This window comes from Paenibacillus sp. KS-LC4 (assembly GCF_036894955.1).
In the GTDB taxonomy this organism is placed as follows: Bacteria; Bacillota; Bacilli; order Paenibacillales; family Paenibacillaceae; genus Pristimantibacillus.
Map to the genome: position 1 here is coordinate 2002501 of NZ_CP145905.1, position 57671 is coordinate 2060171.

A 57671-nucleotide genomic window follows, 5' to 3' on the forward strand; every position below is an offset into this window, starting at 1 on the left:
ACAACAGGTTCAAATTCCTGTACCACCGTAAACCGTTATGAGCAATGGGATGACGCAGAAGGGCAGTGACGCGGACTGATGGAATAGTCCGTCCAAGCAGTGAGGCTGATGAGTAGGCAAATCCGCTCATCGTAAGGCTGGGCTGTGATGGGGAGCGAAAATTATAGTAGCGAAGGTCATGCACTCCGGCTGCCGAGAAAAGTCTCTAGCCAGGTGAAGGTGCCCGTACCGCAAACCGACACAGGTAGGCGAGCAGAGCATGCTAAGGCGCGCGGAAGAACTCTCGTTAAGGAACTCGGCAAAATGACCCCGTAACTTCGGGAGAAGGGGTACCTCGGTAGGGTGAATAGCCCGAGGGGGTCGCAGTGAAAAGGCCCAAGCGACTGTTTAGCAAAAACACAGGTCTGTGCGAAGCCGTAAGGCGAAGTATACGGGCTGACGCCTGCCCGGTGCTGGAAGGTTAAGGGGAGCGGTTAGGGGTAACCCGAAGCTGTGAACCGAAGCCCCAGTAAACGGCGGCCGTAACTATAACGGTCCTAAGGTAGCGAAATTCCTTGTCAGGTAAATTCTGACCCGCACGAATGGCGTAACGACTTGGGCGCTGTCTCAACGAGAGATCCGGTGAAATTTTAATACCTGTGAAGATGCAGGTTACCCGCGACAAGACGGAAAGACCCCATGGAGCTTTACTGTAACTTGATATTGAACTTTGGTACGATCTGTACAGGATAGGTGGGAGCCTAAGAAGCATGAGCGCCAGCTTGTGTGGAGGCGACGTTGGGATACCACCCTGATCGTATCGGAGTTCTAACCTAGGACCGTGAAACCGGTTCGGGGACCGTGTCAGGTGGACAGTTTGACTGGGGCGGTCGCCTCCTAAAATGTAACGGAGGCGCCCAAAGGTTCCCTCAGAATGGTTGGAAATCATTCGGAGAGTGCAAAGGCATAAGGGAGCTTGACTGCGAGACCAACAAGTCGAGCAGGGACGAAAGTCGGGCTTAGTGATCCGGTGGTACCGAATGGAAGGGCCATCGCTCAACGGATAAAAGCTACCCTGGGGATAACAGGCTTATCTCCCCCAAGAGTCCACATCGACGGGGAGGTTTGGCACCTCGATGTCGGCTCATCGCATCCTGGGGCTGAAGTAGGTCCCAAGGGTTGGGCTGTTCGCCCATTAAAGCGGTACGCGAGCTGGGTTCAGAACGTCGTGAGACAGTTCGGTCCCTATCTGTCGCGGGCGCAGGAAATTTGAGAGGAGCTGTCCTTAGTACGAGAGGACCGGGATGGACGTACCGCTGGTGTACCAGTTGTTCCGCCAGGAGCACCGCTGGGTAGCCAAGTACGGACGGGATAAGCGCTGAAAGCATCTAAGCGCGAAGCCCCCCTCAAGATGAGATTTCCCAATTTAGTAAGACCCCTTGAAGACGACGAGGTTGATAGGTTCGGGGTGGAAGCGCAGCAATGCGTGCAGCTGACGAATACTAATCGGTCGAGGGCTTATCCTAATAACACGCTAAAGTTTCAGAGCTTGTCTTTCGCATCCAGTTTTCAATGTGTAATGCATATCGGAGCATTAGCTTTATATAATAAGCCTGTCACTATTCATGTGACAGGCTTATTTATTTTTAAATAAAAACGAATTTATTAATTGCTAAACTTTATACATAGCCGAAAATCTATGGAAACACTCGTTAACGTCCAATAAATAGCTCCAATCGTCATGAAACCGGCTTACAACAGCGTTTAAGGCTGTTTTCCAAACCGTTAACGCTTTCCGACAACGTCTGACCGCGATGCGCTTATGCTAAAATGAACGGGAAAGATGAAGTTCATGTAAACAGAGAGAGGCAGGGTCAGTATACATATGCGAACATGGCCGAGATTGGACTATTTTTTCAGCAGGGGAGCGGCTATTCCGCCAGAGAGAAGGCTTGGCAGAGAGGCCGTTATCTCCATTATTATTCATGGTTGTTTTCAATTTGGTGCATCCATGTCCGGATTGTTTCTTAATTTATACTTGTGGCGGTTAACGCAGGATTTAACGGTAAATGCGCTTTACAACATCATAGTATTTCTAATGACACCGGTCACGTTCGCGGTAGGGGGCTGGATTGCGAAACGTAAAGACCGCATGGTAACCTACAGAATTGGTATTGTTTTAATAGCAGTCTTTTATTTAATGGTTGTAATTACTGGTGAACAGGTCGTTAATTATTATGTTTTGTTTGCCATATGTAATGGTATTGCTGGGGGACTGTATTGGACGGGATATTTAGTCATTCAATATGATGTTTCTACGGAAGCGAATCGGATTCGTTTTTTAGCGCTGAATATGATTGTATTCAATACGGCGGGATTGCTCGGTCCGGCGTTGGCCGGATTTATTATTTCACGGAATGAAGGGCTGCAGGGATACGTTATTATTTTTATGCTCGCCTTCGTTATGTTTGTTGTAGCAGCCATTGTGAGCTTTCGGATTCCAATTGTAAAATCGCATCACCGTGCGTATTATTTACGGTTTATGGGTCTTGCAATGAATAAAAACAGGCGGTGGTTCAAGTCGCTTGTCAGCTTTTTTATACTTGGACTTTTTCAAGGGATTATGTTGTTTTTACCGAATATTTTATTGTTTCAGACGGTGGGGCGTGAGGATCGGGTCGGCTATTTAGGAGTTGCTTTTTCGGCGCTTACCGTGATAACGGGTTATGTTATATCGAGAAAAGCTCAGAAGGAGCAAGTGCAGAAATATGTGCTGTTTTCTACAACTGGGGTTGCCATAGGGGCTGCGCTGCTGCTCATTTCGGTAGATTTTTGGTCCGTGCTGCTGTTTATGATTTTGTTTTCCATCTGCAATCCGCTTGCAGTCAATACATTGACCTCCTATTATTACCGACTAATTGGTACGCTTCCTCTTAAAGGACAGCTGCGTGTAGAATGCGTTGTCATGCGCGAGTTGTTTCTAAATGTTGGCCGAGTTGTGTCTATTGGCTGCTTAATTTTGTTTGCTGGCGATGTGACGTCTATCTGGCTGCCAGTCGTGCTGTTCGGGGCTGCGCTCGCACAATATTTGCTGTCTTTGTTAATTAGCGAGAAGCAGCCCGGACAAGCAAAGGCTTCTGAACGTGCAGGAGAGTAAACTAATCGTCTTTACGGCCATAGCTTCGGGCAAAGCGCATGATCCGGTTGTAGGTGCGGCGATCAATCCATTTTAATGGACGAAATTGGGGATGATTGGAATTGACCTCAAGTATCCATAAATGCAGGTTGCGATCCAAGGCAAAATCAATGCCCATTTCAAACATGCCCGCCTTATGCTTACTCAGAGCACGGGCTACTGTCAATGAGTGCCGAGTCAATCGGCTAATGAGCTCGGCCCCTTTTGCTTCTTCATAGCCTTTGCGCTGCAGCAGCTTCTGCATCGTCCAAATTTCTCCGCCTTGATGATAGTTGGTAACGATTTTGCCTTTGGCGCCCACTTTAATAAGGAATCCGGTAAAGGTCCAGCGGCCACCCGGCTTTCGCTGCACCATGGCACGAATATCGTAGGGACGATGTTCAACCTGATCGAGGCTGATCGCTTGCTGAATAATGAGACGGGAAGGCCTGACAGGCAGCAAATAGCTATGGAGATCTGTTAAGCTGGGAAAAAATTTAGAAAGCTGCTTTTTGCTTTTTGTATAGAGCAGCTCGTAGCCATCGTTTTTGGGCTCAAGCTTATGCACACCAACGCCAAGCGAGCCGATATTCGGCTTAATATACAGCGTGTGATGGGCAGCAGCCATCATTTTAAGATTGGATAAGGTGAAGCTGGTGGTGCTTGGTATGAGCGATTCAGTTGAAGCATTTTTTTGTAAAAAACGGCACACCCTCAGCTTGCCGCGGATGGTCGCGCTGCGATACGTTTTCGTATACATCGTTGTCACCTCGTAGCCATTGTATGATAGCAGGAAGCAACACACTTGTACGGATAACTAGGAAAGCTTACCGAAATAACGAAATCAGCAAAAGCCCGGCATCGCTTAAATCAAGCGGAGGAGGGCTTTTGCCTGATGGGAGGAGAGGTTGATGTATCAGTAGCCAAATGTTTTGCAGAGCAGGGCGAGAGAGGATTATTTCCTCGGCAATATTTTTAAACGTGAGCAGCTTCTCCAGCTCGCAATACTTAGAAATAACCAGTTTGAGCCCAATAATAGATTCTAGTATATTGTAAGGTATACTGCTGAATGATCCTTGTAAGCATGAGCGGGTGCTCAACAAAAAAAGCGATAAAAACGGATTTCTAACATATAATGTAAAATTGGAAAGGGACTGAAGCCAAAAAAGGTACTAATAAAATTTGGTACTATGTCCAGCTACCCTCCATCTAGTAAGATAAAGTAGAAATACACATTAGGATAGACAACAAGCTAATAGATGGCGGTGAGGGTTATGCATGCAGGAAATAGACATAAGCAACAACGGAATGTACGAATATGGGGGACGGGCTCCTATTTGCCGCCTCAACAGGTAACAGCTGAGCAGCTGGATGAAAAGCTGAATAAGCCGCAAGGCTGGGCATATAAAAAATCAGGTGTGAAAATCAGGCATTATGCTGCTGGCGAAGCCGCGTCCGTCATGGGCGCAAAGGCTGCCTTTGCCGCTTTGGAGGCAGCGGGTCTTGAGCTAGGCGACATAGACTGCATTATTTGTGCCAATGCGATTCCCGAGCAGCTTATTCCGTGCACGGCGGCGCTAATTCAAGATGAGATGTGGGCGGGCGAATCAGGTATTCCCTGCCTTGACATCAATACGACCTGCTTGTCGTTTCTAGCAGCGTTTGATATGGTGTCTTATATGATAGAAGCAGGCAGATACGACACGGTGCTGCTCGTCTCGCCGGAAATTGCCTCAAGCGGCCTTAATGACAAGCATCCTGAAAGCGCGACGCTGTTTGGGGACGGGGCAGCAGCAGTAGTCATCGGCAGAAGTGGCGAAGGAGAAGGCTCAGCCATTATCGCGTCGCGTATGGAAACGTACGGCTCGGGACGCGAGCTTTCGGAAATTCGCGGCGGAGGCTCAGGACTGCCTTCCACGCAGTACAAGGCGGCTAACGCGGAGCAATATTTGTTTGCTATGCAGGGCGAGGCGCTGTTTCGCAAAACGTCTAAGCTGCTGCCTGACTTTATCCGGCGGCTGTTTCATGAGGCGAGCATTGACATGTCCGAGCTGAAGCTCGTTGTACCGCATCAGGGCAGTGCCCTCGCGATGCGGCTGCTGCAGAAAAAGCTGGGCATTGCACCCGAGCAGTTTGTGAATATTATCGAAAATCACGGAAATATGATTTCGGCCTCACTGCCTATGGGCATTCATCTGGCCGTTCAGCAGGGCCGCTTGCAGCGTGGTGACCGCTTTGCGCTCATTGGCATTTCGGCAGGCATTTCGTTAGGCGGGATGATTATTGAATATTAAAGCAGGCGAGGAGCAGGGAGCTTGCACCGGTCGGCGTATCCTCATTACGGGAGGGAGGGCGCCTGCTGCACTGGATTTAGCTCGCCAGCTGGCGGAGCAGGGCTGCGAGGTTTACGCAGCGGACAGTATGGCGAGGCCGCTCATTCGTTTTTCAACCTGCATTCAGCATTACGAGATGCTTCCAGCGCCACGAATGGACGAAGCGGCATTTGGTCAAGCGCTGGCGGCAATGGTGGAAAAGTACAGCATTGAGCTGCTCATACCAACCTGTGAGGAAATCTATTATATTGCCAAGCTGCGAGACAAGCTTGGAAACTGCTTAGTTTTCACCGATAATGCGGAAAAGCTGACTGCTCTGCATAGCAAATGGACGTTCATCGAGACGGTGAGAGAGGCAGGGCTTGCTGCACCAGAGACGAAGCAGCTTCGCTCCTACGCGGAGCTTTGGCAGCTGCATGACCCTGCTTCAAAGCAAGTGTGGGTGTTAAAGCCGGTCTATTCCCGCTTCTCCACCAAAGTGCAAATATGGCGGGCAAGCGAATCGCCGCCTCCTGCTGCTGAGCTGGAGCTGTCTGCCGCTTGCCCTTGGGTCGCCCAAGCTTTCGTCGCAGGAAGTGAATATTGCACGTATTCGATTGCAAAGGAAGGCAAGCTGCTAGCCTATGCGGATTATGCCGTTGATTTTACGGCTGGACGGGGAGCCAGCACCTTTTTTAAGCCATGCCATCAGCCGCAGCTGCGGCAATGGGTGGAGACGTTCGCCGCTCATACAAAGTTTACAGGCCAAATCGCTTTTGATTTTATAATAGGGGAGAGCGGCGAGATATGGCCGCTTGAGTGTAATCCGCGAGCGACGAGCGGATTGCATTTGTTCGGCAAGCGGGACGAGCTCGGCCGCGCCTTGTGGGGGGCCGGCCAGCCCGGCAGCATCATTATGCCGCAGCAATCGCGGGGGAAAATGATCGCGGCAGCCATGTTGGCCTATGGGTTTTCGCAGCAGCGGCGTCAGCGCGGGCTACGTCGCGGCGGCTGGCATTGGCTGGCGAGCATGGCAAGCGGGCGCGATGTTATTTTTAGCTGGAAGGACCCCGGTCCATTTCTGATGCAAGGCTATGTCTGGTTTGATTTGTGGCGGCGGGCTCGCAAGGCGGGGCAGCCGCTTATTGCTTTTACAACTTCCGATATTGAATGGAATGGTTAAGCAAGGATGTGAAAGGAGGAGGCGAAATTGAACATACTGGTGACAGGTGCAACCGGATTTTTAGGAGAAAATGCGGTCAATCGGCTGCTGAAGGAAGGCCATTCGGTGACGGCGACCGGGCGTAGCCAAGAGGCGGGAAAACGGCTTACCCGGGCGGGCGCGACGTTTTTACAGCTGGATTTAGCAGCAGGTCAAATGGGAGAAGCGATTGCTGGGCATGACGCTGTGTTTCATTGCGGAGCCCTGTCTGCGCCTTGGGGCAAATCCCGTGATTTCTATACGGCTAATGTTATTGGCACGCGCAATGTCATACAAGGCTGCCTTAAATATAATGTCCAGCGGCTGGTGCATGTATCAACGCCTTCCATTTACTTTGACTATCGCCATCGCTTTAATATTGCGGAGCATGAGCCGCTGCCGAAATCGGCTGTCAATCACTATGCCGCGACGAAGCTGCTTGCCGAGCAAGAGGTCGATCGTGCTTATCGAGAGCATGGGCTGCGCGTGGTGACGATTCGGCCGCGTGCGTTGTTCGGTCCTGGTGATACGGCGATTTTTCCAAGGCTGCTGCGGGCAAATGACAAACGCTTTATTCCGATGCTCGGAAGCGGCCAGCCGCTTGTCGATATTACGTATGTGGATAATGTAACGGAGGCGCTCATGCGCTGCCTATATGCGGACCCGATTGTGCTCGGACAAAAATATAATATTACGAATGGCGAGCCTGTGCGGCTGTGGGAAGCTGTGTCTAGGCTGTTTGAATTGCTGAATAAACCGATGCGAACCAAAAAGATTGCTTATTTTGCGGCGTATAGTGCGGCCTCCTTGCTGGAGCTGGCGGCGAGGCTGCCGGGGCTCGCCCAAGAGCCGCTACTGACCCGTTACACGGTCGGTATTCTTGCCTTCAGCCAAACGCTAAGCATTGAAAAGGCTCAGCGGGAGTTAGGCTATCGGCCGCTCGTGAGCGTCGAGGAAGGACTCAGGCGGTTCGCTGCCTGGTGGAAGGAGCAGGAGGAAATACGATGAAAATGACCCTTCACAATACAGGCTATTGCAAGCAGCTGGAAGCGCTGGCGATTAGCGGGGGGCGCTGGCGTCAGCAAGCGTTTCCGGGTATTTTCGCTATAATGGAGCATCCTGTGCTGGGGCCGGTATTATTTGATACCGGCTATTCGCCGCGCTTTCTGGAGGCAACGAAGCGGCTGCCTTATGCGCTTTACCGCTGGACGACACCCGTAACGCTTGCCGGGGAGCGCTCGGCGGCGGAGCATGTGCAGGCGGCAGGCTATTCGCCTCGCGAGGTAAGGCACATTATCGTCTCGCATTTTCATGCCGACCATGTTTGCGGCTTGCGAGATTTTCCCGAGGCGACGTTTATTTGCTCGAAGCTGGGGTATGAGGCTGTCCAGCATTTGAACGGCTTCGCCGCGGTTAAAAGAGCTTTTTTGCCAGAGCTGCTGCCGCATGATTTCGCGAAGCGATCGCGCTGGATCGAGCAGTCTAAGCAGGTGCAGCTGCCAGCGAAGTACGTCCCTTTTCAGAGCGGATACGATTTATTTAATGATGGAAGCGTAACGGCTATTCGTTTGTCGGGACATGCGGCGGGCCAATTCGGAGTACTGCTTCAGGGCGATACAGGGCAGGAGCTGCTGCTTGGCGCCGACGCCAGCTGGTCGGAGGCTGCGGTGCGGAATAATCGCCCGCCTCATCCATTTGCCTCCATTGTGTTCGACAATAAGGCGGAGTTTCAAGATACGTTCAACCGTCTCGTTGAGCTGAAACGGCGAAATCCGGAGCTGCAGCAAATGTTTACCCACTGCGAGGAAACGTGGAAACGCTGCACACCGTGGCAGGAGGCGTGAGGATGAGAGTATTAAGGCTGCTGGTCTATTATATGCTGACAAAGCTTCGCGCCCGGCGGTTTCGCAGTCGGAAGGCGCTGGAGGCTTGGCAGCACCGCAAGGTTGTTGCGCTTGTGAAGCGGATACGGAAGCAATCCCCCTTTTACCGAAGCTATTACGGAGGGCTGGATGCCCAGCAGTGGCGCAGCTTTCCGACGATTGATAAAGCGGTGATGATGGAGCAATTTGATTGGCTGAATACGGCGGGCATTACGAAGGAGGAAGCATTCCGAATCGCTATGCGCGCCGAGCGGGAACGGGATTTCTCAGCGCAAATCGGCGACATTGCGGTCGGACTGTCGTCGGGCACATCAGGCAGCCGCGGCTTGTTTCTGGTTAGTGCGAAGGAACGCGCAGCTTGGGCGGGGACGGTGCTGGCAAAGGCGCTGCCCGCCTCGCTGCTTGTACGGCAGCGGATCGCATTTTTTCTGCGCGCGGACAGTCATTTATATCAAAGCGTACGCTCCAAGCGACTGCAATTCCGTTTTTACGATATGATTCGTCCTGTGGAGGACAATGTGGGTATGCTGAGCGACCAGCAGCCTACGCTGCTGGTTGCGCCGCCGTCCATGCTGCGATTGCTCGCTGAAGCGCAACTTGCCGGAGAGTTATCCATTGCCCCTGAAAAAATAATCTCCGTTGCAGAAGTGCTTGAGCCGCTGGACAAGCGGCTTATTGAGCAGGCTTTCGGCGTACGCGTTGATCAAATCTATCAATGCACAGAAGGCTTCCTCGCTGCAACCTGCTCACAGGGAACCCTGCATCTGAACGAGGATATACTCGTTATTGAGAAGGAATATGTAGATGAGGAGCGGCGTCTGTTTTCGCCGATCATTACGGATTTTTCTCGGACCACCCAGCCTATTGTGCGATATCGGCTTAATGATTTGTTGACGGAGGCAAAGCAGCCTTGTGCTTGCGGCTCTACCTTTACGGCAATTGCCTCGATTGAAGGCAGGACGGATGATTTATTTTATGGACGCGATGTACAGTCGCAGCGGCTGGTGCCGATTTTCCCCGATTTTATAAGACGGGCAGTTATGATGACCTCAGAGCGGATTAAGGAATACAAGGTTGTGCAGCAGTCGGAGCGGCAGCTGGAAGTAGCCCTGCGTACAGAAGGAGCGCCAGATGAGCTGCAGCCAGAGCTTGCCGCTGCGCTGTCCAAGCTGTTTTCCTCTCGCGGCTGCATCGCGCCGCTGATTTCCTTTATCCCTTATGAAGCGAATAAGGGGCTGCGCAAGCTGCGGCGGGTGGAGCGAAGGTGGAGCCTTGAGAACAAATGAAGGAAGGCAAGTAAGAAAAGGCAAGTAAAGAAGGGCAACAAAGGCAAGGAGCTCAAGAAAGGAGGGATAGCTTTGCCCAGATCAAAAGCGATAGTTAAAGAGCTTAGCGGTACAGAAATAAAGGAGCTTGAAGTGACAAAAAGCGAAAAACGAAATAAAGCGGCTGAATATTTGCTTCCTTTAATGCAAAACGGGGTAAATTTATTTATCCGCAATGTGCGCACGGAGCTGCGGCTGCTGCAAGCGGGCCAGGCTTGGCTGCCGATGACGGTTAATGAGCAGGAGTATGACAATTCCTACGTGTGCTCCCCCTATGGGACGTATGTCAAGTATGCGGAAGAGGAGCTTTATTTGTTGGAAAATCGGCTGCTGCGCTTCCTGTGCGGCTCCTTGCTGAAGGGGCTTGCCCCGCTGCTGCGTCTGGCGAAAATCGACCGAAACGTCCATGTGAACAACTGGCTGCTTTCAACAAATTTGTATACCGAGCTTAGTGGGGAAGAGCTTGCGGGGGTCACACAGACGTTAACAGCAAGCTATCCGGAGCATGCGATTATTTATCGGTCGCTCAATAAGCGCACGAATGGGGAGCTGATGAAGCAATTGCTGCGTCAGGGCTATGTGCTGGTGCCGAGCCGGCAGGTTTATTTTTTCAATGGCGCGGCTGCACTGTACTTGAAGAAAAAAAATACGAAATGGGATCGCAAGCTGCTCGCCCAGTCTAACTATCATATCGTCACGCACGCTGAGCTTGGAGAACCGGATTATGAGCGTATTGCTCAGTTGTATGAGCTATTGTACATAGGAAAATATTCAGAGCTCAATCCTAAGTTTACAGCTGAATACATTCGCCACTGCCATCAGAAGGGACTGCTGGAGATGACCGGGCTCCGCGATGAGCAGGGGATTTTGCAAGGCGTAGTGGGCTACTTTATTCATGGAGAAGTTATGTCGGTACCGTTAGTGGGCTACAATACGGCGCTTGCCCAGCGTAACGGCCTCTACCGGATGCTCATGCACTTGGCGATGCAGACTGCGGCGGATCGCAGGCAGCTGCTGCATCTCAGCTCTGGCGCGGCTGAGTTTAAGCGCATTCGCGGAGCGGAGGCGGAAATGGAGTATAGCGCCGTTTACATCGTGCATCTATCAGCCGCGAGAAGGGCGGTTTGGAGTGGACTTAGCAAGCTTTTATTGACGGTGGGCGTTCCTCTAATGAGAAGATACAAGCTGTAAGCAAAAAATTTCCGCTGTTTGAGGAGATCATACAATTAAATTCAAAAAAGTTTCAAACCTGTAAAGTATAATAGAAGAGAACGAATAAATACATATTCTTCTATTGAGAGCGCAGGTGTTTTGAAGATGGACAACGGCAATCAATTGTTTTTGGGAAAGCAGCTGGCTCAGGATTTGTATAATCATCACGGGGTGCTTGTTGCTCCTGCCCATACCATATTGGATCAGGAACAGCTCGACTTGATTTATCGTCATGCGATTGAACTGGAAGAAAGAGATATTAAGCGGGACAAGGGAAAATCGCAGGCACAGGGAAAAATGGACGGCAGTACACTGTATATGGCGGAGCTTTTCGAGCAAATTCGTTATGCCAAGCAAATACCATTGCTGCAGATCCGGGAAAATATTATACCTTCTATTAACGAGCTGTCGGAGCTTCCTGATTTTTATGAATTGCTGGGTGCTTTGCAATCCAAGGATGATTATTCTTACCGCCATAATATAGGGGTAGGTGTATTATCTACATTAATTGGAAAATGGATGGGTATGAATGAGCGCGATCTCATGCAGCTTACGATGGCGGCTACTCTCCATGATATTGGTAAAACGAAAATACCAAATGAAATTTTGAACAAGCCGGCATCGCTTAATACGGAAGAGTTTGACCTAATGAAAAAGCATACGATTTTTGGCTATGAGCTGCTCAAAGACACCGTTGGCATTAATCATGTCCAAGCTTTGGTAGCGCTTCAGCATCATGAACGACAAGATGGCAGCGGTTACCCGCTTGGCTTGCGCTCTGAGCAAATCGCCCCGTTTAGCAAAATCGTAGCGGTAGCCGATGTTTTTCATGCAATGACCTCGGATCGGCCCTATCGCAAGGCACTGCCTTTTTACGAGACGCTTATCCAAATGAACAACAATATTTTTGGCGAATTTGATCCGCAAATCAGCAAGCTGTTTATGGACAAAATGATGCAGTCGATGCTGGGGCATCAGGTGCTGCTCACCAACGATGAAATCGGCTCGATCGTATTGATTAATCCACAAAATGCGCTAAGACCGCTGGTGAAAATAAATGACAACTTTATTGATTTAAGCCGAGATACGAGTTTGCATATTCTTAAAGTTGCGCCTTGAGGCACGCCGCATGCTAACCCTGTGGAAAATGCCGTCGCAGCAAGGTAGGTAAGGGACATCTTATGAAAATAATAACGATATTATCCGTGACGTTCACACTGTTTTTTTTCAGCAAGCAGCTTATAAATGCTTTGCTTCATATGGAGTTATTGCGCCTTGAAGTTAGAAAGAGGCTTATGCTTGGCGTGATATATGGGGTTTGCGGCATCTTGATTATGTTTTTTGGACTGCCTGTATCCGATCACGGCATGATTGATTTTAGATATTTCTTTATAATTATCGCTGCCTACTACGGTGGCCTACATGCGTCTATATTGGCTTCTGTTCTTATAGCGGGGGGACGGGTACTAATGTTTGGCGGCTTGCATGAGGCATCCCTTACTGCTTGCGCTTTCATTTTTTTGCTTGGAGTGCTCTCGGGCATCATTTTTAAATACAAGCGCTTTGGCGGGTATTGGGCAAAATGGAGTGTTTCTTTGCTGGTGCTCATGGCGCTGCTTTATGGAAATTCTTGGTTTACATATGGAATAGAGTGGTCCAATTCAACTTATAAATACCTGTTTCCACCGATGCTTGCCAGCGGCTTTATCGTCGCTTATTGCGTGCGTTATTTAACGCAGCGCGATGAACTGTTCCACCAGAAGAATCAGGAAGCGACGACGGATTTTCTTACTCAGCTGGCCAATGTCAGAGCATTCGATGCGGCGTTTAACCGCTTGTTTATTCAGGCGGAGAGCGGTAAGGCGCCGCTGGCTCTGCTGTTTTTGGATATTGATTATTTCAAAAAGATTAACGATACCTATGGCCATCCCGCAGGAGATGCTGTTTTGCGCGAGCTTGCTGCTATCGTTAGGCGCACGATTCGGGCAGAGGATGTAGCCTCGCGCTATGGAGGGGAAGAATTTTCGATTTTGCTGCCTAATTGTTCGCCGTCTGGTGCTTTTGCTTTAGCTGAAAATTTACGCAGCACGATTCAAAAATGTAAAATTAAGGTTAATGACAGCCAGTCGGTAAGCGTGACAGTCTCCATCGGTATTGCCTGCTACCCACAGGTTGAACAGGAGTTTCTAATTGATTATGCCGATCAGGCCTTGTATCAGGCTAAGCATTCCGGCAGAAACAAGACGATTTTGTGGCGCTCCTAAGGCAGCCTGGCGCCAGCCTTAGCTTTTCCGAAGCAGGCTGGCGCGCAGGGCAGCGGCCAAGCGTTCCATTCCCGTTTCCATTTGCTCCGGCTCCGGCCGAGCATAGCTTAGACGGATGAAGCCCTCCACCGAGCCGTAGACGCTGCCTGGGACAAACACGACCCCTCTCTGGATGCTTTCTTCCAGCAAGCGATGATCGCTGATGTCCTCCCTTGATTTACACCATAGGTTAAGCCCTCCTGGCTGCGCTGTAAAAGCAAGCCGATCTTGAAAATAGTGCTCAAGCGCACCAATCATTCGCTGCTGCTTGGCCTTAAGCGCTAATTGCAACGCTTGCAAATGCAGCGGAAATCCTTCTGAAGCGAGCAGGCGGCCAGCCAGCCACTGAGGCAAAATGCTAAGACCAAAGTCCATCTGCTGCCTGGCATCAGCGAGGCGGTTCACGACTGATTGAGGTGCGACCAGCCAGCCGATTCGCAGGCCTGATGCAGCGATTTTGGATAACGAGCCAATATAGAGCACGATATCCTCTTTGTCCAGCGCCTTTAGGGTTGGCAAAGGCTCATTGTGAAAGGAAGTCAGGCTGAACGGATCATCCTCTACAATAGGAATGCGCAGCTCGGCAGCTATGGCTAATACACGCTGCCTCTTTTCCATGCTCAAAGAAGTGCCTGTCGGATTTTGATAATTAGGATTGATAAAAAGCATGCGAATGCGATGCTCGCGGTATAAGCGCGCAATATCATCCGGATCAATGCCGTCATGATGAACCGGGAGGCGGCAAATACGAAGTCCTGCGGATTGAAACATCGGCAGCGAATAGCAATAGGAGGGATCCTCGATTGCAACGGCATCGCCTGGGGCAAGGAGACATTGCGTAATTAAATAGAGCGACTGCTGCGAGCCGGAGGTAACGAGAATAGAAGCCTCAGGAGCAGCAATGCCCTGCTTTCGCAAAAAAGCGCTCAGCTCCACACGCAGCTGCGGATTGCCTTGTGGATGATCATAGCCAAGCGGCTCCATGAAAGGCTGCTCCTGCATAATAGATTGGAGCAGTGTGCTTGGAAACAGCGGCTCCGCAAGCTCCCCGCTCGCCATATCAATCATCTGGCCGTGGTGGAGCATGGATGAACGAATGCGTCTCATAAATGGCAAATTGGGCAGGAAGCTGCCTCCTTCTGCATATTGGCGCCAATTCGGCGTTTGAGACGGAGCTATCCCCCACTTACTGCGGCTTACGGTTGTGCCGCTCCCCACTTTGCTTTCCACCAAGCCGGCTGAGCGCAGCTCGGCATAAGCCTGCACAATGGTGCTGCGATTAACGCCTAATTGCTCTGCAAGTCTTCGCTCGGAAGGAAGCGGGCTGCCTGGCGGATATTCGCCCGAAGCAATGCTGCGTTCCAGCAGCTCGGCAATTTGCAAGTAAACAGGTGTTTTTAAATGTCGGTCCAGTCTCCATGTCATGCTGTACACCCCGTTCATCATTGATTGGTCTGATTTGGAATTGTCTTTTTATTATAGTACCATTAGTTCGAATTGGATGGTTATTTTAGTCGATAATTGGATGGTTACTTTATCAGCCAATCCCCTTATGATGGACTATAAGAGAAGCGGCTGGCTATGCAGGGGCAGTTGTTTTAGGCAGGGGGATGAGCGTATGGAACAGCAAAAGGTGAAGGTTGGCGTAGTACAGGCTGCGCCTCATTTATTAGATAAGCAGTCGGCGTTCACACAAATAGCTGCATATGCTGGCGAGGCAAGCAGGCAGGGAGTCAAGCTGCTAGTGTTTCCTGAAGTATTTGTATCCGGTTATCCGCGTGGCATGACGTTTGGAAATCGCATCGGAAGCCGGACAGCGGAGGGACGGGAGGACTTTCGCCGTTATTCGGAAAGCGCCATTACTATTCCGGGTGAGGATACCAAGCTGTTAGGGGATATTGCTGCTGAAAATGGCATCTATCTAATCGTTGGTGTGCTAGAGCGTGACCAGGAATTTAGTGGAGCTACACTGTACAATTCAATCGTCTATGTGGGGCCGGACGGCAGGCTGCTTGGCAAGCATCGGAAGCTGATTCCTACAGCTGCGGAGCGTCTGCTCTGGGGAGAAGGGGACGGCAGCACGCTAACGGTTATTCAAACCCCTTTTGGACGTATAGGCGGCTTAATTTGTTGGGAAAACTATATGCCGCTGGCTCGAACCGCCATGTATGCGAAAGGGATAGACCTTTTTATAACACCTACTGCGGATGCCCGCGATACTTGGCAATCAACGATTCGTCATATCGCCTGCGAGGGCCGCTGCTATGTGCTGTCGAGCAATCAGTTTGCTACGAAGTCCTTGTATCCAAAGGATATGGCGAGTTTTGCCGAGCTGGAGCAGATGGATGAGGTGCTGAGCAGGGGCGGCAGTGCTATTGTTGGACCATTAGGAGAATATATGGTTGAGCCTGTTTATGGGCGGGAGGCGCTGCTCGTAGCGGAGCTGGATATGATGAAAATCGCCGAAAGCCGCTTTGACTTTGATGTAGTTGGGCATTACAGCAGGCCGGATGTGTTTCAGCTGCATGTTAATGAAGCGAAGCAGTCGAATGTATTTTTTAAAAGCGGAATTTAATGGAATAGTGCGACGGTATAAAAGGATAGCTTTATAGCAGAAAGGGGCAGAAAAATGGACGTTCCAGTTGGCGTATGGATTGCAGCGGTTGTTATCGTTGGTATTTTGGCATGGATCACCTTTTGGATTACAAATAAGGCTTACTCCAAAAAATGGGATGAGCATGACGAAGACAAGCTGAAAAATTAAATGGCTGCTAAGAGATGTGGGACTGCTTTGAGTTTTCCATTCTTCTAATTTTTCGAGCGTCTTATCAGGTTGAAGTTAGCCTGTTAAGGCGTTTTTTTCATTTTTTGTATGGGATTGGACAGCGTGGTGTGATATCTTCTATCTTCCCAATGAGCGGATTTTCGGTTAAAATGAGAATATACGTTCGGTATTGGGGGGCGACTTCGCTTGGTGTGGCGCTGGATGCGAGCGGGGAGCTCCAGCTAGCGGCTCCATGCGGAGTAGCGGATGTCCTTCAAGCTGCGCTTAGGCCTACAGCTTTTGATGAGCCGGGTTCGGAGCACTATCGTATATACGAGCAAAAAATGCGGAAGAAAAATTGGCAGGCCATATGGCCAAAAGTCCATCAAGCAGAGCAGCAGGAGTGACGACAACATCAAATCTTAACAAAAAATAGCGCTGCAATCTTGCGAATTCGGATTGACAGTCTGCCTATTTTCACGTTTAATTAAATAGACCGTTCTCTATAATTAAGGTGGTGAAAAGGTGGCTTCAAAGCCGAATGCCCGCCAGCAGATCATAGATACAGCAATGAAGCTGTTTTGTGTGCAAGGGTATCATGCAACGGGATTAAATCAAATTATTAAGGAAAGCTCTTGTCCGAAGGGGTCCTTGTACTACTATTTCCCTGAAGGCAAGGAGGAGCTGGCGGTTGAATGTATGACAACGATTAAGAATGTTGTGCTGGAAAAATGGCGGATTAATTTTGAGCAGAATTCTAATCCTGTAGCGGCCATCCAGGCTCATATTTCCGACATCATTCAAGATGGGAAGCAGTCGCAGTTTAGAGGATTTATACCGTTCAGCTTTTGGATGGCTGCTGAGACATGTCTGATTAGCGAAAGACTGAGATCCGCGTGCCAAGTCGTTTTTAATGAATGGCAGCAGTATATCGCCCAGCAGCTTGTTAACAATGGAGCGAATGACAGCAGTGCTGCTGAAATAAGCAATGTTATTCTTTCCTTAGTGGAAGGTGCATTCATTTTGGCCATTACTCATGGAGATGAGAAGCCGCTCCTCAACATTTCTCGCCTCGTGCCGTCCATTGTGAATGGCGGCCCGGCAAGCTAGAACAACAGGCTACAACAAACTGAATTTTTAATTCGCAGGAGGATGAAACAAGTGCAAGCAGGAACGATGCAAGGGACTTCAGCTTCACCTAATAAGACTTACAAGGTAATGCCGATTATGATTTCGCTATTGCTTAGCGGATTCATCGGTTTCTTTAGTGAAACGGCGCTAAATGTAGCATTGACTGATTTAATGAGAGATTTGAGCGTTAACGAGGCGACTGTGCAATGGCTTACGACTATTTTTTTGCTGACGCTAGGTGTACTGGTGCCCGTATCAGGCATGCTGCTGCAGTGGTTTACAACACGGCAATTGTTTGTAGTGTCGTTAATTTTTTCTATTTTAGGCACTTTCGTAGCGGCTATAGCACCGAATTTCGAAACGCTGCTTATAGCGCGTGTGCTGCAAGCAACGGGAACAGGGCTGTTGCTGCCGCTATTATTTAATACGATGCTCGTCATTATTCCGATTGAGAAGCGTGGCGCAGCGATGGGAATTATCGGTCTGATCATGATGTTCGCACCAGCCACGGGACCGACTTTTGCCGGAATTTTGATCGCTAACTTAAGCTGGCATTGGATTTTCTGGGTGTCCTTGCCGTTTTTGATTATTTCATTGTTTGTAGGGCTTGTCTATTTGCAAAATGTTTCTACCTTGACTAGGCCGCGTATCGACATATTGTCGATTTGCTTGTCTACCCTTGGCTTTGGCGGTGTTGTATATGGCTTTAGCAGCGCGGGAGAAGGCGAGCATGGTTGGGGAAGCGCGAAAGTAATTATAGCGATGATTGTAGGTATCGTTGCACTCATTTTATTTGTTATCCGTCAGCTTAAGATGAAAGAGCCAATGATTAATTTGTCGACGTTTAAATACCCGATGTTTACAATTGGCTTAATTATGGTGTTTATTTGCATGATGGTTATTCTATCCTCCATGCTCATATTACCTATGTATTTACAGCGCGGTCTAATGATGAGTCCATTGACTGTCGGCCTGCTTCTCCTTCCAGGTGGACTTATTAACGGCTTCTTGTCTCCTGTAATGGGAGGATTGTTTGATAAATATGGACCCAAATGGCTCGTTCTTCCTGGCCTGCTAGTCGTATCGGTCGTATTATGGTTTTTCTCTGATATTTCTACTGCGTCGACGACCGCGTTGATCATCGTGCTGCATTCCCTGTTAATGATTGGGATTTCGATGATTATGATGCCTGCGCAAACGAATGGCTTGAATCAGCTTCCACCTGAGCTGTATCCGCATGGAACAGCGATTATGAACACATTGCAGCAGGTGGCAGGTGCTATTGGTACGGCGCTGGCTGTCAGTATTATGACGGCAGGGATGGAGAAATTCCTTAAGACAGCAGAAGGAAATCCACAATCGCCAGCCAACTTGGTTAGCGGCTTGACCGTTGGTGTACAAGATGCTTTCATATTTGCAATGGTGCTTGCCCTTGTCGGGCTTGTGATTGCTTTCTTCATTAAGCGAGTGCGGGTGACGACAGCAGGCAAACAGGAAGCCTAATATCGCTCTAAATAGAAGTGCCAATTATTTTTTGAAATTTTTTTTGAGAAATGCTTGCGTGATGCGATGTTTTCTGATATATTATATTTATTCGCTGTTAGCGAACATCGCGCGCGTGTGGCGGAATTGGCAGACGCACTAGACTTAGGATCTAGCGTTTCACGACGTGGGGGTTCAAGTCCCTCCACGCGCATTATGATTGGAAGAGTAAGGGCTGTTTTAAGTAGTTTTTAACTACTGAGAAACAGCCCTTTTCTTTTGTGTTTTTTTGAAGCTGAATTAGGGCGTATCTGAAAAGCCCTTCAGTGGTCCCTTGCACCGCCTTTCCGCCCCTTCTTCTATTAGCTGCAAGGGCTGTCATCCATTACATAACATGACCTATTTTGCTATAATGGGACGATACTTAATAACAGAAAGGAAGAGTTGGGCTTGAAACAGGTCACCATATATGATATTGCCAAGGAGGCAAATGTATCGGTTGCCACCGTATCGAGGGTGCTGAACGATACCGCCCCGGTAAAGGGATCTACGCGAGCTAAGATTGAAGCACTTATTCAAAAATACAGCTTTCAGCCTAACGCAATGGCAAGAAGCTTACTTAAAAAAGAAACCGGCATTATTGGCATCATTGTCCCTGATCTGACCAATCCCTTTTTCCCGGAAGTATTCGCTGGAGCGGAGGAAGAGGCGCAGCACTCAGGGCATACGTTCCTGCTTAGCAATTCTATCGGAGATCACGCTAAGGAATCGGAATATCTTAGCATTATGCGGGAGAAACGCGTGGATGGTGTTATTTTTTTAGGAGGCAGGATCAATTTAAAAAACTGCAATGAGCATTTGGTGCAGGAGCTCGTGCAGCATGCAAGCGTCATTCCGACCGTGCTCGTGAACGGGGGGCTGCGCAATACGAATTTAATTAGAGTGACTACCGACGAAGCGGTAGGTACTGCCCTCGCAGTCAGGCATCTCATTGAGCTGGGGCATACCGAAATCGGCTTTATTGGCGGAGAAAGCCATATGACCACAACCTCAATTAAGCTGCGAGCCTTTCGCAAGACGATGAAGGACGAGGGATTGGAAATTCGGGACAATTGGCTGCTGCCAAACAGCTTTTCCATTGATTCAGGCAAACGCCAAATGCTGAAGCTGCTCGAAATGGAGGAGAGGCCAACCGCTGTTTTTTGCGTCAACGATTATACTGCTATCGGGGCAATTAAGGCGGCGACGGATGCTGGTCTGACGATTCCAACGGACATGTCCGTAGTCGGATTTGATGATATTCCTTTGGCACATCATTTTATCCCTGAGCTGACTACCGTTTCTCAACAGGCGCATGAGCTTGGGAGAATGGCAGTACAGGTGCTTAAAGCGATGATGAGGAAAGAAAAGGTCAAGCAGCTTACTACTTTGGCACCACAGCTTATTGTTCGGCAAAGCACGGGAGCCCGAAGTTACTAAAAGAGCAGCAAGCCAGCTATTTCGGGCTTGCCGCTCTTTTTTGCGTGGAATGAAATGTACATTTCTGTGTCTATTTTAGTCGTTCCATATATGGATAATATAAACTTTAATGTTGACCATAGTAAATAAGCGAGCTATACTGAAAAGGGTTTCATGAAAGCCCTTACATTTATTGATTATCTATCAAGGGGAGCGTGCTGAACAGTGAAACAGACGAAATGGATGAAGTCGATGTTGCTTATTTTACTAACGGCTGTATGGATGTTTGTATCTGCTTGCAGTGGCAACAATACAGGAGATACAATGGCCACTGAATCGCCTGCCTCTACTGCAACACCGGCGGAGGAAACGACTGTGCCCACCGAGGAGCCTGAGCCTCCAGCCGCCAATTTGGGTGGTAGAGAAATTCGCATTTCGCATTGGTGGGATGCTGCCCCTGATGGAGATTCCGAAGCGGATGAGCTGGCACGTGAAAGAATCAAAAAAGTGGAAGAAAAATATAACGTAAAAATCAAATACTTAAATACGGAATATTGGTCGACTACAGAGAAGCTTTCCTCCTCTGTTATGTCAAACGATCCTTTTGCTGAAGTGGTTAGGCTACCCGACGGCTTCATATGGGGCCTTATGCAAGGGGGATTTTTGACGCCCTTGGAGGATTACCTGAAAGATACGCGGATAGCGCCGGACGTCGTGGATTCGATGCGCTTTGGCGGCGACCATGTATTCGGATTAGAAAGCTGGTATAACCCGAATGACACAGGGATGTATTACAACAAAAGAATTTTCAAGGAGGCGGGCTTAAAGGACCCGCAGCAGCTGATGGACGAGGACAATTGGAATTGGACGACGATGCTGGATGCCGCGAAGAAGCTGACCGTAGACAACAATGGTGACGGAAAAGCTGATCAATACGGCCTTGCCGCTGCCCATTATGTTTTCTCGGAGCTGCTGATCGCCAGCAACGGCGGCCTTATATATGACGAGGCGAACAAAAAAGTTGTTTTTGATTCACCTGAATCTATGGAAGCGCTTAACTTTCTTTATAGCCTGTATAACGAGCATAAAGTTGTGAAGAAAAATGAGGGTAACGACTGGGAGGATCCGGCAAAATATTTTGCAGAAGGCACGATTGCCATGTATCCGGGCGGCTTATGGGAAATTGAAGGGCGCATTCAGGACAAAATGAAGGATGAGTGGGGATACGTTTATCTTCCAAAGGGGCCACAGGCTGAAAGCTATCTTGATCCGCTTGGTCAAACTGCAGCTTACGTTATCCCTAAAGGAGTGAAGGATGCAGATGTTATCGTGAAAATCTGGGAAGAGCTTCAGGATTTCGATAATTGGCAGGAAAATCGCAGGCTATGGCAGGAAAATGTGCTGCCTGATGAAAGCTCTATCGCTAATGCTATGAATGACGCGGGAAAAGTACAGCGTGTGTTCGGTGGACGCTTTGGGGGGCTTGGCATTAAGGAGCAGCTCGACTCCGTGACGGGCAAGTTCATCAAGGGAGAAATTACGCCGGCAACGGGCGTTGCCCAAGTCATCGGGCCTGCGCAAGCAGCTGCTGAAAAAGTGCTGAGAGGCGAGCAAGACAAGAAAGATGACAAAAAATAAATCCCAAAGGCTTTGCCCATAAAAAGCAGCCTGCCCGGCTTTCCGTTCAGGGAAACCGGGCGATTGCTGTAATAAATTTCGCCAGTTTACAAAAGGGGGGGATGAGGTGGGAAGCGTATTTTCCAGAAAAACGGCCGCTAGCATTATGGTTATCGCATTGCTGATTTCACTGCTGATTTTCCCTATAGCCCAGTCTGGCGCAGCCAGTATTCAAGCCGATTCGTCTAAGAAAGCCGAGTCAAGCAGCGACCAAAGCCTATTAACAAAAGAATCAGAAAATAGCTATGCCTATTACTTGCAGCGCTATAAGGAGGAAGAACGGCCTCGGGAGGAAATGGTCATACAAGGGGCGGACTACACGAGCGCAAGCGAAATGGAGCCTCAAATCGTTCATGAGCTTGGGGGCGAATCAGGCGACTTCGTCAAGACGGATGAAAGCGGCTCTATCGAGTGGGAGCTTAAGGTGCCGAAATCCGGCTTGTATCATATCGCTATTCGCTATTTTCCAATCGAAGGGAAAAGCTCGGCAATTGAAAGGGAGCTGCTGATCGATGGCGAGCTGCCGTTTGCCAGCGCCAGAAATTTGACCTTTCACCGTATATGGAAAAATGAGAGTGATCAGATTTTACAGGATAACCGGGAAAATGAGCTGCGGCCGCGCCAAGTAGAAGCGCCAATGTGGCAGGAGTCGCTGCTTCGAGATACAGAAGGGTATTACGAGGAGCCGTACGTCTTTTATTTGTCGGCGGGCAAGCACACGTTGACGCTGTTATCCTCCAGAGAGCCGATGGTCATCGACTATTTGAAAGTGTATCAATATGATGAGCCTTCGCCTTACGAATACATAGAGCGGGGCTACAAGTCCAAGGGCTATGCGGAGACAAGCGGACATTTCATTAAAATTCAAGGCGAAAATGCCGCCTACAAATCGTCTCCGACCTTATATCCGATTTCCGATCGTTCCAGCCCGTCTACCGAGCCTTATGACGTATCGAAAATAAGGATGAATACAATTGGCGGCAACAACTGGCGTGTGCCGGGGCAATGGCTGGCTTGGGACATCGAAGCGCCAGAGGACGGATTATACCGGATTGCGATCAAGAACAGGCAAGAATTGCTGCGGGGCATTTATTCTACACGCTCGCTATGGATTGACGGGGTCATTCCGTTTCAGGAAATGGCGCAAATTCCGTTTTATTATGACTCGGACTGGCAGATGAATGTGCTGGGCAGCGAGGAAAAGCCTTATTTATTTTATTTGACGAAAGGGAAGCATGAGCTGAAGCTGGAGGTGAGCTTAGGCGCTATGGCTCCTTTGATTCGCCAAGTAGAAGCAAGCTTGCTGAACATCAATGCCATGTATCGCAAAATTTTGATGATTACCGGCAATGTACCAGATCCTTATAGGGATTATCAATTAGATAAACAAATACCCGATATGGTCAGCGTGTTTCAGGAGCAAAGCGATATTTTGTATGCCGTATCGAAGGAGCTAGTTCGCCTGACGGGCGAGAAAAGCGACAAGACGGCTGCATTGGATAAAATTGCCTATCAACTAGCAGATTTTGCTCAAAAACCGGGAACGGTTCAGAAGCGGCTGTCTTCATTCAAAATAAATGTTGGCAGTGTTGGAGCCTGGCTTTTGCAGGTGAGAGAGCAGCCGCTTGAAATCGATTACCTCGCGTTGGCTTCGGCTGATGTAGAGCTGCCGGAAGCAGATGCATCGGCTTCAAAAAAAATTATTCATGAGGTAGCTTCCTTCTTTCACTCCTTCTTTGAAGATTACAATACGATCGGAAATATGGCGCAGGATGAGCAGGCGCTAACGGTATGGATTGGAACAGGCCGCGATCAGGCTCAAGTGCTGAAGGCGATGATTGACGATTCATTTACGCCGCTTACGGGTGTTGGGGTCAACCTTAAGCTGGTCAATCAGGATGTGCTGCTGCGTGCTTCTTTGGCAGGTGAGGGACCTGATGTAGCCATGCAGGTTGGCAACGATGTGCCGGTGAACTTCGGCATAAGGAATGCAGCGGAGGATTTATCGCAATTGCCGGGTTATGAGACGGTGGTGCAGCAGTTCAGGGACAGCGCAATCGTGCCTTACCGATATGACGGCAAGGTGTTTGCGCTGCCTGAGCAGCAAATTTTCAATATGCTGTTTTACCGAAAGGATATATTAGAGGAGCTGAAGCTTGAGCCGCCGCAAACATGGGAGGATGTGTACGCGATGATTCCGGCCTTGCAAAAGCATCATATGGATTTCGCGCTGCCGCTTGCCCAGACGACGGGTGTTCCTGTGCTGGAAGCGAATCGGGCGTTTGCTATGCTTTTATACCAGCTGGACGGCTCCTTCTATTTGAACAACGGAGCCAAAAGCGGACTGGATACAGAGGTTGGGCTAGACGCCTTCAAAAAATGGACCGACTTCTATACGAGCTATAAGCTGCCGCTCATCTTTGATTTTCCGATGCGCTTTCGAACGGGCGAAATGCCGGTAGGCATACAGGATTACACCTTCTACAACTATTTGAGCGTATCCGCTCCAGAAATTAAAGGCTTGTGGGAGTTCACTCCTGTTCCAGGAACGGTGCAGCAGGATGGTACTATTCGCCGGGATGTGGCTAGCAGCGGGACAGCCGCCATTATGCTCAAGCAGGCTAAAAACAAGGAAGCAGCCTGGGCGTTTATGAAATGGTGGGTCGGTAAGGATGCCCAGGTTCGCTTTGGCAGAGAGATGGAGGGACTGATGGGCGCTGCTGCACGTTATCCGACTGCCAATATTGAAGCGCTTAAGGAACTGCCATGGCCGGCGCGCAATTATCGCAGTCTGGAACAACAATGGCAATGGGTACAGGGAGTGCCGGAGGTGCCGGGCGGCTATTTCACAGGAAGGCATTTGGACAATGCTTTGCGTGAAGTGATTAACAATGGAACGAATACAGCTGACTCCTTATATGATTATGTCCAAGAGATCGACTATGAAATTACCCAAAAGAGAAGCGAGTTTCATTTGGAATGAGGGGACTTAAGGAGGGACTCTTTTGCAAAAAACGAAAATTGCGGCTGAGATAATACTCCAGCCAAAGGGCCGCCTTGCTGGGCCGCAGCGGAAGTGGGAGCTGTTCGTTAAGGATATGAAGCGGGATAAGCATTTGTTTGTCCTGCTGATTCCTTATATGGCGCTGTTTTTGTTATTTACGGTGCTGCCGGTCATCATTTCTATCTTTTTCAGCTTTACGTATTTTAATATGCTTGAATTTCCGCGCTGGGTTGGCTGGGAAAATTATTCCAAGCTGCTTTGGGATGACGATGTGTTTCTCATTGGGCTTAAAAATACGCTTATATTTGCCGTCATAACTGGCCCGGTCAGCTATATCGCTTGTTTCGTATTTGCATGGCTTATTAACGAGCTTAATCCGAAAATCAGAGCCTTTATGACGCTCGTGTTTTTCGCGCCTTCGATATCGGGCAACATCTTTTTTATTTGGCAAGTTATTTTCTCAGGCGATTCGTATGGCATTATGAACGGCTTGCTGATGAAGCTCGGGTTTATTTACGAGCCGATTTTATGGCTGCAAAATCCCGATTATATGCTCAAGATTATTATTATCGTCCAGTTATGGCTCAGCCTTGGAACCAGCTTTCTAGCGTTTATTGCCGGCTTGCAGACGGTTGACCGCACATTGTACGAGGCAGGGGCGGTGGATGGCGTGAAAAATCGCTGGCAGGAACTTTGGTTTATTACTCTTCCATCCATGAGGCCGCAGCTGATGTTTGGCGCCGTCATCCAGATTACGTCTTCCCTTGCAGTAGCAGAAGTAGCGATGGCTTTGGCTGGCTTTCCGAGCGTGCAGTATGGTGCACATACCGTCGTTACCCATTTGGTCGATTACGGTACGATTCGTTTTGAAATGGGCTATGCGTCTGCGATCGCGACTGTATTATTTATGCTGATGCTGGGCACCAATCTGGCCGTTCAAAAGTTGCTGAAGAGGGTGGGGGAATAGGCGAGATGAAGCTGGCCATGCGTCTGAGAAGAAGAGTGAACCGGTCCTGGCAGGTGGATATAGTGCTGCTCCTTGTACTTGGCCTGTTTGGCTCCTTTATGGCAGTTCCGTTGATCTATGTCATTAATAATGCATTTAAGCCGCTTGATGAGTTGTTTATATTCCCGCCTACGCTGTTTGTCAGAAATGCAACGCTTGAAAATTTCGCGGATTTGTTTCAAGTTATGAAAAATTCGTGGGTTCCATTTTCCAGATACATCTTCAACACCTTTTTTATTACAGCAGCAGGAACGGTAGGACATATTTTACTGGCATCGGCGGCGGCTTACCCGCTGGCCAAGCATAAGTTTCGCGGACACAAAATGCTGTTCACGGTTATTGTGCTTTCGCTGATGTTTTCCCCGCATGTGACGGCAATTCCCAATTATATGATCATGTCCGTGCTGGGGTGGATGGATTCGTACCAAGCTGTAATCGTTCCGGCTTTTGCCTATCCGCTTGGCCTATATTTAATGAAACAATTTATGGAGCAAATACCGGATGCTTTGCTGGAAGCCGCCAAGATCGACGGCGCCAGCGAATACCGAATATTTTGGCAGGTCGTTATGCCGCTCGTCAAGCCTGCCTGGCTGACATTGTTAATCCTGATGCTGCAAATGCTTTGGGGAACCGATGGCGGCAGCTTCATTTACAGCGAACAGCTCAAGACGATGCATTATGCGATGGGACAAATTATTCAAGGCGGTATTGCCCGCGCAGGGGTTGGCGCCGCAGTTGCCGTAATTATGATGGTTGTGCCAATCGTGACGTTTATTTTTTCACAGAGCAATGTCATTCAGACGATGGCTTCGTCTGGGATGAAGGACTAAAGCGATGGGGGCGTATGGATTGATAATAAAGCGAGCGATTTTGTTATTGGCTGCTGTGCTGCTCTTCGCCTGCTTAAGTCCGAAGCTGGCTTACGCGTCGCCGTATGAGGGATATACCTATTCCTATTGGGGGGAAGCCGTTCATTCGCCAATCGCGTATCTTCCTTCCAAGTCGATAACGGGTCAGCAATTAGGGATAGGGCCATGGCGTTCTCCAGCTGATCTGTTTGCTGGTCTTGACGGTCATTTGTACGTTCTGGATTCAGGAAACGGGCGAATTGTTGTGCTTGACAGCAACTGGGAGGTTGTCCGTCAAATAAAGGGGTTTCAGAATAATGGAAAGCAGGATGGCTTTAATAATCCAGAAGGCCTCTTCGTGACGGAGAGCGGTCATATTTTTGTGGCGGATACCGAAAATAGGCGCGTGATTGAGCTCGACAGCAGCGGAGCGTTCGTTAGAGAAATTTTTGCGCCAAAGTCGGAGGTCATCAGCAGCAATTTCGAATATTTCCCCCGAAAGGTCATCGTGGATAAAGCCGGCCGCATTTACGTTGTCGCCAGAGGTGTCTTCGAGGGTATTATAGAGTTCGACAGCGAGGGCGGCTTTACCGGATATATGGGGACGAACCGGGTGCGGTTTGATCCTGTGGATTTGTTCTGGAAGACGGTATCGACAAAAGAACAACGGGAAAAGCTGATCCGCTTTGTCCCTATTGAATTTAACAATGTAGATGTGGATCGGGATGGGTTCATCTTCACGACGACAGCCGACAAGCAGACGCTTGCCCCTGTCAAAAAACTGAACCCAGCTGGCATTGACGTCATTCGCTTAAACGGGAATATCGGTCCAGTAGGCGATTTAAGCAGTAATCGCTCCGCCTTCATTGACATTGATGTTAGCGGCAATGGCGTTTACCGAACGCTGGATTCGACTCGGGGCCGGATTTTTACTTATAACGAAGACGGCAGTTTATTATACGTATTTGGCAAGCTGGGCAATCAGCAGGGCACGTTCAAAAATCCGGTTGCGGTTGAAAGCTACGGCAATCGGGTGTTTGTTCTGGATCGTGATCAGGGGAAAATTACCGAGTTTACAGCGACCAAATTCGGAAGTCTCGTGAATGAGGCAAACGGATTATACAGCATAGGCAAGCACGATGATGCAGCAAAGCTGTGGAAGGAAGTGCTCCGGCTCGATGCGAATTATGAAATGGCCTATATTGGCATGGGCAAGTCGATGCTGCGCCAAGGCGAATACAGGCAAGCGATGACTTTTCTGAAGCTGGGCAATGACAGAGTATATTATTCCAAAGCCTTAACGAAATATCGCAGGGAGTTTATGCGCGAGCACTTTGGGATTTATATGACGGTACTGATCCCGCTGATCTTGATCGTTATCGTCGTTCGTCGAAGCATGAGGCACAGAAAGGGGGAGCTGAAACAGGATGCGGTTTCTCAAGGAGGCTAGGTACTCGCTGCACGTTGCATTCCATCCCTTTGACGGGTTTTGGGACCTGAAATACGAGAACAAAGGAAAGCTCCGGATCGCGCTTGTCATTTTGCTCGCCGTCACGGTTACGATGATTCTGAAACGCCAGTATGCTGGCTATGTCGTCAACTTTAATCACCCGCTGGAACTAAACAGCTTTGATGAATTAAAGTACATTGTGCTTCCATTCCTCCTATGGTGCGTCGCGAATTGGTCGCTCACTACGCTGATGGATGGAGAGGGGAAATTTCAAGAGATTGTCATCGCTACGGGGTATGCGATGCTTCCTTTGATCTTGATCTATTTGCCCAATATGCTGCTCAGCAATGTAATTACGCTGCGGGAGGCCTCCTTCTATTATTTGCTGGAATTTGCGGCGACGTTATGGTTTGTTTGGCTGCTGTTTATTGGAACGATGACGGTTCATCAATATACGGTTACGAAGACGATTATGACGATGCTGTTAACGGTTGTAGTGATGGGCGTCATTATTTTTCTAGGGCTGCTATTTTTCAGCCTGATCCAGCAAATCGTCAGTTTTGTGTACACGATTTACCAGGAACTTTCATTGCGAGCATAAGAAAGGAGGGCAAGCGGTGAAGCGGAAGCTTGTGATCGTCATGACGGCAGCCATTACCGGCTGCTTGCTTATAGCTCAAGGCAGCAATTTCGCAAAATATGCGTCAGAGGTTGTAGCTGCTCCTGCACCTTCGCCGACTAGCGGACCAATTAGCGGGCCGGCAGCCTCAAGCAGCCCTTTTGGCGAAATCTCTTCGTTGCCTGAAGGGATGGAAACGGCGGCTGAAAATGAATTTTTAGCCTTGTATGTCAACGCTGAAACGACGGAAATTGCGGTTAGGGACAAGCGAAGCCAAGCGATTTGGTATTCCAATCCGCAAAATCGCGAAGCTGATCCGGTTGCAACTGGCTACAACAAGACGAAGCTGAATGTGCAGGTCGAAATCAGTTATTTTGACGGCGCAGGAAATGCATTGAAATATGATAATTACACCCATAGCGTTCAGAACGGCCAGTATGCCATAGAGAAGGCAAAGGACGGACTGGACATCGTCTATACGCTAGGTGAGGTTAAAAGCGGCATAGAGGCCATTCCTAAATATATTAGCGCGGACCGATTCCAAGCCGTCATTTTGGATAAAATCGAACGGTCGGCGGACAAAAGAGAAGTGGAGAAACGCTTTAAATATGATGAGGAAAACCTGCGTTATGAAAGAAGGGACTCCTCCTTTAAAGGAATCGGATTATCCAAGGTTACCGCAATTTTCAATCAGATCGGCTATGACGAGGAGCAGAGGGCAGTGGATAAGGCGGCGTATGGCGAAGCGTCCTCTGGCAGCGCCAGCGTTCGGATTCCGTTGCATTATCGGCTGGATGGGGAGCATCTGCTCGTGAGCGTTGCGGCGGGCGAGATCGAATATCCGGCTAATATAAAAATTCAGACGCTGTCCCTGCTTCCGTTTTTTGGCGCAAGCGGGCGCGAGGATGAGGGCTATACATTCGTTCCAGATGGGTCGGGTTCGCTAATCCATTTCAACAATGGCAAAACCTACGATGCGCCTTTTCGGACGGCCCTTTACGGCTCCGATGCGTCTATTAGCCGGCTCATCAAAATTCAGAAAGAAGAGGCTGCGCGCTTGCCTGTATTTGGCATGAAATATGAGGATCGGGCATTTGTTGCGATTATTGAGAAGGGTGATGCAGCCGCCGCGGTCGAAGCGGACGTTAGCGGCAGGCTGAACGATTACAACACCGTGCTCCCCAGCTTTACGCTGACTAATTTGGAGGAGGTTACCTTAACGAACGGGTGGCGCTCCAGTACGGTCAAAAAATTTCAAGCGGAGCCCTTTGATGGGGAAATGACCGTTCGTTATGGCTTTCTCGGCACGGGGGAGGCCAGCTATTCGGGCATGGCGGCGCATTACCGTCATTATTTGATCGAGCAAATGGGTCTAGCAAGGCTGCCCGATGATGGGAAGGTTCCGTTCTATGTTGAGCTGATTGGCGGCATACCGAAGAGGAAATTTTTCTTGGGCATTCCTTATAACGCCTATGAGCCGCTTACGACGTTCAATCAGGCGGAGTCTATTTTGAGCCAAATGCTGGATAGGGGAATCGGCGGCATTAAGCTGCGTTATACGGGTTGGTTTAACGGGGGGCTAAGCCATAATCTTCCCAATTCGATTGCTGTTGACAAAAAGCTTGGCGGAAGCAAGGGCTTAAACGAGCTAAAGGCATATGCCGATGCGAACGGTATAGGATTGTTTCCTGATGCGGCCTTTCTTGAGACAGCACCGCAAGCGGATGGATTCAATAAGTCGAGCGAAGCCTCCCGATTTATTACGGGCCGACTGGCGGAAATTTATTCTTATAGAGCGTCCACCTTCAGTCAAGAGGATGAACGCGAGCCTGGTTATGTAGTGAGCCCGAAATCGCTGCCGCGCATAACAGCTGGATTTATGGACGATTATGGGAAGCTCCAGCTCTCGGGACTGTCTCTGCGCGATCTTGGCAGCGAGCTGAATTCCGATTTCAATCGTTCCGAGGTCATTAATCGCGAGGAAGCGAAAGAGATCGTCAAGCAGCAGCTGAAGCAAATGAGCGGCTCTGTCAAGGAGCTGCTGGTGGAGGGCGGAAATGCCTATTCTGTGCCCTATGCGCGGCATATTGTTAATGCGCCGATATCGAGCAGCAGCTTTAATCTGACGGATGAAAGCGTTCCGTTTTTTCAAATGGTTTATCACGGCTACGTTTATACCGCTGGTAGCGCTTGGAATATGGCCGATGATCAGGACTCCTCCTACAACTTTCTGAAGGCGCTGGAAACGGGCTCTTCTTTGCATTACACATGGTTTTTTGCTGATTCCTCCGCGATCAAAATGACGGAATTCGACCATTTGTATTCCGCCGATTATCGGGGCTGGATTGACGAAGCGGCGCAGAGGTATGGCGAGCTGAATAACGTTCTCCGCGATGTGCAGTCTCAAGCAATTATTGATCATCGGGCACTGGCAGATGGAGTGTACCAGACTACTTTTGAAAATGGGAAAGTCATTATCGTCAATTATAACGATGCTGTGGCTGAAGTGGGCGGAATTACAGTTAAGGCAAAGGACTATTGGGTGGGAGGTGAATCTCAGCGATGAGGTTCAGGAAGCTTTCGCTTGAGCAAAAAAACAGATATTACGGGCTGTATTTCATTCTTCCCTGGTTTGCAGGCTTTTTGTTCCTGTTTATCGTGCCGCTGCTGTCATCGCTTCGCTACAGCTTTAGCAATCTGCAAGTCACGAATGACGGCTTTAGCTTGGATTTTATCGGGCTGTCCAATTATCGGGAAGCCTTGTTGTCACATGAATCGTACGTCAGAATATTGACGGAATCGGTTGTGGATATTGCAGTCAACACACCGCTTATTATTATATTCAGCTTGTTTTTTGCGGTGCTGCTTAATCAGAGATTTAGAGGACGGGTGCTGGCCCGGGCCATTTTCTTCCTGCCCGTTATTTTGGCATCGGGCATTATTGCCAGCATTGAGAACGGGGATTTGATGCAATCCGTCGTGCGAAGCGCAAACGATACAGCAGGCGGAGGCCTGTCCATCATGAAAAATTTAGAGCTCGCCGTCCTGCTCATCGAATCAGGTGTAAGTATGACCTTTGTACAGTATTTGACAGGTGCCGTCAGTCGAATTTATGAGATTATCAGCCAATCGGGTGTCCAAATTGTTATTTTCCTGGCCGGTTTGCAGTCGATTTCTCCTTCATTGTATGAGGCGGCCAAGATCGAGGGCTCCACTGGCTACGAAGCGTTCTGGAAAATTACGTTTCCGATGATCAGCCCGTTAATATTGACGAATCTCGTTTATACGATAATCGACAGCTTTATCAGTGATGAAACAAGCCGACTTGTCGTGGATACAGCGTTCAAAAGCTATAATTTTGGCCTTAGCGCAGCTATGGCATGGCTGTATTTTGTTATCATTGCGCTTGTGCTGTGGATTACGACGTCCATTGTTTCACGAAAGGTTTTTTATCAAGATTAGCGGCCTGAAGGAGGAAGGACATGAAGAAGGAAATCGCTGAGGTGGGGCAGCCAATGAAAGATGAATTATTGCACCGCATGGCGTCGGCTGCCTATTGGCTGGAATTTGCGAAAAAATGGCTGTGGATAACCGTCCGATTCGTGCTCATATTCGGCATAGCGTTTGTCATCATCTATCCGATTTTATTGAAGCTGTCGATTGCCTTCAAAAGCATGGATGATTTATATGACTCCACGGTCATTTGGGTGCCGCATACGCTGACGCTCGACAATTTTAAGCTCGTATTCCAAGCGATGAACTATCCGCAAGTGCTGCTCAATACGCTGCTGCTGTCTTCTGCGGTCATGCTGCTGCAGACGGCGACCTGCGTGCTTGCCGGCTATGGCTTTGCGAGAGTGAAGTTCAGGGGAAGCGGCCTTTTGTTCGCAGGCGTTATTTTTACGATTTTGGTGCCTGCCCAAACGATGATGGTTCCGCTTTATTTACAGTTTAAAAATTTCGATCTATTCGGGCTGATTAAGCTGATTCAGGGCGAGCCCGCCAATCTGATAAACACCTACTGGCCATTTATAATTTCGGCAGCGCTGGGCATGGGGGTAAAGACGGGTTTATATGTGTATATTTTTCGCCAGTTTTTCAAAGGAATCCCGCGAGAGATTGAAGAAGCCGCCTATGTGGATGGAGCCGGGTACTTTACAACGTTTAGAAGAGTCATCCTGCCTAATGCGGTGCCGTCCATGGTGGCCGTCATGCTGTTCTCCTTCGTCTGGCAATGGAATGATTCTTTCTTTACGAACATGTATTTGAATGAGCCAAAGGTTATGTCGTCGATGATGGCATCTTCCGGCTATGCCATTGCTACATTCCTTAGCGGAGGCGGGCAGGCGGAAACCGCTTCCTACGTTCAAGATCCATTTTTTATGTCTATGATGATGAATACGAGCGTCCTGATGGCTATACTGCCGTTGATTATTTTATATTTGTTTGTGCAAAGGCATTTTGTAGAGAGTGTCGAACGATCAGGCTTGGTCGGATAGGAGAGGCGGATGAAAAAGAAATGGGCAATGGTTACCGTTTTGGCGTTCATGTCAGCTTTAGGCTTGTATTTCGCTTTCATATCGGATCGTTCCGATAGCGCTAGCAGCCCGACAGAGGAGGAAGCGCAAGTCCAGCAGCAGACGCCGCCGGATGCTTATGTATCGCTCGATGGAGCGGTCCGCTATCAAACGATTGATAATTTCGGCGCGTCCGACGCATGGTCGATGGACCCTCTGGGCAAGTTTTGGACAGAAGAAAACAAAAATCGCGTGGCGGATTTGCTTTTTTCACGAGAGAAAGGAATTGGCCTGTCGGCCTGGCGCTTTAATATCGGTGCAGGCTCCATTGAAACGGACCAATCGCGCATTCCAGATCCATGGAGGCGGGCGGAAGCATTCAAGCTTTCGGAGGAAGGGGAGTATGACTGGAGCAGGCAGGCGGGTCAGCAATGGTTTCTTCAGGCTGCAAAGGATCGGGGGGTGGATACCTTCATTGCATTCGTGAACAGCCCGCCAGTCTGGATGACCAAGAACGGTCACGCCCAACCGGATGAGGAGGTTGGCTCCACCAATCTGAAAGAGGGATATGAGGATGAATTTGCAGCGTTTTTAATTGATGTTTTGGAGCATTTTAGCGAGGCAGGCTTGGACTTCGAATATATAAGCCCAATTAATGAGCCGACCTGGGATTGGAATAGGGCTCAGCAAGAAGGCAACCGTTATAACAACGATGATCTTAAGCATGTCCTTCTTGAATTGTATCGGCAATTGCAGGAGAGCGGACTTGAGGCACAAATCAGCGCCCCAGACGGCGTAGAAATTACAGCACTGCTGGATGATGAATATTACGGGCAGTTTGCAGGGGGAGAGAGCTATTCGGGCGGTGCCAACAGCCTGGGAACAGGAAAATACCGGGAATATATCAAGGAGCTGCTCGGTGATCCTAAGCTCAAGGAGGCGATTGGCAATAAAATCGCTTCGCATTCCTATTGGTCCGACTACAGCAAGCCAGGTGATGACCGACTGGGCAAGCTTAGGCAATTGCTGAATGCCAATCTGAAAAAATACGACGAAGAGGCTAAATACTGGGTAACCGAATATTGTATTCTTGGCGATTACGGTCCGGGGCGTGACCTTGGCATGGAGCCTGCTTTGCATGTAGCTCGCACGATTCATTTTGATTTGACGGAGGCAAACGCAGCGGCATGGCAGTGGTGGACAGCGGTGTCCAAGGTCGATTACAAGGATGGACTGATCTATACTGATTTTAGCGAAGCGGGTGATGAGCAAAATATTTTGACCTCCAAAATCATGTGGGCGCTCGGCAATTACAGCAAATTTATACGTCCGGGCGCGCAGCGCATCTCGCTTAAGGGACTGGATGAAGATGCGCGCAGCGGTTTGCTGGGCTCGGCTTATGTACATGCTGGAGAACAGACGGTTACGGCTGTGTTCGTCAATGACAGCGAGGACGATAAGCGTGTTCGGGTTTCATTGAATGGCGTGGAGCAGCACGCTTCCATTGCATTTATGGCATCATATATGACGTCGGCGGGCCAAGATCTTGTCCGTGGGGAAAACGTTCCCGTACTGGATGATCATTCGTTTGAAGCAGTGATTCCAGCGAAGTCCGTCGTCACCTTGACGGGAGGTGGGGCTGATGGTACGGTCGAATGACAAGTAAAAATGAAAAAGATAGCTATAAATGAAAACGAATAGCAGGAGGTAGAAGGCGTTGATGGCCATTCATCAACGCCTTTTTTGGCAATTGGATGTATAAATTCAGCCTCCAGCTTTCATATTAATAGTTATAAAATGATGAATGACAAAAAGGAGAATTGATGATGCAGCAGCAAACTACAACGAATAACAATACACAGAAGGCAATAAACAAAAATCACGGAGGACATGAGCTTTTTGATTTGCAGGAGGTATTGAATTGCAGCATTAGCGCAATGGATCAATATATGATTTTCAGACAATATGCACAGGATCAGGAGCTGCTTAATCTTATCGACAAGCAATATCAATTTATGCAATCGCAATATAATTTGACGGCTGAATGCTTTAAAACCGGTCAGGAGCCAAGTCAAAAAACATCAACGTATTTGATTAAAGAGGTAACACCGACCGTATTCGGCATAAAGCAAAGCTCGCCAAAAAAACCGATTCAATCACTAGCAGATGTCAACGATGCCGGAGTATGTGGTTTTATGCAAGGCATCGTTAAAAAGCATGCATCGCTGTTAACGACGTCGGCTCTTGAAGCAACGAACCCGGTTGTTCGTCGTGTACTCGCTTCCCAAGTGCAAAACTTTATTGAAATGTCCTATGAGCTCTTTCTGTATCAAAATAAAAATGCCTATTATCAGGTACCGCAATTAAACGATGCCGATATGCAGCAAATTTTGAATACATTTTTGCCAATCGCTGAAACGCCGCAAATGCCAGAGTCTAATAAAGGAACAGCCCTACATTGACAGTAGCTTTCAGAACAAAATAAAAGTTTAATGTTGAATTACGTACCCATATGCAGCTTAAAAGACGCCCGGTTCCCATTTCGGGCGTCTTTCTACTTAGAAGAATTGGAGGGTGACTAGGATGATCAAGCAGGATATTCTATCTGTTGCTGCATTAGGCGGGGTAAATGAGATAGGTAAAAATATGTATATCCTACAATACGCTGACGATATTATCGTAATTGACTGTGGATCAAAATTTCCCGATGAGAGTCTTTTGGGGATCGACCTCATTATTCCGGATGTAACCTATTTGTTAAATAATACGGACAAGGTAAAGGCTCTAATCATCACACACGGACATGAGGATCATATAGGCGGCATCCCTTATTTATTGAAACAATTGAATATCCCGATTTATGCCTCAAGATTAACCGTAGGTCTGATTGAATTAAAGCTGAAGGAGCATGGTCTTCTTCGTACAACGCAGTTAAATTTAATTGATGCAAATTCTCGTATCTCCTTTGGTTCCATTCAGGTGTCTTTTTTCAGTACTAACCATAGTATTCCGGATTGCTTGGGAATCGCCATGCATACACCGGAAGGAACGGTTGTACATACAGGCGATTTCAAATTTGATATGTCACCTGTCAATCATCAATACCCTGATCTACATCGAATGGCGGACATTGGTAAAAACGGCGTGCTGCTGCTGTTGTCAGAGAGTACGAATGCAGAACGGCCTGGTTTTACGCCATCGGAACGTCTTGTTGGGGATCACCTTACAGAAGCGTTCAGCAAAGCTCAACAGAAGGTGTTTATTTCAACTTTCGCCTCTAACGTCCACCGGGTTCAGCAAATTGTTGACGCGGCCGCCAAAACGGGACGAAAGCTTGTCCTGCTTGGTCGAAGCATGGTGAATGTTACTTCTGTCGCTAAGGAATTAGGCTATTTGAACATTCCCGAGGATATGCTTATTGATGCTGGAGATACAGATCGTTATGCCCCTGAAAATATTGCCGTCCTATGTACAGGAAGCCAGGGAGAGCCAATGGCTGTGCTTTCTCGATTAGCAAGCTCGAATCATCGGCAAATTGAAATTATGCCGGGTGATACGGTTATTATTGCCGCAACCGCAATTCCGGGCAATGAGCGCAATGTTGCGCGCATTATTGACAATCTTTATTTACTTGGTGCAAATGTCATTTACGGCTCGGGAAGCGCAACAGGGATGCATGTTTCTGGTCACGGCAATCAGGAAGAGTTGAAATTAATGCTTACCCTAATGAAGCCCAAATACTTTGTTCCGGTTCATGGCGAATTTCGCATGCTTTATCAACACCGGCTGCTTGCGATGTCGGTGGGAGTTGACGAGGAGAACATTTTTATCGTCAACAATGGGGAGACCGTGGAGATCGAAAACAAAATCGCACGTAAAGGCGGTAAAATTCCTGCGGGCAATATGCTGGTGGACGGATTAGGGATTGGAGATATTGGGAATGTGGTGCTGCGCGACCGTAAGCAGCTCTCGGCCGACGGTATTCTTATTATTGTCATTACGCTTAGTAAAACGGAAGGGCATATTCTGTCCGGGCCAGACATCATTTCCCGTGGATTTGTTTACGTTCGTGACTCCGAAGCGCTCATGCGAGAGATCAATCAGCTCGTGGAATCGACAGTTGAAAAACTGCTGGAGGAGCATGGGAGCCAGTGGAATATGGTAAAGAAAACGTTAAGGGATGCATTAGGGCGTTTCTTATTTGCACAGACCAAAAGAAGGCCAATGATTCTACCGATCATTATAGAGGTGTGAATAAGAAAGCTTTTTCTGTTAATCATATAGGGATGTTTTTCGAAAGGAGGGATATGTTTTGGCTAAGCAGCAAGGCCATGGGGCACAAAATACAACGACTCGCACCTCGGATAAGCAAGGCAGTAAAGCAAGCAAAGTCGGAAATAAGTCATAGTCTGTAACCTCCCTTGCAGCCTTTGGATCAGCGATGATCTAAAGGCTGTTTTGTATTTCATAACACAGATTCGCTAAGGGTAAGTAAGGGGTATCAATCGAAAGCTCTATCTCAGTGATACATCATATAGGAGTATTACCTATATAATCCGACATATATGTGAGGCTTAACGGCGATAAAATTTTATTTAGTGCGTCATAAAAATATTTATGTTGTATTATAAAAGAGTAATGATGTATGCTATTAGCAAATAAGCGAAGGGGGAATGCGGAAATGCACCGGGGGGTTGGCATTAGTGGAATGGGGAGAATTGGACGGCTGCTCATTAGGAGAATGTTGTCTGAGCCGAATCCAGCAGTAAGGTTGAGGGCCATAAATAGCGTATATCCCGTGGAGACGATTGCTCATCTATTGAAATACGATTCGGTCCATGGGAGCTGGAAGGCAGATATACAGGTTCGCGATCAACAGCTCGTGATTAATGATCAGTCCATAGAAGTCGTATATGAGAGAGCACCGGAGAACATCAAGTGGCATCGTTTTGGCGTTGAGCTTGCGATTGACGCAACCGGGAAATTCAATGATCGGCAAGGTGCGCTTAAGCATATGGCTTCAGGAGCGGAACGGGTGCTAATAACAGCGCCCGGCAAGCAAATGGATCTGACGATTGTAATGGGGGTTAATGACCATCTGTATAGCCCGGAGGAGCATCAGCTATTATCGGCTGCTTCCTGCACGACAAACTGCGTGGCTCCGATTCTTCATGTGCTCGATCAAGCGTTCCATATCCAGTCCGGCTGGATGACGACGGTGCATTCCTATACTTCTGATCAAAATCATTTGGACAATCCGCATGAGGACTTACGCAGAGCTCGTTCCTGCACCCAGTCCATTGTGCCTACGACGACAGGGGTCGGCAAGGCGCTTGCAGATGTGCTTCCGCATTTGTCCTCGCGCATTCAGGGCATGTCACTGCGAGTTCCGACGCAGGATGTATCGCTAATTGACCTCACCGTTCAAGCTGAGCGCCATACAACAGCCGCTGAAGTAAATATGGTTTTGAAAGCGGCTGCAGAAGGCAGCAAGTCTTCTTATATCGGCTTTGCTCAGGAGCCGCTCGTATCAGCCGACTATATTGGCTGTTCAAAATCGGCAATGGTAGACGGATTTTCGACGATGGTTATGGACAATCAGATTAAAGTTATTGCTTGGTATGACAATGAGTGGGCATATGCATGCCGCGTAATGGATGTAGCCAATCTAATGATGGAAAGGGTGAAGGATTCATGCGAAATTACGGTATAGAAATGGGAGCCATTTATTGCAAGCACTGCATGACGCTGATTGATACACAACCAACAAAGAAGGTAACTAATTATTATTCGGATTGCAAGGAAGAGGCCTGTATGGGGGCGAGGTCTGGGGCCGGAATAGGCAGCTCGGAGTACATGCAAGCAAGTGGAAATGGGGCAGGCGGGTACACTGGGACGGGAGGTCAGGCATGAGCATCATGGAATCGAGATTGCGTCAGCAAGGCGTACACTATCAATTGACGACAGAGCAGTTAATGGAACAAGCGATTAAACGCGGCGAAGGAACGATACTGGAATCGGGAGCGCTGCGGGTGCTGACGGGGCAATATACAGGCCGTTCTCCGAAAGATAAGTTTATTGTATGCGAGCCATCTTCGCTGCCGCAGGTGGCTTGGGGCAAAGTAAACCAGCCAATTTCTCCAGACCATTTTAACCAATTGTATGAAAAAGCAAAGCGTTATATGGAGCAGCAAGAGCTGTTCATCTTTGACGGCTATGCAGGAGCGGATGAAGCGTACCGTCTGCCGATTCGCGTTATTAATGAATTTGCCTGGCATAATCTATTTGCCCGCCAGCTGTTTATTCGCCCAAGCGAGGAGCAGCTTGCCTCCCACAAGCCTGCTTTTACAGTCATCGCCTTGCCGGGGCTTAAGGCAGATCCTGCATGTGACGGGACATCATCGGAAACGTTCATTTGTATTTCTTTTGAGCAAAAAATCGTGCTGATTGGCGGAACGGAATATGCTGGCGAGATGAAAAAGTCGATATTCAGCGTGCTTAATTATTTGCTGCCCTTGCAGGGCGTTCTACCGATGCATTGCTCGGCGAATGTAGGAGAGCGCGGCGATACGGCGCTGTTCTTCGGACTGTCGGGTACGGGCAAGACGACGCTTTCTGCTGATGCTTCACGCCGCCTCATCGGGGATGACGAGCATGGCTGGTCGGAGGATGGCGTGTTCAACTTCGAAGGCGGCTGCTATGCGAAATGCATGGGGCTGAGCGAAGAGAAGGAGCCGCAAATTTGGCAGGCGATTCAAGGTGGAGCCATACTGGAAAATGTAGGGCTGGATGCGAAAACAGGGCAGCCCGATTATTGCGATAATTACCTGACGGAGAATACGCGTGCAGCTTATCCGCTCGAGCATATTCCAGGAGCGATACTGGCTGGAAAAGCAGGCCATCCACAAGTTATTTTGTTTCTGACCGCTGATGCTTACGGCGTGCTGCCGCCAATTTCCAGGCTGACGAAGGAGCAGGCGATGTATCATTTTCTATCGGGATATACATCCAAGCTTGCGGGTACGGAGCGAGGGATAACTGAGCCGGAAGCGACGTTCTCCGCTTGCTTCGGATCGCCATTCCTGCCGCTTACGCCAAGTGTATATGCGGAGATGCTCGGTGAAAAAATTGCCGAGCATGATGCCAAGGTGTATTTGGTGAATACAGGCTGGTTCGGCGGGGCCTATGGAATAGGACAGCGGATGAACCTGCGTTATACGCGGGCAATGGTAACAGCAGCGATTGATGGCAGCCTGGAGCAGGCTGAATTTATAACTGACCCTGTATTTGGCCTGAGCTGCCCGTTGACCGTAAAAGGTGTTCCGAATGCTGTGCTCCTGCCCCGCGAAGCATGGCAGGATAAGACGGCCTATGATCAGCAGGCAGCCAAGCTTGCTGCACAGTTTGTGAATAATTTCCGTAAATTTACTAGCGTAAGCACGGCTATTGCCGCCGCTGGTCCGGTGGTGCTTCCGCATTAGAACGGATAGAGAAGCGGGATAGTTATGAAAACAAAGGGACTGCTTGCAGGCTGTAAAAGCCTGCAAGCAGTCCCTATTATATTTTCATCTCGAAACGACAGCTTTGCTGCTATGGGAGGGCGACGGTCGTTTCATCTTTCATCATGTGTCTATTTCGAAAGCGCTGCTAGTTTATCCTAGCATGGCGGCTTGCCGCTTATACTGATCCTCCAATACGAGGCAGGCCATAGCCTCCACAACAGGCACAATTCTCGGACAAATGCATGGATCATGCCGTCCCTCCGTCCTAATTTCCTGCTCCTCGCCGTGGACATTGATCGTTTGCTGCGGGACCGAAATGGAGGAGGTCGGTTTAACGCTTATCCGAAAAATAATATCCTGTCCCGTGCTGATGCCCCCTATGATGCCGCCCGAATGATTGCTGAGAAACCCGTCGCCGTTCATCTCGTCATTATGCTCGCTGCCCAGCATGGAGGCAGCAGCAAATCCAGTGCCAAATTCAATGCCTTTCACGGCACCAATCGACAGCATCGCTTTCGCAAGCTCCGCGTCCAATTTGTCAAATACCGGTTCTCCCAGACCAGGCACTACGCCGCGAATTCTGCATTCTACAATGCCGCCGCAGCTGTCGCCAATGGCCGCGAGTTGTTCAATTTTACGTGTCATTTTTGCTCCAGCAGCAGCGTCGCATGCACGAACCGCATTTTGTTCAATGACGGCTTCATCGAAGGTTTCGCATTCAATGCCTCCGATGGCCTGCGTATAGGCGAGCACCTGCACGCCTCTTTGCTCCAGCAGCCTGCGGGCGATAGCGCCGCCGGCTACTCTGCCCGCTGTTTCTCTGCCGGAGGCCCGGCCACTGCCCCGATGGTCGCGAATGCCATACTTTTGCAAATAGGTGAAATCGGCATGGCCGGGGCGAAAAGAATGCTGGATGTCACTGTATGCATCTGGTCTCATATCCTGGTTATGCAAAATAACGAAGAGTGGTGTCCCCGTCGTTTTCCCCTCAAACATGCCCGATAAAATATGAACGATATCATATTCCTTGCGCGGGGAGGTGACGGACGATTGCCCAGGCTTGCGTCGATCCATCTGCTGCTGAATGTAAGCTTCATCGAGTGCAATGCCCGGTGTTACACCATCAACAATGACGCCAACCGCCTCGCCATGGGACTCGCCGAAGGTTGTGATTTTAAAAGCTTCTCCGAATGTATTTCCTGCCATTATAGATCATCCTCTACATGTAATCATTTATTTGAAAGCCTAGTGCTGCCAATTGCTCAAAGTAATGCGGGTTTGTTTTGGACACACAGCCCGGGTCGGAAATTTGTAGATTAGCAACTTTCGAACCTATTAAGGAAAGGGCCATAGCCATGCGATGGTCATCGTGACTATTTAATAGAGCGGCTTGTGGTTTGCTAGGAAAAACAGTTAGTCCATCTTCAAATTCCAATACGTCAATGCCGAGCTTGCCCAATTCCTGGCAAATAGCAGCTATCCGGTCACACTCGTGATGTCTGATATGAGCAGCATCTTTAAGCGTAATGGGGCCATCTGCAAAAATAGCAAGGACAGCGAGCGTCAGCGTTTGATCCGACCATTTTTGCATGCTGACGGTAAAGCCGCCCTTCAAACGCTCTGCCCCTTGGACTTCAACAAAGGTTTCGTCGCGGACAATGGTACATCCCATCTGCTCCAGCACGCCGAGCATTGCAATATCTGGCTGGCTTGTATTGCTTGCGTCAATGCCTTCCGTTCTTATGCGCCCTGCGGTAAGCGCGGCAAGCGCCCAGAAATAGCAGCAGGTGGATACATCCGGCTCCAGCGCGATGGAGCGGGCTTCATATTTTCCTGTAGGTATCGTAATACAGGGGTCGTCTGTGTCCAGAGATGCAATAGGCGCCGCACCGAAGAAAGCCATCATGGCAAGCGTCATTTCGACATAGTCTTTTTGCACAACTTCCCCATCTATGCGCACGGTAATTGGCGCTTTCGCATAAGGGGCGGCTAACAGCAGACCGCTTATGAATTGACTCGATGTAGAGCCAGGCAGCAGCACCGTCCCGCCTTGCAAGCCATTAGCCCGAAGCACGAGGGGGAGCGAATGCTCGGCTTGCTCGTATTCAAACGTTGCTCCTAAATGCGTCAGTGCATGGAGCAAGGGAGCAAGCGGCCGCTCGTGCAATCGCTTAGTGCCCTTAAGCGCCCAGGCGCCAGCTCCAATGGCCAAAGCTCCGGGCAAAAAACGCGCAATCGTGCCAGCTGCTCCGACGTATAGCTCGCCTGACGAAATAGGCCAGCTTCCGCCACAGCCATCGACATAAGCGGTTTCTCCTTCGATCGTTATGTTTACCCCGAGCTGCTTTAATGCGGCAATGCACCAATAGGAATCATCGCTTAATAATAAACCGTCAATTTGCGATCTTCCTTCGGCAAGCGCGGCTATAATGAGGGCGCGGTTAGTTAAGCTTTTGCTTCCCGGTATGCGCACGGTTCCATGTAAGGCTTCGCTTGGAGGATTCAAGGTCACCTTTTGTTTGTCGCTATGGGCCGACCAGGGGGAACGTGCAGCTAGATCAGGCTGGCCTCCGTCCATATTTCCACCTCTTTTGTTTTTTTGTATACATCCGATTATAATGAAGAAAATGAAATAAGTGAAATTGGATTTTATTTAAAATGACATAGAGGTGATCTATAACATATGTTTAATCTGGAATGGTATCGGATTTTTCTGCATACTGCACGCTGCAAAAATTTAACAAGAGCGGCGCAGGAGCTGCACATTACGCAGCCATCGGTCAGCTATGCGATTAAGCAGATGGAGGAGGCTTTGCAGCTCAAGCTTTTTCATCGGCTGTCGAAGGGCGTGGAGCTTACCGAAGAAGGGAGAGCGCTGCAAGGTTATGTGGAGCAATCCTTTTCTATGCTGGATTCTGCCCAAAAGCATTTGCACAATATGAAGCTGCTTAGCGAGGGAGAAATTCGCATTGGGGCGAGCGACTCGCTAATTAAGCATCTTTTGCTGCCGCAATTAAATGACTTTCATCGCGATTACCCGGGTATCCGAATTCGTCTTTCGCATGGGAAAACACCCGATATTACGCAGCGCTTAAGGGAAGGAGAAATTGATTGTGCAATTATTCATCTGCCTATAAACGATTACCAGCTGAATGTTCAGACGCTTGCGGTGCTGGAGGATTGCTTTGTAGTCGGAGAAGCTTATGCGGAGTTAGCCCATTCCTCAGCAGCGAATGGTGCCTTAACGATGGAGCAGTTGGCTGAGCTTCCGCTCTTGTTATTATCTTCCGGCAGCAGTACGAGGGAGTTTGTTGAGCAATGGTTCGCGGGCAAGGGACAGGCAGTAGAGCCGGATATCGAGCTTGGGAGTATTGATTTGCTCGCCCAGTTTGCAAGGCTCGGTTATGGGGCCGCCTTCATAAGCCGTTCTTTTGTGCAGGAGGAATTGAATAATGGCAAGCTGTATGAGGTCTTTGTAGAGGAGCCGCTTCCCCCTCGCAGCATCGGGCTTGCCGTACGGCAGGATAGGAAGCTGTCGGTTGCAGCTGAGCGCTTCGTCGAAATGTGCCTGCCGGCTGTCGATGAGGAGCATTAAATAAGCTCTGGTTAAATTAAAGTCGCCAAGCGTATCTGTTGCAACACTTGGGTAAATCCGAATATGTTCCATCAGCATCCGTACATCGTTCATGGCGCATGTCGGAGTGAACGATGTACCATTAAAGAAAAAGCGTCCTCTGCCAACTAGTATGGTAGCGGCTCATGGGACGATGACCCTATCCATAGAGGACAGAAATGGTGGACATATGAGCATAGCAAGCAGACAGCTTCCCCGAAAACTGACGATTACGATGTGGGATTTTTCTTGGTATACGATGACGACGCCGGGTGAGCCTTACAGCGATTTAGCTGCAAGGTATAAAGAGGCGGTAGAGCGGGGCTACAACACGATTCGTATTTGTGCGATGCCGCTCATGCTGTTTACAGAATCGGGCGTTCGCCCTGGGCCGCTGCGCTTTGGCAATTTGGGCGAGGTGGGACAGCGGACACGCTGGTACAATTGCAAAGGCGGGGCAGAGCTGGACGGGCATGGACAGCTATTGGAGCTGTTCAAGCAAGCGAAGGCTCACAACTGCTACATTATTCTCTCCTCGTGGGAATACCAGCAAAGTCCAAGCTTTCTGGCGGAGCCCTATTTGCGCGATTTGCTGGCGGACATTCCGCCAGACCAGCGTTTTATGGCGCTGGCAAAGTCGATGGATCAGCTCATTCAATATGTAAAGGCAGCGGGCTACGGCGAGCAAATCGCTTATGCCGAGCTGCATAATGAGGTCGAATTTGGCCAACTGACCGATATTGCCACGGAGCAGGGCGTTGCCAGCTCGAATACGCCGAGCCTTGTGCAGATTATGCAGCCCTATATTGAAGAAGCGATTGCATTTCTTCGCGAGCAGCATCCCGAGCTGTTAATGACGGCAAGCTATACGCTGAATGAGGCTTACCCGAAAGCTTATGTGGCGCGAAATTTACAGGTGGCTCATTTTCATCTGTATATTAAAGGCGTGTTGCAGGAGCTGATGGACCGGACGGGCATCGACAATGAAGCGGTGCCGTTTCCAAATGAGCTCGTGCAATCGCTGCTCCGTGAGGATGCGCCGCCGTTTGAGAGCTGGCAGCTGCCGGCAGGCCAGGAATGGCGGATGCAGGGCAATCCGGTCGGCATGAAGCTGCTTTATCTCCATGATTGGGCCGACCCGGAGCAATGGGATTTGTATTTGTATGACCATTATGGAAGCCATAAGCTGGCGATGCTCCAGAAGGCGGATTTCCGTTTTGAGGAGCTGCATGAATGGGCGGGGCAAACAGAGCTTCCTATCGTCATTGGGGAAGGCTACGTGGGCTACACGCCGCTGCATGCGGGCTTTGAGGAAGGGCCGGTCGGCAAATTCATTGCCGAGTATGCGATTCGCAAAGGGATGAAGCTGGGCTTCTGGGGCATGGTGCTCTGCTCCAACTGTGCGCCCCATCATCCGTTCTGGAACGATATTGCATGGCAGCAAAAGTGGAATCGGTTTATTTTGGAATCGGAATAAATGAATACGGCAAATATAGCTCAAGAAAAATCAAATAGGGCGGGATAAAGGCTTCTTTTTCAAGCATGCCGAGGCATGCGGGGAAAGAGGCTTTTTCTCACTCCTATTACACGCCTAATTGCTATTATCGGTATAGATGAATGCAAGTGGCCATGGCCGCTGGCTGGAGCGCTCAGGTTCACAGTTTTTTGCATGCGGACATTCAAAATAACGGATTTCCATATGAAAATATATCCATTTTATATAGTGCTTGGATTATATTTTATGTGCTAAAATGAAAGCGTATACATTTGGAAAGGAGTGGTTGATCATCCATATTTATATGCTAAGTGCTTGAGTTATATCATTCCAATTGAGGAGGGTATTCATTTGATCAAACATTCGATGCGCAAGCTGGGTACGCTGGCCCTGGCGGTCACCGTTGTAGCCGGCACCGTAATAATCGGAAACCCGCTAGAGGCGCAAGCAGCACCAAGTGAAGCGTACACATGGAAAAATGTAGTGATTGGAGGGGGAGGGGGCTTCGTTCCAGGCTTTGTGTTTAATAAAAAAGAGCCCGGACTGCTGTATGCCCGTACGGATATAGGCGGTGCTTATCGCTACAACGAGTCGACAGGCAGCTGGAAGGCACTGCTTGACCACGTGGGCTGGGATGAGTGGGGGAAGACCGGCGTCGATGCACTGGCAACCGATCCGGTTGATCCGAATCGTCTCTATATTGCGGCTGGCTCCTATACGAATAGTTGGGACCCGAATAATGGCTATATTATGCGCTCCATGGACAGAGGAGACACCTGGCAGGAAACGGAGCTGCCTTTCAAGATAGGCGGCAATATGCCGGGGCGTTCTATGGGCGAGCGGCTGATGATTGACCCGAATAAAAATAACATTATTTATTTTGGCGCACGCAGCGGCAATGGTCTATGGAAAAGTACAGACTACGGTGTGACTTGGAGCAAGGTGACGGCATTTCCGAATCCGGGTAATTTTGTCGAGGACCCGACTAATGAATACACGGCGGATATTATGGGACTCGCATGGATTACCTTTGACGAATCGACGGGCTCTCCGGGAACGGCGACGCAGACGATTTACGTCGGTGTAGCGGATACAGCGAGCAGCATCTATCGCAGTACGAATGGGGGAGTAACCTGGTCGGCCGTTGCCGGACAGCCAACAGGCTATTTGCCGCATCATGGCGAGCTGGATTCGAATGGGCAGCTGTATGTTACTTATAGCAATGGAATTGGTCCCTATAACGGCACGAAGGGCGATGTATGGAGATTGAATACAGCGACGGGCGTGTGGACGAATATTAGCCCTGTGCCTTCAAGCAGTACGGATAATTATTTCGGCTATGGCGGCCTTGCGGTTGATGAGCAGAACCCGGGTACGCTAGTCGTCGCAACGCTCAATTCCTGGTGGCCGGATGCAAACCTTTATCGCAGTACGGATAGCGGGGCAACATGGAAGCCGATCTGGAAGTTTACGTCTTACCCGAACCGTGATCTATATTACACGCAGGATATTTCGGCTGCGCCATGGCTCGATTGGGGCGTGAGTAGTACTCCGCCGGAAGTATCGCCTAAGCTGGGCTGGATGATTGGCGATATTGAAATTGATCCTTTTGACTCTGACCGCATGCTTTATGGTACAGGCGCAACCGTATACGGCACAACGAATTTGACGGATTGGGATAGCGACGGCAAAGTGGCGTTGTCTGTTATGGCGACGGGCATTGAGGAGACATCTATCAATACGCTGGTTAGCCCGCCAAGCGGTGCTCATCTCCTTAGCGGTATAGGTGATATATCAGGCTTTAAGCATAATGATTTAACGGCAGCGCCTGCAAAAATGTTCACCGGTCCAAGCAGCACAACAAGCTTAGACTTTGCCGAGCAGAGTCCCTCATTTATCGCACGTGTCGGACATGCAGACAAAGGAAAATATCCGAATGAAAAATCAATTGCTCTGTCCTACGATGGCGGATCGAACTGGTTTAGTCCTAATGCAGAGCCATCGTCGACAGCGGGCGGCGGCATGATTGCCGTAGCTGCTGACAATAGCTCGCTCGTATGGAGCACATCGGATGTCGGCGTTTATTATTCCAAAACGACCGGAAATTCATGGACCGCAAGCACCGGCGTTCCAGCTAAAGCAAGCGTAGCTGCCGACCGCGTTAACAAAAACAAATTTTACGCTGTAGCGGCAGGGAAATTCTATGTGAGCACTGATGGCGGTGCGACATTCACAATGACCGCGGCCGCTGGCCTTCCTGCGCAAGGCAATACGAAATTTAAAGCGCTCCCAGGAGTGGAAGGCGATATTTGGCTGGCTGGCGGCAATGAGGACAGCGGCGTATACGGGTTATGGCATTCGACGAACTCGGGAGCATCTTTTACGAGGCTGAGTAACGTTGAGGAGGCAGATGTCGTCGGCTTCGGCAAGGCGGCACCGGGCCAGACCTATCCTGCGCTTTATGTATCGGCGCAAATCGACCAGGTCAGAGGCTTTTTCCGTTCGGACAATGGCGGCTCAAGCTGGGTAAGAATTAATGATGATCAGCATCAATATGCATATACAGGTGAAGCGATTACCGGTGACCCTCGCATCTATGGACGTGTGTATGTCGGCACGAATGGTCGCGGTATTTTTTATGGGGATACGGTAAATGGTCCAACACCAACACCGACGCCAACAGCGACACCGACGCCGACAGCAACACCGACGCCGACAGCAACACCGACGCCAACGGCGACACCGACGCCGACAGCGACGCCGACGCCAACAGCAACACCGACGCCAACACCGGCAGGCAGCTTTAAAGTGCAGCTGTATAACGGCGTTACAGCGGCAACGTCCAACACACTGAATCCACAAATCAAGCTGGTTAATACAGGCACAAGCTCACTGAATCTGGCGGATGTGAAGCTTCGTTATTATTACACGATTGACGGCGAGCAAGCTCAAAGCTTCTGGTGCGACTGGTCGACCGTTGGCAGCTCCAACGTCCATGCTTCCTTCGTCAAGCTGTCGACTGCTGCAACGGGAGCAGACTACTACGTTGAAATTAGCTTTGCCAGCGGAGCGGGGTCTGTTGCGGCAGGCCAAAGCATCGAGCTGCAAACGCGGATTTCGAAAAACAATTGGAGCAACTACACCCAGACTGGCGACTATTCATTTAATTCCAGTTCGACTAGCTACGTAGACTGGGACAAAGCTACTGGCTATTCAGCCGGCAGCCTGCAATGGGGTATAGAGCCATCTTAATTTGAAAAAGAGTAGGGGCTCATGCGCCGTTTCAAACGGTGCATGAGCTTTTTTGACATGCGCTGCGCTGCTACTATATTGATCATCATAGGAATAGAATAGAATAGAATAGAATAGAATAGAGGCGACGATTCGACTAGCAACGAGGCGATACCCTGTCGCAGCGGCTTACTTATATGGGGGGAGGTGCCGTCGTAATGACGACTCTTTCTTTTTCTATTTTTTCTACTAATATGTTCAGAAAAGGTTCAGAATAATAGTTATAATAGAAATATAGAAACGATTATGATAGCTTGCATGAAGAAGCAGTGCCTGGTGAGTTCGACTCAGCAGGCTTTACATCGTATAGGCGATATATAAGAGACATCGTAACGCTGCGGGGAGAGACTATGAATGCTTAATCGAACGAACATCGGCATGTTCCTGATGATAATAGGAATTATGGGCACAATTTTCGCGCTTATTTTCTATACGGTTACAGATAAACAGGATGTGCGTGCTGTAAATGGCGTGTTGGACTTGAGTAACTGGAGTTTTGTAGAAAAGGGGGCAGTGAAGCTGGATGGCGAGTGGGAGTTTTATCCTAACCAGCTGCTGACTCCAAAAGATTTTGTCATAGCTAGCCAGATGCCGCAGGAGCAGGCTCCACCGAGCAAGCTGGTAAACGTGCCGGGTAAATGGAATAGTTATTTGTCTGGAGAAGGAGGCAAGTCGGGCATTGGCTACGGCACTTATCGCTTAAAGATTCAGCTTCCCAGCCATTTACGGGAAATATATGGGGTGTATACCTCAAGCATACGCATGGCCAATCGCATTTATTTAAACAATCAAATGATCGGCGCCAGTGGTGCCCCAGCTGCAATTGAGTACGATGGCGTTCAGAACAATGTGCCTTATATTGGTCTTGGCTCGGTTGCGGGCGATTCGGTCGAGCTTATTGTGCAGGTGGCAAACTACAGCTATGCTACAGGCGGCATTATTTATTCCATTACCTTTGGAGACCAGCATACGATTATCAAAAACAGAGAGATGGATATGCTGCTGGGGGTGCTGACGCTTGCTGGATTTTTAATTCCAGGCTTATTTTGCTTGCTGTTATATGTGCTTAGAAAACAGGAAAAGGGGCTGATGTTTCTCGGGCTTTTTTGCCTCTCATCCCTGTTTTTTATGATGACCCAGGGGGAAAGGCTTATTTTTCAGCTTATTCCTGATCTGCCATATTCTCTGGTGCTGAAGCTGCAGCCGATTTCATCGGTGTTCGTGTATTATTTTTTATTATGCATTGTGAATGAAATGCTGCCAGGCATCGTTCATCCCAAAGTGATGCGGTTGTTAAAATGGCTTGCGGGAATCACCATTTTGCTGGAGATCATTGCGACGCCATTATTTATATCGAAGCTGGAAGTATTAATTATGGTTCAAGGTTTGTTGATGATTGTTTATTATATTTATGTCATTATCCGCGGGGTAGGAAGCAAAGCGTATACGGACCCCTACTGGTTTTTAAGTCTTCAGAGTATCGTCATGATGATGCTTGCTTCCATGATGCGGGCCTATGGAATTTTGGAAAGCACTATGCTCATTTCCTTCGAAATGCTGCTGTTTGTGTTCGCTCATGCGGGCTTGTTCGCAAAACGCTTTACCGAATCGATTCGTGAGGTGGAGCAGCTTTCGGAGAAGCTGCTGACGCTTGATGGGCTCAAGGATGAATTTATGACGATGACCTCACATGAGCTGAGAACACCGCTGCACGGGATTATTAATATGGCAGCCTCTATGCTCGAAGGTGCTGCCGGGCCGCTGAACAATACGAAGCAGGCGGAGCATTTATCAATGATTGTCTCAACCGGCAATCAGCTGTCCGCGCTTATTCAGGACATTTTGGAATTTGCAGAGCTGCGTGGCGGTGTAATGAAGCTGGCGAAGCGGAAAATTTATTTTCAGCCCGTGCTTCATGCGGTTGTGGAGGTTGTGGAGCATTTGCTCATCGACAAGCAGGTGCAGATTCAGCAACGGCTGCCCGCCAATTTGCCTTTGCTGGATGCGGATGAGGATCGACTCCGGCAAATTTTGTATAACCTGCTGGGCAATGCAGCGAAGGCGACCCTTCAAGGGACAATTACAATTAGTGCAGTGACACAGGCGAATAAGGTGAGGGTGGACATTTCGGATACAGGAATGGGCATGTCGCCCGAGCAATTGGAAACGATTTTTCTTTCTGAACGTAAAATAAAGGCGAGACAGACGGTCTTTCAAGGCTCCGGCTTTGGGCTGCGTATTACGAAGCAGCTAGTGGAGCTAGGTGGGGGAACCATTAGCGTTCATTCTATTGCGGGAAGTGGGACTACATTCAGCTTTACAATACCGATTGCACAGGGCCAGCAAACAGACGAGGCCGATATCCCTTATCAGGAGCAGGCTGCCGCAATGGAACTTACGGCTATGCTGAATATACCGCCGCCCGCTGCTGAATTCCGCGTGCTCGTCGTTGACGATGATCCGATTAATTTGCAGGTGCTCATTAATTTGCTTTCCATTGAACGCTGCGAGGTAACGGCGGTAAGAAGCGGGGATGAGGCGCTTGAAGAGGCGCTAGCTGCTCCAGCCAAATATGATTTGGTCATTACGGACTGGATGATGCCGAAAATGTCGGGCATTGAGCTGTGCCGCAAAATCCGCGAGCGCTTCCTGCTGTCGGAGCTGCCCGTGCTGCTGCTCACAGCCAGAACGAAGCCAGAGGATATTAAGCTCGGCTTTGAGGCAGGGGTCAACGATTATATTGGCAAGCCCGTTGATGCAGGCGAGCTGCGTGCAAGGGTTCAAACGCTGCTGACGCTTCGCAAGTCAGTTAAGCTGGCCGTACAGGCGGAAATGGCATTTTTGCAGGCGCAAATCAAGCCCCATTTTTTATATAATGCCTTGAATACGATTATAGCGATTTGTCCGGTAGATCCGTATAAAGCAATGGAGCTGCTGATCGAGTTAAGCCAGTTTTTGCGCAGCAGCTTTGATTTTCACAATCGCGATAAAATGACGACGATTGAACGAGAGCTGGAGCTGGTGAAGTCCTATTTGACGCTGGAAAAGGCGCGCTTTGATGAAAGGCTTAAAATTGAATACGAAATTAGCTGTGATGAGCTTGCGCTTATACCTCCGCTGACCATTCAGCCGATTGTGGAAAATGCGGTTAATCACGGCGTTATGAAAAAAGAAGAAGGCGGTACCATTAAGCTGAAAATTTCTGAAGTGGATAACTGTATTATGGTTCTTGTTGAGGACGATGGTGTAGGCTTTTCCCCTGAACGATTATCGCAGGTGCTTTCGGACAAAGGAACGGGCCGCGTAGGCTTGAGCAACATTCATCAAAGGCTGGTTAATTTATACGGCAGCGGTTTGGTCATTGATGGACAACGGCAGCGCGGAGCGGAGGTAAGCTTCCGCTATCCGAAAGAGCTGCGAGGAGGCGTGTATAATGAAGTATGAAGGGAGTAGGTGGCGATGAGAGTCATTTTAATTGATGATGAAAAGCCGGCGCTCGCTCACATTGAATGGTTGTTCGAGCGGGACGGACGCTTACAGGTGGCAGCAAAATTCACCTCGGCCAGAGACGGCATTCAAGATGTTCGGAACACTCCTGCCCAGATCGTCTTTCTGGATATTAATATGCCGGGGCTCAATGGGCTGGAGGCGGCGGAGCATCTTCGCAGCATTAACCCGGATATCCGTATCGTATACATAACAGCCTATTCGGAATATGCAATTGAAGCGTTTGAGCACAATGCACTCGATTATTTGCTTAAGCCTGTGCATCCTGAGCGGTTTAAAAAGACGATTACCCGCATTATGGAGGATTACAGTCGGGGCAAGCCGGAGAAACAGACGCTGCCAGGCAGGCAGGTGCTCTGCTTCAAGCGGCTGGCGTTTCATGACGATGGAAAAACGAATACGAGCCTTAGGCTGCGGACGCTGAAAGCGCAAGAGCTGTTTGCTTTTTTACTGCATTATAAAGACCAATGGGTCGCCAAGCAGCAGCTTCTGGACACACTATGGCCCGATTCGGATTACGAGAAAGCGATGATGCTGCTCCATACCTCCGTCTATCAAATTCGCAAGCTGATGAAAGATTGGAAAGTAGAGGCGCTCGTGGAGTTTGCGCTTGACAGCTATCGTCTTACAAGCAACGGATTAGAGCTGGATGTCGAGCAGTTCGAGCTTGGAGCTGCCAGGTTTCGCATAATTGATTCGGAGCAGCAGCGTATGGCGGCAGAGCAGACGCTTAGTCTTTATGCCGGGGACTATTTTGAAGAGCATGATTTTCTATGGGCTCGGCAGCGCAGGGATGAGCTTAGAGTGAAATATGTCCGATTAGTTCGCAGCCTTATCGACTATGAGATAAACGCTGGTTATGAGCAGGATGCGCTTAAGAGACTGCTGCTTCTACATGAGCAGGAGCCTTATTCGGATGAGCTGTGCCGGCAGGTTTTAAACCTGTTTGGTCAATTGGGCGAACAGGAGGCACTGGTCCTATATTATGAAGATTTTGCACGATTGCTTCTTGAGGACTTAAATTGTGAGCCGGAGCCAGAGACGAAGCTTGTTATAATGCAGCTTAAAGGCGCCATATAAATTAAATTAAAATAAAATGGCGGTTCAGTTGGCTTTGCCTTTCTATTATCGAATGGCTGAGCGGCTGAGCCGCTTTTTTAATATTTGTACTAGGATGAGCATGCAAACGTAGGGCCCTTCCTGCTGCTCTATGCTTAGTGTCTATTCTAGGTCTAGGCCAATCTCCTATTAACATTCAAGGCTTAAGGAGCTACAGCATACGATTGTTGCTGATCACAGTTACTGAGAACACAGTTGCAGATAGCAATATGGCTGACACTACAGTTGTTGAGAATACTGCTGCTGAGATCACGCAGCCTTGGAAGCTCGTTCCTTTTTTGGCGGACTGAGGTTCCGCTATTCTGGCTTTTAAATCCATTTCGGGCCTTAAGCGGACAGGAGATTCACTATTCCCTTCATAATCCTCTCAAAATGACGATGGGCAGCGCATTAGCGGCTCCTGAGTCCGAAGCCTGTGCCAAAACCAGTGATTTGGTTGAAATAGCGGCTGCTGTGTCCTCCGAGCTATATCCTCCGAGTTGTGTCCACCAAGTCTACCTTTGTATCTTCGTACAAGGAGCAAGCCCCAGAAAAGAGCAGCAAGAAGTTGCCGTGTTGTGCCAATCCCTGTAGGTAGAGGGAAGACGTTTGAACGCTGACTACTATCGGAATCCAGCTCGCTTGCGTATGCGGACACACCGTAGAATAAGTTTGAAACGGGTACAATACAGATAAAATGCCTATACTTTTGGATAAAATGTCTAGTTTTTAATCAAACAGCTCTGTTTTTTGGCATGGTTTATTTTGAGGAATTCCCTATAATTGGAGAAGTATTCACCATACAGGCAGAGTACCGAGTGTGTTTTAAAATATAAGCCTATATAAGTATCACTCTTATTAGGGGCGTATATTTCACCCTCGAAACGGCAGCTTTGCCGCCCTCTGGCGGCGACAGTCGTTTACACTTGGCAGATTTGCCTATGATGGAAAGCGCTTTATTTCTATGGGGGAGATGCTGAGCCCTCAGGCGAAAGACAGCGTACACACCTAATTTCAGGGAGGTAATAACGGGAATGCAAATGCGCAAGAAGGGGAAAGGAACCGCAGCAATGTCGAAGTTCCTGTCATGTCTATTGGCACTTACTCTCTTAATCCCAGCCTTTTCTATGCCTGCAGCAGCCGCTGATTCGGTGCTGGTATCCGATGATTTCAGCAGCTATGCACTTGGCAATCTAACAATTGGAAGCGGTAACACTTGGACAAAGGAGGGCGCTGCTCCGGCTTTTGTAGTCAAGCACAATTCTGTTACCGGCTCTACTTATGGAGCGATTACAAATGAATCGACCGGCTCCTCCTATATCGGTCAACGATTTGCCGGAGAAAGCGGCGGCTTAATCGTTGAGTTTGATGTCAACCTTCCAACGAGTAAAGGCGGCTTGCTGTGGGTCATGGATGGCAAGGTGAATGCTACGAGTGCTGCCGCTGCCCGCTACCAGTTGGATGCTGGCGTCATCAAGCAGCATAATGCAGCTGTGGATAAGCAGCTCGCTTATGATGTGACGCATTGGTATCGCTTCAAAATGGTATTTAATGTGCCGAGCAAGCAGTATAATGTAAGCGTTACCGATTTGACGACGAACGCGACGGTAAACTGGCCGTCTGCCTTTTACAGCAACCGGGAACGGATCAGCAGCTTTGGCTTCTATGTCAACCCGAATGGCGGCCAAATCAATGTGGCGAATGTGCGGGTAACCGCGCTTGACGTGAAGCTGGCTGGCTTAGTACTGGGCTCAAGCGACTTTGCACCTGTGCTTAATCCGCCGTTTGATCCAGGTGTATACGATTATTCGGTAGAGGTGCCGTATTCAGCTGCATCGGTGGATGTAACACCAACAGCAAGCAACGCTGGATTGGTCGGATTGAAAGTGGATGCGGGCGCGATTGCCAGCGGACAGAAGAGAACCATTCCTTTGACGGGCGACGAGACGGAATTTGGCGTTTCAGTAACCTCGTCCGCCTATACGGATATTAGCCGTACGTATAAGGTGAAGGTCAATAAGCTGGAAAAGTCGCCTAATGTGACGTATGTCGTCAGCGAGGCGCATGATGAGACAGTCAAAATCGGCTGGGAGCAGCCTCAGGACCCAGCTTTTAAGGAAACGCGCGTTTATTTGAAAAATGAAGACGCTTCCTTGACACTGGTCGATACGGTGCCAGCAGGCAAATACATTTCGACAATAGCAGGGCTTGCGAATGGCACGACCTATTCATACGTCGTTAAAGGTGCATATGAATATGCGGGAGAAGCGGTTAGCGAGTCAAGCGGCGTGGAAATTAGCGAAACGCCGATTAAGCTTGCTCCTCGCCAAATGGAAGCGCTAGACCGCGGCCTCGTTGCGGTGAAGGAAGCCGAGCATGTGTATGTAGGCTGGCGCCTGCTGGGCACCGATGCGGAGGATATCGCATTCAATCTGTACCGCGACGGCGTGAAGCTGAACAGCACGCCAATTACAGGCAGCACCAACTATGCGGATGCGAGCGGCAGCAGCAGCTCAACTTACTATGTTCGAGCCATTACAGCTGGTATGGAGCAGCCGCAATCCGAAACGGTAGAGGTGTGGGATACGAATTATTTAAATATTCCGCTTGAGAAGCCAGCAGGCGGCGTAGCCCCAGATGGCGTAGCTTATACGTATTCGGCGAATGACGCTTCCGTTGGCGATTTGGACGGAGACGGGCAATACGAAATTATAATGAGCTGGATGCCGAGCAATGCGAAGGACAACTCACAGGCTGGCTACACGGGCAATGTGTATGTTGATGCTTACAAGCTCGATGGCACACGCCTGTGGCGAATGGATTTAGGCAAAAATATGCGAGCAGGCGCCCACTATCTCGACATTATGGTCTACGATTTGGATGGTGACGGCAAAGCCGAGGTGACGTTCCGCACGGCGGATGGCACGATTGATGGAAGCGGCGTCGTCATTGGCGATGCCCAGGCGGATCACCGCAATGCCAGCGGATATATTTTGACCGGACCGGAGTTCCATACGGTGTTTGAAGGCGCGACAGGCAAAGCGCTGGCAACGGATGCTTATGAGCCGGAGCGGGGAAATGTTGCGGATTGGGGCGATGCTTACGGCAATCGCGTTGACCGTTTTCTTGCGGCGATTGCTTATCTTGACGGCGAGCGCCCAAGCATCGTGATGCAGCGTGGCTATTACACGCGGATGGTGCTTGTCGCTTATAACTATCGGGATGGCGAACTGACGAAGGTGTGGACGTTCGATTCCAAAACGCCAGGCAATGAAGCCTATTACGGCCAAGGCAATCACCAGCTTAGCGTCGCTGATGTGGATAATGATGGCCGGGATGAAATTATTACAGGCGCGGCAGCTATTGACGATAACGGAGACGGGCTGTGGAGCTCCAAGCTCGGCCATGGCGATGCGATGCATCTGAGCAATCTTAACCCGGATCGTCTGGGACTGGAATTGTTTGCGGTGCAGGAGGATACTGCCGTTAAATATTCCTACGATATGAAGGATGCAAGAACAGGCCGTGTATTATGGGGGCAGCTGCAGCTTGGCATTGATGCTGGTCGCGGTTTGTCGGCAGATATCGATCCAAGGCATAAAGGCGCGGAATCATGGGCAATCGACGGTGCCTGGAACAGTACGACGGGTGGACTGTTTAACGCTAAGGGAGAGAAGCTGTCCGCGAGCATCCCAACGTCCAACTTTGCTATTTGGTGGGATGGCGACCTGAGCCGCGAGCTGCTTGATCATAATTGGCTCGGCGATCCGCGTGTAGGCGTTCCGAAAATCGACAAGTGGGACTACGAGAATGAAGCAC

At 49.2% G+C, this 57671-nt stretch carries 40 protein-coding genes, 1 tRNA gene and 1 rRNA gene (2 of these 42 only partly in view); 38 read left to right on the forward strand and 4 right to left on the reverse strand.

Annotation, left to right across the window (positions count from 1 at the left end; all coding sequences use genetic code 11):
- Together V5J77_RS08645 and V5J77_RS08650 are read left to right on the forward strand one after the other, a co-directional pair.
- Positions 1–1505 (forward strand): 23S ribosomal RNA (locus V5J77_RS08645) (it extends 1539 nt beyond the left edge of the window).
- A gap of 359 nt (positions 1506–1864) precedes the next feature.
- Positions 1865–3136: an MFS transporter gene (locus V5J77_RS08650; protein ID WP_338555370.1), complete on the forward strand. Its 1272-nt coding sequence runs from the start codon at positions 1865–1867 to the stop codon at positions 3134–3136.
- A 1-nt stretch (position 3137) separates the two neighbouring features.
- On the opposite strand, the gene V5J77_RS08655 is transcribed toward V5J77_RS08650, so the two are convergent.
- Positions 3138–3914: a YheC/YheD family protein gene (locus V5J77_RS08655; RefSeq protein ID WP_338555371.1), complete on the reverse strand. Its 777-nt coding sequence runs from the start codon at positions 3912–3914 to the stop codon at positions 3138–3140.
- Positions 3915–4428: 514 nt separating this feature from the next.
- Between V5J77_RS08655 and V5J77_RS08660 the strand changes: the two genes are divergently transcribed.
- From V5J77_RS08660 to V5J77_RS08695, 8 genes are all read left to right on the forward strand, one after another.
- Positions 4429–5448: a beta-ketoacyl-ACP synthase III gene (locus V5J77_RS08660; protein WP_338555372.1), complete on the forward strand. Its 1020-nt coding sequence runs from the start codon at positions 4429–4431 to the stop codon at positions 5446–5448.
- On the forward strand, positions 5438–6649 hold the full coding sequence (locus tag V5J77_RS08665; protein WP_338555373.1) for an ATP-grasp domain-containing protein: 1212 nt from the start codon (positions 5438–5440) through the stop codon (positions 6647–6649). The genes V5J77_RS08660 and V5J77_RS08665 overlap by 11 nt, the downstream gene beginning before the upstream one ends.
- A gap of 27 nt (positions 6650–6676) precedes the next feature.
- Positions 6677–7675, forward strand: a complete 999-nt coding sequence (locus tag V5J77_RS08670; protein WP_338555374.1) for an NAD(P)-dependent oxidoreductase — start codon at positions 6677–6679, stop codon at positions 7673–7675.
- Positions 7672–8511 (forward strand): MBL fold metallo-hydrolase, encoded by an 840-nt coding sequence (locus V5J77_RS08675; RefSeq protein WP_338555375.1) that lies wholly within the window; start codon positions 7672–7674, stop codon positions 8509–8511. Before V5J77_RS08670 ends, V5J77_RS08675 begins: the two co-directional genes overlap by 4 nt.
- 2 nt (positions 8512–8513) lie before the next feature.
- Complete coding sequence (locus V5J77_RS08680) at positions 8514–9836, forward strand: F390 synthetase-related protein (protein WP_338555376.1); 1323 nt, start codon at positions 8514–8516, stop codon at positions 9834–9836.
- Between the two features lie 72 nt (positions 9837–9908).
- Positions 9909–11066 (forward strand): GNAT family N-acetyltransferase, encoded by a 1158-nt coding sequence (locus V5J77_RS08685; RefSeq protein WP_338555377.1) that lies wholly within the window; start codon positions 9909–9911, stop codon positions 11064–11066.
- 126 nt (positions 11067–11192) lie between these two features.
- Entirely contained in the window at positions 11193–12206 is a 1014-nt protein-coding gene (locus tag V5J77_RS08690) for an HD-GYP domain-containing protein (protein WP_338555378.1), read from the forward strand.
- 62 nt (positions 12207–12268) lie between these two features.
- On the forward strand, positions 12269–13351 hold the full coding sequence (locus V5J77_RS08695) for a diguanylate cyclase (protein ID WP_338555379.1): 1083 nt from the start codon (positions 12269–12271) through the stop codon (positions 13349–13351).
- Positions 13352–13369: 18 nt separating this feature from the next.
- On the opposite strand, the gene V5J77_RS08700 is transcribed toward V5J77_RS08695, so the two are convergent.
- A complete protein-coding gene (locus V5J77_RS08700; protein ID WP_338555380.1) occupies positions 13370–14815 on the reverse strand; it encodes a PLP-dependent aminotransferase family protein in 1446 nt (481 codons plus the stop codon).
- 193 nt (positions 14816–15008) lie between these two features.
- On the opposite strand from V5J77_RS08700, the gene V5J77_RS08705 reads away from it, so the two are divergent.
- From V5J77_RS08705 to pckA, 22 genes are all read left to right on the forward strand, one after another.
- Positions 15009–15965, forward strand: coding sequence for a carbon-nitrogen hydrolase family protein (locus V5J77_RS08705; protein WP_338555381.1), 957 nt, complete (start codon positions 15009–15011; stop codon positions 15963–15965).
- A gap of 54 nt (positions 15966–16019) precedes the next feature.
- Positions 16020–16154, forward strand: a complete 135-nt coding sequence (locus V5J77_RS08710; RefSeq protein ID WP_338555382.1) for a hypothetical protein — start codon at positions 16020–16022, stop codon at positions 16152–16154.
- A gap of 170 nt (positions 16155–16324) precedes the next feature.
- Positions 16325–16561: a nucleotidyltransferase family protein gene (locus V5J77_RS08715; protein ID WP_338555383.1), complete on the forward strand. Its 237-nt coding sequence runs from the start codon at positions 16325–16327 to the stop codon at positions 16559–16561.
- A gap of 118 nt (positions 16562–16679) precedes the next feature.
- Positions 16680–17264 carry a TetR/AcrR family transcriptional regulator gene (locus tag V5J77_RS08720; RefSeq protein WP_338555384.1) on the forward strand — a complete coding sequence of 195 codons (585 nt, stop codon included), beginning with the start codon at positions 16680–16682 and terminating at the stop codon, positions 17262–17264.
- Positions 17265–17330: 66 nt separating this feature from the next.
- The gene (locus tag V5J77_RS08725; RefSeq protein ID WP_338556647.1) at positions 17331–18788 is read left to right on the forward strand and encodes a DHA2 family efflux MFS transporter permease subunit; all 1458 of its coding nucleotides are present in this window, start codon (positions 17331–17333) and stop codon (positions 18786–18788) included.
- 111 nt (positions 18789–18899) lie between these two features.
- Positions 18900–18981, forward strand: a tRNA-Leu gene (locus V5J77_RS08730).
- 236 nt (positions 18982–19217) lie between these two features.
- Entirely contained in the window at positions 19218–20246 is a 1029-nt protein-coding gene (locus V5J77_RS08735; protein ID WP_338555385.1) for a LacI family DNA-binding transcriptional regulator, read from the forward strand.
- A 204-nt stretch (positions 20247–20450) separates the two neighbouring features.
- The gene (locus V5J77_RS08740; protein ID WP_338555386.1) at positions 20451–21863 is read left to right on the forward strand and encodes an extracellular solute-binding protein; all 1413 of its coding nucleotides are present in this window, start codon (positions 20451–20453) and stop codon (positions 21861–21863) included.
- Positions 21864–21969: 106 nt separating this feature from the next.
- Entirely contained in the window at positions 21970–24885 is a 2916-nt protein-coding gene (locus tag V5J77_RS08745; RefSeq protein ID WP_338555387.1) for an extracellular solute-binding protein, read from the forward strand.
- A gap of 115 nt (positions 24886–25000) precedes the next feature.
- Positions 25001–25873, forward strand: a complete 873-nt coding sequence (locus tag V5J77_RS08750; protein WP_338556650.1) for a sugar ABC transporter permease — start codon at positions 25001–25003, stop codon at positions 25871–25873.
- Between the two features lie 5 nt (positions 25874–25878).
- Entirely contained in the window at positions 25879–26742 is an 864-nt protein-coding gene (locus V5J77_RS08755) for a carbohydrate ABC transporter permease (RefSeq protein WP_338555388.1), read from the forward strand.
- Positions 26743–26761: 19 nt separating this feature from the next.
- On the forward strand, positions 26762–28210 hold the full coding sequence (locus V5J77_RS08760) for a gluconolactonase (protein ID WP_338555389.1): 1449 nt from the start codon (positions 26762–26764) through the stop codon (positions 28208–28210).
- Complete coding sequence (locus tag V5J77_RS08765; RefSeq protein ID WP_338555390.1) at positions 28188–28811, forward strand: Yip1 family protein; 624 nt, start codon at positions 28188–28190, stop codon at positions 28809–28811. The genes V5J77_RS08760 and V5J77_RS08765 overlap by 23 nt, the downstream gene beginning before the upstream one ends.
- A gap of 16 nt (positions 28812–28827) precedes the next feature.
- Positions 28828–31395, forward strand: coding sequence for a DUF5696 domain-containing protein (locus V5J77_RS08770; RefSeq protein ID WP_338555391.1), 2568 nt, complete (start codon positions 28828–28830; stop codon positions 31393–31395).
- Positions 31392–32291 carry a sugar ABC transporter permease gene (locus V5J77_RS08775; protein ID WP_338555392.1) on the forward strand — a complete coding sequence of 300 codons (900 nt, stop codon included), beginning with the start codon at positions 31392–31394 and terminating at the stop codon, positions 32289–32291. The genes V5J77_RS08770 and V5J77_RS08775 overlap by 4 nt, the downstream gene beginning before the upstream one ends.
- Positions 32292–32311: 20 nt before the next feature.
- Positions 32312–33328, forward strand: coding sequence for a carbohydrate ABC transporter permease (locus V5J77_RS08780; RefSeq protein WP_338555393.1), 1017 nt, complete (start codon positions 32312–32314; stop codon positions 33326–33328).
- A gap of 9 nt (positions 33329–33337) precedes the next feature.
- Positions 33338–35005: a glycoside hydrolase gene (locus V5J77_RS08785; RefSeq protein WP_338555394.1), complete on the forward strand. Its 1668-nt coding sequence runs from the start codon at positions 33338–33340 to the stop codon at positions 35003–35005.
- Positions 35006–35169: 164 nt separating this feature from the next.
- Positions 35170–35808, forward strand: a complete 639-nt coding sequence (locus V5J77_RS08790; RefSeq protein WP_338555395.1) for a spore coat protein — start codon at positions 35170–35172, stop codon at positions 35806–35808.
- 121 nt (positions 35809–35929) lie between these two features.
- Positions 35930–37600: a ribonuclease J gene (locus V5J77_RS08795; RefSeq protein ID WP_338555396.1), complete on the forward strand. Its 1671-nt coding sequence runs from the start codon at positions 35930–35932 to the stop codon at positions 37598–37600.
- A 427-nt stretch (positions 37601–38027) separates the two neighbouring features.
- Positions 38028–39059 carry a type I glyceraldehyde-3-phosphate dehydrogenase gene (gene gap, locus V5J77_RS08800; RefSeq protein ID WP_338555397.1) on the forward strand — a complete coding sequence of 344 codons (1032 nt, stop codon included), beginning with the start codon at positions 38028–38030 and terminating at the stop codon, positions 39057–39059.
- Positions 39041–39259, forward strand: coding sequence for a GapA-binding peptide SR1P (locus V5J77_RS08805; RefSeq protein WP_338555398.1), 219 nt, complete (start codon positions 39041–39043; stop codon positions 39257–39259). Before gap ends, V5J77_RS08805 begins: the two co-directional genes overlap by 19 nt.
- Before the next feature lie 5 nt (positions 39260–39264).
- Complete coding sequence (gene pckA / locus V5J77_RS08810) at positions 39265–40827, forward strand: phosphoenolpyruvate carboxykinase (ATP) (RefSeq protein ID WP_338556652.1); 1563 nt, start codon at positions 39265–39267, stop codon at positions 40825–40827.
- A gap of 171 nt (positions 40828–40998) precedes the next feature.
- On the opposite strand, the gene aroC is transcribed toward pckA, so the two are convergent.
- Both aroC and aroA read right to left on the reverse strand, forming a co-directional pair.
- Positions 40999–42054, reverse strand: coding sequence for a chorismate synthase (aroC, locus tag V5J77_RS08815; protein WP_338555399.1), 1056 nt, complete (start codon positions 42052–42054; stop codon positions 40999–41001).
- Between the two features lie 13 nt (positions 42055–42067).
- Positions 42068–43426, reverse strand: coding sequence for a 3-phosphoshikimate 1-carboxyvinyltransferase (aroA, locus tag V5J77_RS08820; RefSeq protein ID WP_338555400.1), 1359 nt, complete (start codon positions 43424–43426; stop codon positions 42068–42070).
- 105 nt (positions 43427–43531) lie between these two features.
- Between aroA and V5J77_RS08825 the strand changes: the two genes are divergently transcribed.
- From V5J77_RS08825 to V5J77_RS08850, 6 genes are all read left to right on the forward strand, one after another.
- Positions 43532–44443 carry a LysR family transcriptional regulator gene (locus V5J77_RS08825; protein WP_338555401.1) on the forward strand — a complete coding sequence of 304 codons (912 nt, stop codon included), beginning with the start codon at positions 43532–43534 and terminating at the stop codon, positions 44441–44443.
- 208 nt (positions 44444–44651) lie between these two features.
- Positions 44652–45938, forward strand: coding sequence for a cellulase-like family protein (locus tag V5J77_RS08830; protein WP_338556654.1), 1287 nt, complete (start codon positions 44652–44654; stop codon positions 45936–45938).
- Positions 45939–46322: 384 nt separating this feature from the next.
- Positions 46323–49208, forward strand: a complete 2886-nt coding sequence (locus V5J77_RS08835; RefSeq protein ID WP_338556657.1) for a cellulose binding domain-containing protein — start codon at positions 46323–46325, stop codon at positions 49206–49208.
- A gap of 393 nt (positions 49209–49601) precedes the next feature.
- Positions 49602–52691, forward strand: a complete 3090-nt coding sequence (locus V5J77_RS08840) for an ATP-binding protein (protein WP_338555402.1) — start codon at positions 49602–49604, stop codon at positions 52689–52691.
- 15 nt (positions 52692–52706) lie between these two features.
- Positions 52707–53834 carry a response regulator gene (locus V5J77_RS08845; protein WP_338555403.1) on the forward strand — a complete coding sequence of 376 codons (1128 nt, stop codon included), beginning with the start codon at positions 52707–52709 and terminating at the stop codon, positions 53832–53834.
- Between the two features lie 1052 nt (positions 53835–54886).
- A protein-coding gene (locus tag V5J77_RS08850; RefSeq protein WP_338555404.1) for an S-layer homology domain-containing protein crosses the window boundary here: on the forward strand, positions 54887–57671 show its 5' portion. 1808 nt of this gene lie beyond the right edge of the window; 2785 of the gene's 4593 nt are visible here — the first part of the coding sequence; its start codon is at positions 54887–54889; its stop codon lies beyond the right edge, outside the window.

Bases quoted from the DNA above. Each gene is read 5' to 3' on its own strand.
- aroC (WP_338555399.1), bottom strand. From the start codon at position 42,054: ATGGCAGGAAATACATTCGGAGAAGCTTTTAAAATCACAACCTTCGGC.
- V5J77_RS08650 (WP_338555370.1), top strand. From the start codon at position 1,865: ATGCGAACATGGCCGAGATTGGACTATTTTTTCAGCAGGGGAGCGGCT.
- V5J77_RS08845 (WP_338555403.1), top strand. From the start codon at position 52,707: ATGAGAGTCATTTTAATTGATGATGAAAAGCCGGCGCTCGCTCACATT.
- gap (WP_338555397.1), top strand. From the start codon at position 38,028: ATGCACCGGGGGGTTGGCATTAGTGGAATGGGGAGAATTGGACGGCTG.
- V5J77_RS08705 (WP_338555381.1), top strand. From the start codon at position 15,009: ATGGAACAGCAAAAGGTGAAGGTTGGCGTAGTACAGGCTGCGCCTCAT.
- V5J77_RS08825 (WP_338555401.1), top strand. From the start codon at position 43,532: ATGTTTAATCTGGAATGGTATCGGATTTTTCTGCATACTGCACGCTGC.
- V5J77_RS08725 (WP_338556647.1), top strand. From the start codon at position 17,331: ATGCAAGGGACTTCAGCTTCACCTAATAAGACTTACAAGGTAATGCCG.
- V5J77_RS08715 (WP_338555383.1), top strand. From the start codon at position 16,325: ATGAGAATATACGTTCGGTATTGGGGGGCGACTTCGCTTGGTGTGGCG.
- V5J77_RS08755 (WP_338555388.1), top strand. From the start codon at position 25,879: ATGAAGCTGGCCATGCGTCTGAGAAGAAGAGTGAACCGGTCCTGGCAG.
- V5J77_RS08655 (WP_338555371.1), bottom strand. From the start codon at position 3,914: ATGTATACGAAAACGTATCGCAGCGCGACCATCCGCGGCAAGCTGAGG.
- V5J77_RS08690 (WP_338555378.1), top strand. From the start codon at position 11,193: ATGGACAACGGCAATCAATTGTTTTTGGGAAAGCAGCTGGCTCAGGAT.
- V5J77_RS08780 (WP_338555393.1), top strand. From the start codon at position 32,312: ATGAAGAAGGAAATCGCTGAGGTGGGGCAGCCAATGAAAGATGAATTA.
- V5J77_RS08750 (WP_338556650.1), top strand. From the start codon at position 25,001: ATGAAGCGGGATAAGCATTTGTTTGTCCTGCTGATTCCTTATATGGCG.
- aroA (WP_338555400.1), bottom strand. From the start codon at position 43,426: ATGGACGGAGGCCAGCCTGATCTAGCTGCACGTTCCCCCTGGTCGGCC.
- V5J77_RS08805 (WP_338555398.1), top strand. From the start codon at position 39,041: ATGCGAAATTACGGTATAGAAATGGGAGCCATTTATTGCAAGCACTGC.
- V5J77_RS08830 (WP_338556654.1), top strand. From the start codon at position 44,652: ATGAGCATAGCAAGCAGACAGCTTCCCCGAAAACTGACGATTACGATG.
- V5J77_RS08785 (WP_338555394.1), top strand. From the start codon at position 33,338: ATGAAAAAGAAATGGGCAATGGTTACCGTTTTGGCGTTCATGTCAGCT.
- V5J77_RS08835 (WP_338556657.1), top strand. From the start codon at position 46,323: ATGCGCAAGCTGGGTACGCTGGCCCTGGCGGTCACCGTTGTAGCCGGC.
- V5J77_RS08680 (WP_338555376.1), top strand. From the start codon at position 8,514: ATGAGAGTATTAAGGCTGCTGGTCTATTATATGCTGACAAAGCTTCGC.
- V5J77_RS08710 (WP_338555382.1), top strand. From the start codon at position 16,020: ATGGACGTTCCAGTTGGCGTATGGATTGCAGCGGTTGTTATCGTTGGT.
- V5J77_RS08790 (WP_338555395.1), top strand. From the start codon at position 35,170: ATGATGCAGCAGCAAACTACAACGAATAACAATACACAGAAGGCAATA.
- V5J77_RS08660 (WP_338555372.1), top strand. From the start codon at position 4,429: ATGCATGCAGGAAATAGACATAAGCAACAACGGAATGTACGAATATGG.
- V5J77_RS08695 (WP_338555379.1), top strand. From the start codon at position 12,269: ATGAAAATAATAACGATATTATCCGTGACGTTCACACTGTTTTTTTTC.
- V5J77_RS08700 (WP_338555380.1), bottom strand. From the start codon at position 14,815: ATGACATGGAGACTGGACCGACATTTAAAAACACCTGTTTACTTGCAA.
- pckA (WP_338556652.1), top strand. From the start codon at position 39,265: ATGGAATCGAGATTGCGTCAGCAAGGCGTACACTATCAATTGACGACA.
- V5J77_RS08675 (WP_338555375.1), top strand. From the start codon at position 7,672: ATGAAAATGACCCTTCACAATACAGGCTATTGCAAGCAGCTGGAAGCG.
- V5J77_RS08795 (WP_338555396.1), top strand. From the start codon at position 35,930: ATGATCAAGCAGGATATTCTATCTGTTGCTGCATTAGGCGGGGTAAAT.
- V5J77_RS08840 (WP_338555402.1), top strand. From the start codon at position 49,602: ATGCTTAATCGAACGAACATCGGCATGTTCCTGATGATAATAGGAATT.
- V5J77_RS08775 (WP_338555392.1), top strand. From the start codon at position 31,392: ATGAGGTTCAGGAAGCTTTCGCTTGAGCAAAAAAACAGATATTACGGG.
- V5J77_RS08765 (WP_338555390.1), top strand. From the start codon at position 28,188: ATGCGGTTTCTCAAGGAGGCTAGGTACTCGCTGCACGTTGCATTCCAT.